53 protein-coding genes and 1 pseudogene (1 of these 54 cut by a window edge) are annotated in these 56989 nt (G+C 72.1%); 4 read left to right on the plus strand and 50 right to left on the minus strand.

Features of this window, described 5'->3' with window-relative positions:
* From AB0C59_RS03650 to AB0C59_RS03700, 11 genes are all read right to left on the minus strand, one after another.
* Positions 1-120, minus strand: a 120-nt coding sequence (locus AB0C59_RS03650) for an iron-sulfur cluster assembly protein (RefSeq protein WP_363001236.1), incomplete at its 3' end; no start/stop codon positions are given.
* A 5-nt stretch (positions 121-125) separates the two neighbouring features.
* The gene (locus AB0C59_RS03655; RefSeq protein ID WP_363000636.1) at positions 126-1823 is read right to left on the minus strand and encodes an NAD(P)/FAD-dependent oxidoreductase; all 1698 of its coding nucleotides are present in this window, start codon (positions 1821-1823) and stop codon (positions 126-128) included.
* 47 nt (positions 1824-1870) lie between these two features.
* A complete protein-coding gene (locus AB0C59_RS03660) occupies positions 1871-2659 on the minus strand; it encodes a carbon-nitrogen hydrolase family protein (protein ID WP_363000638.1) in 789 nt (262 codons plus the stop codon).
* A gap of 206 nt (positions 2660-2865) precedes the next feature.
* Positions 2866-3246 carry a DUF742 domain-containing protein gene (locus AB0C59_RS03665; protein ID WP_363000640.1) on the minus strand — a complete coding sequence of 127 codons (381 nt, stop codon included), beginning with the start codon at positions 3244-3246 and terminating at the stop codon, positions 2866-2868.
* 7 nt (positions 3247-3253) lie between these two features.
* Positions 3254-3703 carry a roadblock/LC7 domain-containing protein gene (locus tag AB0C59_RS03670; RefSeq protein WP_363000642.1) on the minus strand — a complete coding sequence of 150 codons (450 nt, stop codon included), beginning with the start codon at positions 3701-3703 and terminating at the stop codon, positions 3254-3256.
* The gene (locus AB0C59_RS03675; RefSeq protein WP_363000644.1) at positions 3693-6206 is read right to left on the minus strand and encodes an ATP-binding protein; all 2514 of its coding nucleotides are present in this window, start codon (positions 6204-6206) and stop codon (positions 3693-3695) included. The genes AB0C59_RS03670 and AB0C59_RS03675 overlap by 11 nt, the downstream gene beginning before the upstream one ends.
* A gap of 185 nt (positions 6207-6391) precedes the next feature.
* Positions 6392-7876 (minus strand): HAD-IA family hydrolase, encoded by a 1485-nt coding sequence (locus AB0C59_RS03680; RefSeq protein ID WP_363000646.1) that lies wholly within the window; start codon positions 7874-7876, stop codon positions 6392-6394.
* 43 nt (positions 7877-7919) lie between these two features.
* Positions 7920-8972: an ABC transporter ATP-binding protein gene (locus AB0C59_RS03685; RefSeq protein WP_363000648.1), complete on the minus strand. Its 1053-nt coding sequence runs from the start codon at positions 8970-8972 to the stop codon at positions 7920-7922.
* 5 nt (positions 8973-8977) lie between these two features.
* Entirely contained in the window at positions 8978-9802 is an 825-nt protein-coding gene (locus tag AB0C59_RS03690) for an ABC transporter permease subunit (protein ID WP_363000650.1), read from the minus strand.
* Complete coding sequence (locus AB0C59_RS03695) at positions 9790-10692, minus strand: ABC transporter permease subunit (RefSeq protein ID WP_363000652.1); 903 nt, start codon at positions 10690-10692, stop codon at positions 9790-9792. The genes AB0C59_RS03690 and AB0C59_RS03695 overlap by 13 nt, the downstream gene beginning before the upstream one ends.
* On the minus strand, positions 10689-11843 hold the full coding sequence (locus AB0C59_RS03700; RefSeq protein WP_363000654.1) for an extracellular solute-binding protein: 1155 nt from the start codon (positions 11841-11843) through the stop codon (positions 10689-10691). Before AB0C59_RS03700 ends, AB0C59_RS03695 begins: the two co-directional genes overlap by 4 nt.
* Before the next feature lie 213 nt (positions 11844-12056).
* On the opposite strand from AB0C59_RS03700, the gene AB0C59_RS03705 reads away from it, so the two are divergent.
* On the plus strand, positions 12057-12797 hold the full coding sequence (locus AB0C59_RS03705) for a GntR family transcriptional regulator (protein WP_363000656.1): 741 nt from the start codon (positions 12057-12059) through the stop codon (positions 12795-12797).
* Between the two features lie 52 nt (positions 12798-12849).
* On the opposite strand, the gene AB0C59_RS03710 is transcribed toward AB0C59_RS03705, so the two are convergent.
* The 7 genes from AB0C59_RS03710 to fmt form a co-directional block, all read right to left on the minus strand.
* Positions 12850-13302 (minus strand): Lrp/AsnC family transcriptional regulator, encoded by a 453-nt coding sequence (locus tag AB0C59_RS03710; protein ID WP_360976047.1) that lies wholly within the window; start codon positions 13300-13302, stop codon positions 12850-12852.
* 232 nt (positions 13303-13534) lie between these two features.
* Complete coding sequence (locus tag AB0C59_RS03715; protein ID WP_363000658.1) at positions 13535-14977, minus strand: GuaB1 family IMP dehydrogenase-related protein; 1443 nt, start codon at positions 14975-14977, stop codon at positions 13535-13537.
* 106 nt (positions 14978-15083) lie between these two features.
* The gene (locus AB0C59_RS03720) at positions 15084-15437 is read right to left on the minus strand and encodes a barstar family protein (RefSeq protein ID WP_363000660.1); all 354 of its coding nucleotides are present in this window, start codon (positions 15435-15437) and stop codon (positions 15084-15086) included.
* 344 nt (positions 15438-15781) lie between these two features.
* On the minus strand, positions 15782-16825 hold the full coding sequence (locus AB0C59_RS03725) for a sugar-binding domain-containing protein (protein WP_363001238.1): 1044 nt from the start codon (positions 16823-16825) through the stop codon (positions 15782-15784).
* A 78-nt stretch (positions 16826-16903) separates the two neighbouring features.
* Positions 16904-17590, minus strand: a complete 687-nt coding sequence (rpe, locus tag AB0C59_RS03730) for a ribulose-phosphate 3-epimerase (RefSeq protein ID WP_363000662.1) — start codon at positions 17588-17590, stop codon at positions 16904-16906.
* A 193-nt stretch (positions 17591-17783) separates the two neighbouring features.
* The gene (locus AB0C59_RS03735; RefSeq protein ID WP_363000664.1) at positions 17784-19193 is read right to left on the minus strand and encodes a transcription antitermination factor NusB; all 1410 of its coding nucleotides are present in this window, start codon (positions 19191-19193) and stop codon (positions 17784-17786) included.
* A 75-nt stretch (positions 19194-19268) separates the two neighbouring features.
* Positions 19269-20201, minus strand: a complete 933-nt coding sequence (gene fmt / locus AB0C59_RS03740; protein WP_363000666.1) for a methionyl-tRNA formyltransferase — start codon at positions 20199-20201, stop codon at positions 19269-19271.
* A 245-nt stretch (positions 20202-20446) separates the two neighbouring features.
* On the opposite strand from fmt, the gene AB0C59_RS03745 reads away from it, so the two are divergent.
* Positions 20447-20953 (plus strand): hypothetical protein, encoded by a 507-nt coding sequence (locus tag AB0C59_RS03745; protein ID WP_363000668.1) that lies wholly within the window; start codon positions 20447-20449, stop codon positions 20951-20953.
* A 255-nt stretch (positions 20954-21208) separates the two neighbouring features.
* On the opposite strand, the gene AB0C59_RS03750 is transcribed toward AB0C59_RS03745, so the two are convergent.
* The 14 genes from AB0C59_RS03750 to pyrR all read right to left on the minus strand — a co-directional run bounded on the left by AB0C59_RS03750 (position 21209) and on the right by pyrR (position 37747).
* Positions 21209-23341 (minus strand): primosomal protein N', encoded by a 2133-nt coding sequence (locus tag AB0C59_RS03750; RefSeq protein WP_363000670.1) that lies wholly within the window; start codon positions 23339-23341, stop codon positions 21209-21211.
* Positions 23342-23455: 114 nt separating this feature from the next.
* A complete protein-coding gene (gene metK, locus AB0C59_RS03755) occupies positions 23456-24664 on the minus strand; it encodes a methionine adenosyltransferase (protein ID WP_363000672.1) in 1209 nt (402 codons plus the stop codon).
* A gap of 240 nt (positions 24665-24904) precedes the next feature.
* Positions 24905-26107 carry a bifunctional phosphopantothenoylcysteine decarboxylase/phosphopantothenate--cysteine ligase CoaBC gene (coaBC, locus tag AB0C59_RS03760; RefSeq protein WP_363000674.1) on the minus strand — a complete coding sequence of 401 codons (1203 nt, stop codon included), beginning with the start codon at positions 26105-26107 and terminating at the stop codon, positions 24905-24907.
* Between the two features lie 130 nt (positions 26108-26237).
* On the minus strand, positions 26238-26510 hold the full coding sequence (gene rpoZ / locus AB0C59_RS03765) for a DNA-directed RNA polymerase subunit omega (RefSeq protein ID WP_003970369.1): 273 nt from the start codon (positions 26508-26510) through the stop codon (positions 26238-26240).
* Between the two features lie 52 nt (positions 26511-26562).
* Positions 26563-27120: a guanylate kinase gene (gene gmk, locus AB0C59_RS03770; RefSeq protein WP_363000676.1), complete on the minus strand. Its 558-nt coding sequence runs from the start codon at positions 27118-27120 to the stop codon at positions 26563-26565.
* 37 nt (positions 27121-27157) lie between these two features.
* Positions 27158-27481 carry an integration host factor gene (locus AB0C59_RS03775; protein ID WP_363000678.1) on the minus strand — a complete coding sequence of 108 codons (324 nt, stop codon included), beginning with the start codon at positions 27479-27481 and terminating at the stop codon, positions 27158-27160.
* Positions 27482-27750: 269 nt separating this feature from the next.
* Positions 27751-28602 (minus strand): orotidine-5'-phosphate decarboxylase, encoded by an 852-nt coding sequence (gene pyrF, locus AB0C59_RS03780; protein ID WP_363000680.1) that lies wholly within the window; start codon positions 28600-28602, stop codon positions 27751-27753.
* Positions 28599-29705, minus strand: a complete 1107-nt coding sequence (locus AB0C59_RS03785; protein WP_363001240.1) for a quinone-dependent dihydroorotate dehydrogenase — start codon at positions 29703-29705, stop codon at positions 28599-28601. The genes pyrF and AB0C59_RS03785 overlap by 4 nt, the downstream gene beginning before the upstream one ends.
* A gap of 65 nt (positions 29706-29770) precedes the next feature.
* On the minus strand, positions 29771-33079 hold the full coding sequence (carB, locus tag AB0C59_RS03790; protein WP_363000682.1) for a carbamoyl-phosphate synthase large subunit: 3309 nt from the start codon (positions 33077-33079) through the stop codon (positions 29771-29773).
* Positions 33072-34214, minus strand: coding sequence for a glutamine-hydrolyzing carbamoyl-phosphate synthase small subunit (carA, locus tag AB0C59_RS03795; protein WP_363000684.1), 1143 nt, complete (start codon positions 34212-34214; stop codon positions 33072-33074). Before carA ends, carB begins: the two co-directional genes overlap by 8 nt.
* On the minus strand, positions 34211-34795 hold the full coding sequence (locus tag AB0C59_RS03800; protein WP_363000686.1) for a hypothetical protein: 585 nt from the start codon (positions 34793-34795) through the stop codon (positions 34211-34213). Before AB0C59_RS03800 ends, carA begins: the two co-directional genes overlap by 4 nt.
* Positions 34792-36078, minus strand: coding sequence for a dihydroorotase (locus AB0C59_RS03805; RefSeq protein WP_363000688.1), 1287 nt, complete (start codon positions 36076-36078; stop codon positions 34792-34794). The genes AB0C59_RS03800 and AB0C59_RS03805 overlap by 4 nt, the downstream gene beginning before the upstream one ends.
* 5 nt (positions 36079-36083) lie before the next feature.
* Positions 36084-37064 (minus strand): aspartate carbamoyltransferase catalytic subunit, encoded by a 981-nt coding sequence (locus tag AB0C59_RS03810; protein ID WP_363000690.1) that lies wholly within the window; start codon positions 37062-37064, stop codon positions 36084-36086.
* A gap of 110 nt (positions 37065-37174) precedes the next feature.
* Positions 37175-37747, minus strand: coding sequence for a bifunctional pyr operon transcriptional regulator/uracil phosphoribosyltransferase PyrR (gene pyrR / locus AB0C59_RS03815; RefSeq protein WP_363000692.1), 573 nt, complete (start codon positions 37745-37747; stop codon positions 37175-37177).
* Positions 37748-38012: 265 nt separating this feature from the next.
* Here pyrR and bldD point away from each other — a divergent pair, with 265 nt between their 5' ends.
* Positions 38013-38513, plus strand: a complete 501-nt coding sequence (gene bldD / locus AB0C59_RS03820; protein ID WP_363000694.1) for a transcriptional regulator BldD — start codon at positions 38013-38015, stop codon at positions 38511-38513.
* Between the two features lie 247 nt (positions 38514-38760).
* Here bldD and nusB read toward each other — a convergent pair whose 3' ends face one another.
* The 16 genes from nusB to AB0C59_RS03900 all read right to left on the minus strand — a co-directional run bounded on the left by nusB (position 38761) and on the right by AB0C59_RS03900 (position 55058).
* Positions 38761-39195, minus strand: a complete 435-nt coding sequence (gene nusB / locus AB0C59_RS03825; RefSeq protein WP_363000696.1) for a transcription antitermination factor NusB — start codon at positions 39193-39195, stop codon at positions 38761-38763.
* 2 nt (positions 39196-39197) lie between these two features.
* A complete protein-coding gene (efp, locus tag AB0C59_RS03830) occupies positions 39198-39764 on the minus strand; it encodes an elongation factor P (protein WP_363000698.1) in 567 nt (188 codons plus the stop codon).
* Positions 39765-39810: 46 nt separating this feature from the next.
* Positions 39811-40917, minus strand: coding sequence for an aminopeptidase P family protein (locus AB0C59_RS03835; protein WP_363000700.1), 1107 nt, complete (start codon positions 40915-40917; stop codon positions 39811-39813).
* A 233-nt stretch (positions 40918-41150) separates the two neighbouring features.
* The gene (locus AB0C59_RS03840; protein WP_363000702.1) at positions 41151-41936 is read right to left on the minus strand and encodes an AAA family ATPase; all 786 of its coding nucleotides are present in this window, start codon (positions 41934-41936) and stop codon (positions 41151-41153) included.
* A 142-nt stretch (positions 41937-42078) separates the two neighbouring features.
* Positions 42079-43170, minus strand: a complete 1092-nt coding sequence (gene aroB, locus AB0C59_RS03845) for a 3-dehydroquinate synthase (RefSeq protein ID WP_363000704.1) — start codon at positions 43168-43170, stop codon at positions 42079-42081.
* On the minus strand, positions 43167-43682 hold the full coding sequence (locus AB0C59_RS03850) for a shikimate kinase (RefSeq protein ID WP_363000706.1): 516 nt from the start codon (positions 43680-43682) through the stop codon (positions 43167-43169). Before AB0C59_RS03850 ends, aroB begins: the two co-directional genes overlap by 4 nt.
* Positions 43679-44863 carry a chorismate synthase gene (gene aroC, locus AB0C59_RS03855; RefSeq protein ID WP_363000708.1) on the minus strand — a complete coding sequence of 395 codons (1185 nt, stop codon included), beginning with the start codon at positions 44861-44863 and terminating at the stop codon, positions 43679-43681. The genes AB0C59_RS03850 and aroC overlap by 4 nt, the downstream gene beginning before the upstream one ends.
* 209 nt (positions 44864-45072) lie before the next feature.
* Entirely contained in the window at positions 45073-45915 is an 843-nt protein-coding gene (locus tag AB0C59_RS03860) for a shikimate dehydrogenase (protein WP_363000710.1), read from the minus strand.
* The gene (gene mltG, locus AB0C59_RS03865) at positions 45912-47741 is read right to left on the minus strand and encodes an endolytic transglycosylase MltG (protein WP_363000712.1); all 1830 of its coding nucleotides are present in this window, start codon (positions 47739-47741) and stop codon (positions 45912-45914) included. The genes AB0C59_RS03860 and mltG overlap by 4 nt, the downstream gene beginning before the upstream one ends.
* 125 nt (positions 47742-47866) lie before the next feature.
* The gene (ruvX, locus tag AB0C59_RS03870) at positions 47867-48331 is read right to left on the minus strand and encodes a Holliday junction resolvase RuvX (protein WP_363000713.1); all 465 of its coding nucleotides are present in this window, start codon (positions 48329-48331) and stop codon (positions 47867-47869) included.
* Between the two features lie 27 nt (positions 48332-48358).
* Complete coding sequence (gene alaS / locus AB0C59_RS03875) at positions 48359-51031, minus strand: alanine--tRNA ligase (RefSeq protein WP_363000715.1); 2673 nt, start codon at positions 51029-51031, stop codon at positions 48359-48361.
* Entirely contained in the window at positions 51031-51384 is a 354-nt protein-coding gene (locus AB0C59_RS03880; RefSeq protein ID WP_363000717.1) for a hypothetical protein, read from the minus strand. Before AB0C59_RS03880 ends, alaS begins: the two co-directional genes overlap by 1 nt.
* 7 nt (positions 51385-51391) lie before the next feature.
* On the minus strand, positions 51392-51847 hold the full coding sequence (locus tag AB0C59_RS03885) for a DUF948 domain-containing protein (protein ID WP_363000719.1): 456 nt from the start codon (positions 51845-51847) through the stop codon (positions 51392-51394).
* A 187-nt stretch (positions 51848-52034) separates the two neighbouring features.
* A complete protein-coding gene (rpsD, locus tag AB0C59_RS03890) occupies positions 52035-52649 on the minus strand; it encodes a 30S ribosomal protein S4 (protein WP_363000721.1) in 615 nt (204 codons plus the stop codon).
* A gap of 341 nt (positions 52650-52990) precedes the next feature.
* On the minus strand, positions 52991-54343 hold the full coding sequence (locus tag AB0C59_RS03895) for a replication-associated recombination protein A (RefSeq protein ID WP_363000723.1): 1353 nt from the start codon (positions 54341-54343) through the stop codon (positions 52991-52993).
* A 58-nt stretch (positions 54344-54401) separates the two neighbouring features.
* Positions 54402-55058, minus strand: coding sequence for a vitamin K epoxide reductase family protein (locus tag AB0C59_RS03900; protein WP_363000725.1), 657 nt, complete (start codon positions 55056-55058; stop codon positions 54402-54404).
* A gap of 143 nt (positions 55059-55201) precedes the next feature.
* Here AB0C59_RS03900 and AB0C59_RS03905 point away from each other — a divergent pair.
* Positions 55202-55532: pseudogene (locus tag AB0C59_RS03905) on the plus strand (ATP-binding cassette domain-containing protein); the annotation flags it as partial.
* Positions 55533-55582: 50 nt separating this feature from the next.
* Here the strand turns inward: AB0C59_RS03905 and hisS are convergent.
* A complete protein-coding gene (gene hisS / locus AB0C59_RS03910) occupies positions 55583-56845 on the minus strand; it encodes a histidine--tRNA ligase (protein WP_363000727.1) in 1263 nt (420 codons plus the stop codon).
* 13 nt (positions 56846-56858) lie between these two features.
* Positions 56859-56989, minus strand: partial view of an MBL fold metallo-hydrolase gene (locus AB0C59_RS03915; protein WP_363000729.1) — the final stretch only. Its footprint extends 577 nt past the window's final position; 131 of the gene's 708 nt are visible here — the last part of the coding sequence; the start codon falls outside the window, past its right edge; its stop codon occupies positions 56859-56861.

Genomic DNA, 56989 nt, shown 5'->3' on the forward strand with positions numbered 1-56989 from the left:
ACCGATCTCCACCGACTTGACCATCCCCAGCTCGGTGATGGGCCGCTGGATCTCGGGGTCGTTCACCGTCGCCAGTGCTTCGGTCGACCGGTGCCCGCCCCGTTCGCGGTTCCTCGGGATCCCGCTCAGTCCTCGGGAAGCTCCACCGGCGCGATCTCGTCGTAGACGTCGCCGGGACCGGGGTTGACCGGGTCGCTCGCGCCGCCGAAGTGGTGCATGACGCCCCACACGGCGTTGAGCGCGGTCTGGATGGCGCCCTCGGCCCAGCCGGCCGTCCAGGAGATGTCGTCGCCGGCGAGGAAGATGCCCCGCTTGTCGGCGGGCAGCCGGTCCTGCATGAAGTGGGTGAACAGGCGGCGCTGGTAGCGGTAGTGGCCGGGCAGGTTCGCCTTGAACGCGCCCATGAAGTAGGGCTCGTTCTCCCAGGAGACCGTGACCGGGTTGCCGATGACGTGCTTCCTGATGTCGACCTTCGGGTAGATCTCCCCGAGCGACTTGAGCATGACCTCCATCCGCTCGTTCGCGGACAGCGGCAGCCACTTCAGGCTGTCGTCGCACCAGGTGTAGGAGAGGCAGATGACGGCGGGCCGGTCCGGGCCGTCGTCCAGCAGATAGGTGCCGCGCGTCATGCGGTCGGTGAGCGTCATCGACATGACGTCCCGGCCGGTCTCCTCGTCCTTGTCCAGCCAGAAGGGCCGGTCGACGGGGACGAACAGCTTGCTGGACTCCATGTAGTGGGTGCGCTCGATCGCCGTCCAGTGGTCGATCGGGAACAGCTCGTCGGAGCAGTCGATCTTGGAGAGCAGCATCCAGGACTGGGCGGTGAAGATCGCCGCAGGGTAGGTGCGGATGTCGCCGTTCGCGTCGGTGACGGTGATCGCGTTGCCGGCGGTGCGGTGCAGGCGGGTCACCGCCGGGCGCGGCGCGCCGCCCTCGTGCAGGGAGCTCAGGGACGTCCCGTACGGCCAGTGGACGATCTTCTGGGGCTCACGCTCCCACAGGCGCAGCGGCAGCTGCTGGGAGCCGCCGACGATGCCGCGGTGGTGGTCGTCGGCCTCGGTGTAGACGACGCGCAGGATCTCCAGGATGGAGTTGGGGAAGTCGGTGTCCCAGCCGCCGGTGCCGAAGCCGACCTGGCCGAAGATCTCGCGGTGGCGGAAGGACTTGAAGGCGTCCGAGTCGCACAGGAAGCCGTAGAAGGTCTGGTTGTCCAGCTTCTCGACCAGGCGTGACCAGATCTCGCGGATGCGCGGCACGTCGCGCTCGCGCAGGGCGCGGTTCATGTCGGAGAAGTCCGCGCCCTCCTCCAGGCAGGAGTTCCAGGCCTCGGCCACGTCCCTGTAGACCTGCGGCAGGTCGTCCACCGTCTCGGCGTAGTGGCTCTCGCCCTTGAGGTCCACGACGGTCGAGGGGGTCGCCTCGGCCAACGGGTTGGGGAACGGGCTGGTCTCCAGGCCGACCAGGTCGATGTAGTGCTGGAGGGCGGTGGAGGACGGCGGGAAGCGCATGGCGCCCATCTCGGCGGTGAGGGCGGGGTCGCAGCCCTCGAAGCCGACGGTGCGCAGCCGGCCGCCGATCTGGTCGGCCTCGTAGACGACGGGCTTGAGGCCCATCTTCATCAGCTCGTACGCCGCCACGACGCCGGACAGGCCGCCGCCGATCACCGCGACCTCGGCGCCGTGCTCGGTCGCGGGTATCTGCCCGAGGCCCGCCGGGTGGGCGAGGAAGTCGTCGTAGGCGTAGGGGAAGTCCGGCCCGAACATGGTGATCGGCGGCTGCTGCCCGTCGGTGTGCTGGACGGCGTTGGGCACCGTGGACGTCATGGGGTACGGACTCCTTGCGCGGGGGAACTCGGTGAGGCTCGGGGGGGTCAGACGAGGGACCCGTACAGACCGGGGCGGCGGTCCTTCAGGTACGGGTTCGCCTCGCGTGAGGCGGCGAGGTGGGCGGGGTCGACGTCGGCGAGGACGGTCTCCTCCACCCGGCCCGCGCGGGTGCGGGCGATCCCGTCGGGACCGGCGAGGGTGGAGAGCCCGACGAACTCGAACTCCCCTTCGGGGCCGACGCGGTTGACGTACGCGATGTACATCTGGTTCTCGAAGGCCCGCACCGGGACGAGGGACTCGGCGACGAACTGGAACGGGTGCATCTGCGCGGTCGGGACCAGCAGGAGGTCGGTGCCGGCCAGGGCGTGGGCGCGGACGTTCTCCGGGAACTCGACGTCGTAGCAGATCATCAGGCCGACGCGGAGGCCGTTCAGGTCGGCCTGGACCACCGGCTGCTCGCCCGGGGTGAAGTGGTCGCGCTCGAAGCAGCCGAAGAGATGGGTCTTGCGGTAGTTCGCGAGACGGGTCCCGTCGGCCGAGATCAGCTGGACGGAGTTGAAGACGCTCGCGCCGTCGCGCTCGGGATAGCCGTAGGCGAGGGCGAGGCCGTGCCGCCGGGCGATGTCGGCGATCGCGTCGGCGCCGTCCCCGTCGGCGGGCTCGGCGAGCGCGGCGATGTCGTCGCCGATCGCGTACCCGGTGAGGAACATCTCCGGCGTGACCAGGAGCCCGGCGCCCGCGGCGGCCGCACGGCCCGCGGCGGCGTCGAGGACCGTGAGGTTCTCGGCGACGGAGCCGGGGTGTCCGGAGCTTTGGAGCAGGGCGGTGCGCATGCTTGGTCTCCACCGGTACCGAAGGGGTTGGACGGCCCGGAAGGGGCCTGTTAGACGGTACGTTCGGCGGTCTTGGCCGAACAAGGAGGAGCCGTTGCGCGCGGGTGCGCGGTTCGTTGCGTCCGCGAGGGTCCAGGCGGCGATTCGTTGCACGCCGCCCCCTCCGCCCGCGTCACCGAGACGCAGGTCACAGGGGGTGTGGCGCCCTAGATCTCCCGCAGCCGCTCCATGATCTCCTGCAGCAGCCCGGGGTCGGCCACGGGTCCGCCCGCCGGGGACCGGCGCGGCGCGTCGACGCGCACCAGGCCCGCCTCGGCGAGGTCGCCGAGCAGGACGCGGACGACGGTCAGGGGCAGGTCGGCGTCCGCCGCGAGCTCCACGACCGGCCTCGGCCCGCGGCGCACGAGTTCCAGCAGGGCGGCGGCGGCATGGTCCAGGCCCTGCCGTCCGTCCTGCTCCTCCAGGGCGGTCACCTGGGACATCAGATCGATGATGTGCCGGTCCGAGGGCCGGGTGCGGCCGCGCGTGACGGTGTAGGGCCGCACCATCGACCCGGTCTCGTCCTCGTACCAGTGGTCGTCTGTCACCGGCGGATCAGAGGGCGCCCGGGTCCGCGGCCGAGCGGATGGCCGCGTCCATGTGGCGGCCGACGCGGCGCACCAGCAGTTCCATCTCGTGGGCGAGCTGGCCGACGTCGGTCTGCACCTCGCTCATCACGGCGAGCCTGCTCCCGTTGCCGGCCGGGGTGATGAACAGATAGGCGTCGTCCAGCATCACCATGGTCTGGCGCACCTGCCCGGCGCCGAACCGCTGCCCCGCCGAGTGCGCGAGGCTGTGGAAGCCCGAGCACACCGCGGCCAGATGCTCGATGTCCTTCCTGCGCATGCCCTCCGAGCAGCTCAGGGGGAGGCCGTCCGCGGTCAGCAGCACGGCCTGGCGGACGTGGTCGGTCCTCGCCACAAGGTCGTCGAGCAGCCAGCCGAGGTCCGTGCCGGGCGGCTGGGTGTCCTCGTCCCCGTACTCAGGGCTCTGGTCAGGGCGCATCGTCGGCGTCCGTCCCTTCCTCGGTGGTGGTTCGCTCCGTGGGGGTACCGGTCCGCTCGGCGGGCGCGGTGGTCGTGGGGACGCCCTTGCGGCCGCGGTCCAGGCCGCGCTGGAAGGCGCCGAAAATGTCCCGCATCTCCTCGGCGCTGGGCTCGCCGGCGCTGTCGCGCGCGGGCGGGCCGGCGCCGGGTCGCGCGTCGGTGCGCAGTTCGGGGGCGAGGGAGGTCTGGCGGACGCGGACGGGCAGGGCGGGCGCGCCGGGGGCCGGGGCGGTACCGGCTCCCCGCTCGGCGGAGCGGGGGTGCACGGTGTCCGGTGTGCGGCCGTGCCCGGGGTCCTTCGCGGATCCGACCGGCTTCACGTCCTCCATGTCCCTGGCGGGGACCGCCGTCAGGCGCCCGTGCTCCCGCCCGTCCTCCCGGGGCGCCCCGCTCGACGGAGACCGCGACGGGGTGGGCGCCGCGGCCGGCAGTGGCGTCCTGCGGCGCAGCGGGAGCGCGTGGACCGGTGCGTGGCCCGGCGCGGCGGCTGGTGCGTGGTCGCGCGATTGGTCCGGCGCGTCGCCCGGTGCGTGGTCCTGCCGCGCCGAAGGCTCCACGTCGGCGAGCACCGCCTGCGGCAGCAGCACGACCGCGGTCGTACCGCCGTAGGGAGAGCGGCACAGGGTGACCCGGATGCCGTGCCGGGCGGCGAGCCGTCCCACCACGTACAGCCCGAGCCGGTCGTGCCGCGTCGGGTCGAAGTCGTCCGGCGAGGTGAGGGTGCGGTGGGCCTCGTCGATCTCCTCGGCGTTCAGGCCGAGCCCCCGGTCGTCGATCTCCAGGACGAAGCCGCCGTGGGCGCTGCCGGTGCGCAGGGTGACCTGGGTGTGCGGCGGCGAGAACACCGCCGCGTTCTCGACGAGTTCGGCGATCAGGTGCACGATGTCGGCGACGACGTCCGCGGCGACACCCACCTGCGGCATCGGCGGGACCACGACCCGCGCGTAGTCCTCGATCTCGCCGACCGCGGAACTCACCACGTCGGCCAGGGGCACGGGGCGCCGCCATCTGCGGCCGGGTGCCGCGCCCGAGAGGATGATCAGGCTTTCCGCGTGGCGGCGCATACGGGTGGTCAGATGGTCGATCCGGAACAGTTCCTGGAGGATGTCCGGGTCGTCCGTGCGCCGCTCCAGCATGTCGACCAGCTTGAGCTGGCGGTGCACGAGCGCCTGGTTGCGCCGGGCGATGTTGAGGAGCACCGCGAACAGCCCGCGGCGCAGAGTGGCCTGCTTCACGGCGGCCTCGACCGCGGCAAGGCGTGCGGCGTTGAAGGACCGGCCGACCTGCCCGATCTCGTCGTAGCCCGCTTCGGCGTCGGCCAGGGGTGGCGCCGCGGTCAGGGCGTCCACCTCCTCTCCGGCGCTCAGCCGTTCCATCACGTCCGGCAACTGACGTGTGCTCAGCACGTCGGCGGCGTCCCGGAGCGACTCCAGCCGGCGCGAGATGCGCCGGGCGCCACGGACCGAGAACCACAGCGACAGGCCCACGGCGGCCAGTCCGAGCACGCCGACGACGGCCGCCTTCGTCAGTTCACGGTAGGCGAAGGCCCGTCCTCGTGCGGCGGAGTTCTTCGCCGACTGCGTGCACAGCAGCATGTACTGCTTGACCGCACGGTCGGTGGTGGTGCGCCACGAACCGGCCGCGACGGCCCGGCCCGCGCCGTCGGCGCCGGCCCGCAGCAGGGCGTCCTCGCCGTCGGTCAGGGCCCGGTGGACCGAGCCGCGCTGGAAGTCCTCGAAGAGGGTACGCGAGTCGGTGGGCAGCGAGGGCACATAGGTCCGCTCGAAGACGCGCCGGTCCTCGATCGTCGCCGTCAGGGCGTCGTACTGGGCGTCCGACACCCGTCCGGCCGCCCGCGCGCCGGCGACGAGGGCGTCCTCGCGCGAGACGAACTCCCGTACCCGCACCAGCTCGCTGACCACCTGCGCCTCGCGGGCCAGCTGGCCGGCCTGGAGGGCGGTGAGCGCGGACTGCACGGCGAAGCCCGGTTCCACGAGGGTGCTGTACTCGGCGACCGCCCGGTCGAAGGAGATGTCACGGGACAGGACGCGCTGCCGCAGCCCCTCCAGCCCGTCGGTGGCGGTCAGGACGGAGTCCAGCACCTGCCGCTGGCGGACGGTCAGCCGGCCGCGATCCCCGTCGCGGATCGCCTCGCGCATGGAGGCCACGGCCCGGTCGGTGCGGCGTTCCTGCTCCAGCAGGGCGACGGGGGCTCCCGAGCTCCTGGGTCCGCCCAGGTAGGCGGCGGCCTGGCGTCGTTCGATCTGGATCTGCCCGACCGCCGCGTCCACGGGTGAGGCGAAGTCCACGTACACGCCCTGGACCCGGATGAGCGCGCGGACCTCGCCGGTGACGGACACCATGGCGAAGCTCCACATCGTCATCAGCGCGACCGCCGGGGCGAGCGTGAGCGCCACGATCCGCGCGCGGACCGTGGTGGGACGACCGAAGAACCGGCGCATGAACTCCCCAGGGCGGCAGGACGATCGGGTGGCTGGGGCGGGCATTGACCAGGCGTTCGACCAGGCATCGACCACCCGCAGGGATTACCCGCTGGTAGCGAGATCGCACAACCTACGGGATGACGTGCGACGATCGCAACGGTTGCCCCCGGTAACCCCCGGGCCGGCCGGCTCAGGACGGGGCGTCAGACGGCGTCCGCCGGCTGTCGCGTGCGCGGCACGGCGAACGTGGTGACGACCGCGGCGTGGTCCGAGGGCCAGTCGTTGCCGCTGACGTGGGGCCAGGGCCGCGGGGTCCCGCTGACGTGGGTGCGCGCGTCGAGCACCGTGAGGCCCTGGTGCAGGACGTAGTCGATACGGTCCTGCGGCTCCGGGCGTCCGCTGCCGTCCTCGTGCACCGGGTGGATCGGGGACCAGGTGGGGCCCGGGTCGGCGAGGGGGTCCGGGTGCGCCTCGCGGTAGGAGTCGCGCAGCCCCGCCTCCTCGGCCGCCTTCGTCACGGGCCAGGCGACCTCGGGCCAGTCCAGGTGGGAGGGGCAGTTGAAGTCGCCGGTGAGGACGACGGGGACGTGGTCGTCGCGCGTCGCGCCGATCCGCGTGAGGGTGTCCCGCATCTCGGTGAGCCGTCTGTCCTCGTGGGCGATCAGCCGCGCCGGGGGCAGCCCGTCGAAGGCCGATTCGTAGGGCCCGTAGGGCGTGTAGTGCAGGTGCGCCGTCCAGACGTCGACCTCGTGGCCGGCGCCGACCCGGATCCGTACGCCCGCCGCCCCGTGGAAGCCCACGTCCGGATCGCCGAAGCGGGCGGTGATCGGATGGCGGCTGATCACCCCCAGGTTCTCCCCGGCCCGGTGGTGGTGCCAGCCGAGCGCCTCGGCGAGCTCCCCGGCCGCGGTGCCGCCCGTCTCCTGGAGGCCCACCACGTCGGCGCCGGTCTCCAGGATCGCCTTGAGCTGCTTGGCCCGGTGCTCGTCCACCTCGCTGCCGCCGAGCCACAGGTTCCAGCTCATCACCTTCAGTGCGTACGGCAGCAGGGCGGCCAGGGTCGCGGGCGTGACCCCTTCCAGACTGTCCCGCACGGTCCGCCCCGGCGCCGCCTCGATCGGCGCGAGGGAGGGGACGGCGAGCAGGGCGCAGCCCGCGGCCTCGGCCGAGGCCACCCCCGTCAGGGTGTCCTCGACGGCGACGCAGGCGGCCGGGTCGACCCGCAGGGCGCGGCAGGCGGCCAGGTACGGATCGGGGGCCGGCTTGGTGTGCGGGGTGTCGTCCGCGGTGACGGTGACCGCGAAGCGCTCCGGCCCCAGGGCGTCGAGGACGGTGTCGGCGACCGACCTCGGGGAGGCGGTGACGAGCGCGGTGGGCACGCCCTCGCGCGCGAGGGCGTCGAGCAGGTCCAGCGCTCCCGGGCGGGGCACGATGCCGTCGCGCACCCGGTCGGCGAACTCGCGGTGCAGGTCGGCGGCGACGTCCTCGGCCGCGGCCCCGGTGACCCCGGCCAGCCAGGCGGCCGTGTGCTCGACGGGGCGGCCGAGCACCTCGGGCTGGTCCCGCTCGGTCAGGGTGCCGCCGAGCCGGCCGGCGACCCGCTCCACCGCCTCCCACCACAGCCGCTCGGTGTCCACGAGCGTGCCGTCCATGTCGAACAGGACAGCCTGAAGAGGCAGTTGAGTCACGGTTGTCTCTTTCATGGGGGGAGATCGAGGGAAGCGGGCGAGGTCAGCGGGCGCGCTCGGCGACCAGCACCGGGCGGGGCGGCAACGTCACCGTCACCATGGCGCCGGCGGCCAGGCCGGACGCCTCGTGGGCCGGCAGGTCGGCCTTGACCTCGGTCGCGTCGGCGAGGCGTACCGTCAACCGGACGCTCGCGCCGAGGAACGCCGTGGCGACCACGCGTGCGTCGCCCTTCTCGTCGGCGCTCACCCGGACGGCCTCGGGACGCACCAGCACGTCCACCTCGGTCGCGTCGGGCGTCCGCCCGTCGACGGGCAGCTTCTGTCCGAGCACCTCCACGGAGCCCGAGGCCAGGCAGCCGGGGACGCGGCTCATCGTGCCGACGAACTCGGCGACGAAGGCGGTGGCCGGGCGGCCGTACAGATCGGCGGGGGCCGCGCACTGCTCCAGCCTCCCGGCGCGCATCACCGCGACACGGTCCGCCATGGACAGGGCCTCCTCCTGGTCGTGGGTGACGAACAGGGTGGTGATGCCGAGTTCCTGCTGGAGCCGCCGGATCTCCTCGCGCAGCGTCAGGCGCACCTTGGCGTCGAGCGCGGACAGCGGTTCGTCCAGCAGCAGCACGCGCGGGCGCAGGGCCAGGGCGCGGGCCAGGGCCACCCGCTGCTGCTGCCCGCCGGAGAGCTGGTGGGGGTAGCGCGCGCCCTTGTCGCCGAGTCCGACCAGGTCGAGCAGTTCGGCGGCGCGGGTGCGGCGTTCGGCCGTGCCCACCTTGCGCATGCGCAGCCCGAACGCGACGTTGTCGAGGACGCTCAGGTGCGGGAAGAGGCTGTACGACTGGAAGACCATTCCGGCGTCGCGGCGGTGTGCCGGGACCCGGGTGACGTCCTCGCCGTCCACGAGCACCTCACCGGAGTCGGGGTGTTCGAACCCGGCGAGCATGCGCAGCGCGGTGGTCTTGCCGCAGCCGGACGGGCCGAGCAGGGCGAGGAGTTCTCCGGGCCGGGCGGTCAGGTCGAGTCCGTCGAGCGCGAGGGTCGGGCCGAACTCCCTGCGCAGTCCGCGGAATTCGACGGTGGCGGCCTTGTCGAGGGTCATGTGGGTCATCCCTTGGCGGCGGTACGGGAGGTGATACGGGAGCGTCCGCCGAAGGTGGCGAGCGACAGGAGCAGGGCCCAGGTGACGAGCAGGCTGAGCACGGAGACGGCGACGGACAGCTGGGCCTGCTCGCCGCCGATGCTGTAGATCCACACGGCGAAGGGGGTGAATCCGAGCAGCTGCGCGACGGTGAACTCGCCGAGGACCAGGGCCAGGGTGAGGAACGAGGCGTTCAGCAGGGCGGCACGCAGATTGGGCAGCACGGCCTGGACCAGCGCCCTGGGCCAGCTCGCCCCGCAGCTGCGGGCCGCCTCGACCAGGGTGCGCACGTCGATGGCGCGCAGTCCGGCGTCCAGGGCCCGGTGCACGAACGGCAGTGCCATCACGACGTAGGCGAGGACCAGCACGAACGGGAAGTCCGGGTTCTGGATCGCCACGAACGTCTGGAACAGCGGTGTGCGGGACAGGTGGTCGGGGCCCCACTTGAGCACGGTGGACAGCCCCGCGACGAAGGCGATCGGCGGGACGACCAGGGGCAGGGAGCAGACCACCTCCACGACCGGACGCAGCTTCGGCGCGCCGAGCCGCAGCGCGACCATGGCCGGCACCATCAGCAGCAGGACCAGGGCGATGGTCGCGGCGGCCAGCTCCAGCGAGAGCAGCAGGCTGGCGGTGAAGCCGGAGGTGGAGACGATCTTGGTGTAGGCGTCGAAGGTGACGCCCTGGCCGGGCACGTCCAGCGTGAAGATCACGGAGGCTGCGAGCGGGACCAGGAAGTACAGGCCGGCGAAGGCCCAGACGGCCCAGCGCCACAGGTTCAGGCGAGCCATCGGGTGCTCCGTCGTTGCAGGGGCAGGTACACGGCCATGACCAGGCCCGCGACAAGGACCATGTCGAGGCTGAGCGCGAGTGCCACGTGCTCCTGCCCGACCAGGACGTTGCCGCCGAGGGCGTCGGCGATCTGCAGGGTGACCAGCGGGACGGCGCTGCCGACCATGGCCGCGGCGGTGGCGTACGCGGCGAACGCGCTGCCGAACAGCAGCACGAACCCGCCGAGCAGCGAGGGCAGCAGCACGGGCAGGGCCACGTGCCGCCAGTACTGGAAGGCGGTGGCGCCGTTGTTCTGCGCGGCCTCGCGCCACTGGACGCGCAGGCCCTCCAGCGCGGGGGTGATGGTGAGGACCATCAGCGGGATCAGGAAGTACAGGTAGACGATCACCAGGCCCCAGAAGCTGTAGAGGTTCCAGCCCTTGTCCTGGAGCCCCAGGTGCCGGGTCACCACGCCGGAGTTGCCCAGGGTGGCGACGAAGGCGAACGCGAGGGGGACGCCGCCGAAGTTGGCGAGGACCCCGGACGCCGTCAGCACGGCCTCGCGCACGGCCCGGAAGCGGGAGGTGACCACGGCCTGCGCGAGCAGCAGGCCGAAGACGGTACCGATCAGTGCGGAGAGGGCGGACAGCTTGATGCTGCCGGCCAGCGCCGTCAGATAGGCGCCGTGCAGGGAGTCGGTCAGGTTGGCCGTGGTGTACGAGGTGGCGCCGGTCGCCTGGTCCGTGGCGGTGAAGGCGCCGTTGAGCATGGCGAGGGCGGGGACGCCGAAGGCGATCGCCGTGAACGCCAGCAGCGGGAGGACGGCGAGCGCGCCGAACGAACGGCGGCGCCGCCGCTGCTGCGGGGCAGCGGCGGACGCCGGTTCGGCCTCGGTGAGGACGGCGGTCATCCGGAGACGGCCTTGCCCCAGCCCTGCGTCAGGACCGCGCTCGCCTTGTCCTGCTGGGCCTTGGTCGGGAACGAGGGGGTGCCGCTGACCTGCGGGAGGGCGGCGGCCGCGGTCTTGTCCAGCGTGCCGGCCCTGTCCAGGGCGGGCATCAGCACGGGGCGGGCGTGGCCCTGGAGCCAGAGGTTCTGGCCCTCGGTGCTGTACAGGTACTCCTCCCACAGGCGCGCGGCGGCCGGGTGGGGGGCGTTCTTGTTGATGGCCTGCGAGTAGTACTGGGCGTACTTGCCGTCGCTCGGGACGGCGATCTTCCAGTCCAGGCCCTTGGACTTGAACTCCTGCGAGTAGCCGGCGTTCAGGTAGTCCCAGTCGATGCTGATCGGGGTCTCGCCCTTCTCGACGGTGGCCGGCGTCGACTCGACGGGCGTGTAGTTGCCGCTCTTCTTCAGCTTGGCGAAGAAGTCGATGCCGGGCTGGATGTCGTCGAAGGAGCCGCCGTTCGCGATGGCCGCCGCGTAGACGCCGCCGAAGGCCGAACCGGACTTGGTCGGGTTGCCGTTGAGCGCGACCTGGCCCTTGTACTGGGGCTTGAGAAGGTCCTTGAACGTGGTCGGGCACTCCTTGACGCGCTTGGCGTCGCAGCCGATGGAGACGTAGCCGCCGTAGTCGTTGAACCAGCGGGCCTGCGGGTCCTTCTGCGTGGCGGGGATGTCGCCGTAGCCCGCCACCTTGTACGAGGCGAGCAGTCCCTGCTGGGCGGCGCTGGCGGTGAAGGAGCTGCCGATGTCCAGGACGTCGGGGGCGCGGTCCTGGCCCTTGCGGGAGGCGACGGCCTGGATCTCCTGCGAGCTGGTCCCGTCCGGGTTCTCGACCGTGACCTTGATGCCGTACTTCTTCTGGAAGCCGTCGAGCAGGGCGCCGTAGTTGGCCCAGTCGCGGGGCAGGGCGATCGCGTGCAGCGCGCCCTCCTTCTTGGCCGCCTTGACGAGGGCGTCGAGGCCGCCGAAGTCCGCGGCCGACGTCGCGGAGGCCGCGCTCTTGCCGTCCGCGGTGGTCGACTTGTCGTCGGGGGCGGCGCCACAGGCGCTGAGGGCGAGGGCGGCGACGACGAGGCCACCGGCGAGGGCGGCCGTTCTCGGCTGGAACACGGTCACGGTCTCTCCAGGAGTACGCATGAAGGCTCAGATGGGGAGGGAGGACTTGTCTGAACAAGTTGGCCCCAGTACGCCCGTCGTGGGTGACGTGTTCGTGAACGGAGGCGAAACCCTGACCACTACTTGCCTGCACATTCGCGATCGGTGCAGATCACGCTCAGGTCTCGATTACGCTGGCCAGACTGTGCACAGCTGTCAGACCAGAGGGGAAGCATGCCGGCCCGACATGAGGAGATCGCGGACGAGCTGCGACGCGCGATCGACCGCGAGGAGTACACAGTGGGCGCGCTGCTGCCCACCGAGACCGACCTCGCGTCCCACTACGGCGTCTCGCGGGGCACGGTCCGCCAGGCCGTCGCGGCCCTGACCGCCGAGGGACTCATCGGTTCGCGGCAGGGGGCGCGCCGTGTCGTCCTGGCCAGCCGCCGCAGCCAGAGCTTCGCCGAGCTGCGCAGCTTCGCGCAGTGGGCGCGGGCGATGGGCCGCGAGGCGACCGGGCACGTGGTGGCGCAGGAGTACCGGCCGGCCACCAAGGAGGACGCGGTGCGCCTCCAACTGCCCGCGGGCAGCCGGGTGCTGCACGTCCTGAGGGTGCGGGGGCTGGACGGCGAGCCGGTCCTGCTGGAGCGGACCGTGTACGCCGACTGGATCTCACCGGCCGTGGCGGCGATAGAGCCCGGCTGCGCCTCCGTCACCCAGCGGCTGTACGAGGACACGGGCCTGGTCTTCGCGTACGGGGAACACGTGATCGACGCGGTCTCGGCGGGCGCCCAGGACGCCGAACTGCTCGGGGTGCGCCGCACCAGCCCGCTGCTGCGGGTCCGCCGGGTCACGACCACGCGCGAAGGGCGCCCGGTGGAGTGGTCGGACGACCGCTACCGGTCGGACGCCGTCAGCTTCAGCGTGCGCAACTCGATCGGGAACAACGCGCTGGCGCGCAAGACGGCCGGGTGAGCCCAGGCCTAGGTGTATTGACCCGCAGGGTTGTTTACGCGGGTCAATACACCTAGGTCGGCGAACCCGACGAGAAGCGGCGCAGCAGCGGTGACAGGACGAGCACCGACTTGGTGCGCTCCACGAACGGCTCCCCGGCGATCCGCTCCAGGACCCGCTCGAAGTGGCGCATGTCGGAGGCGAAGACCTGGGCGACGGCGTCCGCCTCCCCGGTGACGGTGGAGGCGGCCACGACCTCCTGATAGCGCTCCAGGCCCCGCTGGATGGTCTCCGGAGAGGTGTTGCGCCGGCAGTAGATCTCCACGAACCCTTCCGTCTCCCAGCCGAGCGCGCCCGGATCCACCCGGACGGTGAACCCGGTGATGGCTCCGGTCGCGCGCAGCCGGTCCACGCGCCGCTTCACGGCGGGGGCGGAGAGGCCGATCATCTGCCCGATGTCCGCGTAGGAGCGGCGGGCGTCCTCGGCGAGGGCGTGGACGATGCGTTCGTCGAGATCGTTCAGCAAGGCGGGCGGTTCACTTCTCTGCGATGACCTGTGATGACTGCGGTCGGCCCGAACTCCACGGCGGCGGGCCGGGAGCGGCGGTGGCCATACAGGAAGTAGACCACGAGCGGGCGGCACGACCGCGCCGGTCCGTGTCCGGGCGGCCCGCGGCGGCCGCCCGGACACGGCCGTGGCCCCTGTTCGCCCCGAAGGGCGAACAGGGGCCACGGGGGCCACGACGGTGCGGGTCCGGTCAGCTCCAGCTGGCGTGCAGCGGCTTGCCCTCGGCGTAGCCCGCGGCGCTCTGGACGCCCACGACGGCCCGCTCGGCGAACTCCTGAAGGGAGTTCGCGCCCGCGTAGGTGCACGAGGAGCGGACGCCCGCGATGATCGAGTCGACCAGGTCCTCCACCCCGGGACGGTCCGGGTCCAGGAACATCCGGGAGGTCGAGATGCCCTCCTCGAACAGGGCCTTGCGGGCACGGTCGTACGCCGACTCCTCCGACGTCCGGTTGCGCACCGCGCGCGCCGACGCCATGCCGAAGGACTCCTTGTAGAGGCGGCCGTTCGCGTCCTGCTGGAGGTCGCCCGGAGACTCGTACGTGCCCGCGAACCAGGAGCCGATCATCACGTTGGACGCGCCGGCGGCCAGGGCCATCGCGACGTCGCGCGGGTGGCGGACACCGCCGTCGGCCCACACGTGCTTGCCGAACCTGCGCGCCTCCGCGGCGCACTCCAGGACGGCCGAGAACTGCGGGCGGCCCACGCCCGTCATCATGCGGGTGGTGCACATGGCGCCGGGACCGACCCCGACCTTGATGATGTCCGCGCCCGCCTCGACCAGATCGCGCACGCCCTCGGCGGCGACGATGTTGCCCGCCACGATCGGCACCTGCGGGTCCAGCGCCCGCACGGTCCTGATGGCGTTGAGCATCGTCTCCTGGTGGCCGTGCGCGGTGTCGATGACGAGCGTGTCGACGCCCGCGTCGAGCAACTGCTTGGCCCTGCCCGCGACATCGCCGTTGATGCCGACGGCGGCGGCGATCCGCAGCCTGCCGTCCGCGTCGGTGGCCGGGGTGTAGAGCGTGGCGCGCAGGGCGCCCTTGCGGGTGAGGATGCCGGCGAGCCTGCCGTCCTCGTCGACGGCGGGAGCGTAGCGGCGGTTGGCGGCGTCGAGGCGGTGGAAGGCCTCGCGCGGGTCGATTCCGGCGTCCAGGAGCAGCAGGTCCCGCGACATCACGACTTCGAGCTGGGTGAAGCGGTCCACGCCGGACAGGTCGGTGTCGGTCACCACGCCGACCGGGCGCTGCTCCTCGTCCACGACGACGCCGGCGTTGTGCGCGCGCTTGGGCAGCAGCGCCAGCGCGTCGGCGACGGTCTGGTGGGGGGCGAGCACGATCGGGGTGTCCAGCACCAGGTGGCGGCTCTTGACCCAGGAGATCACCTCGGTCACCACGTCGATCGGGATGTCCTGGGGAATGACGACCAGACCGCCGCGACGCGCCATCGTCTCCGCCATGCGACGGCCCGCGATGGCGGTCATGTTGGCCACGACCAGCGGGATGGTGGTGCCCGTGCCGTCCGGGGCGGCGAGGTCCACACCCTGGCGGGAGCCCACGGCGCTGCGCCTCGGCACCATGAAGACGTCGTCGTACGTCAGGTCGTACGCGGGCTGGATGTCATTGAGGAAACGCACGTGCTGCACATCCCAGTCGTTCAGAGGCGGCCCCCGGACAGGACAGCCAGGGGGAGAGCACGTACTTCATTCTCCCATGGCGCACCGCGTGCGGTCCCTGGACGGATCATCCAGGCAGGTCAGCGGGGTCCTCGTGGGATCCTCCAAGGACCAGGGCCACCGTGAGCGCCGGCATCCGGTCCATCGCGGCGGCGAACACCTCCCGGGCCGTCGCCCACTCCTCGGGCCGTGCCTTCGCCCACTGCTGCCAGCCCCGCACCACGATCAGCAGGCCCTTGTCCGCGGCACCGGGCGGCCAGACGGTGTGGTCGGTGAGCGAGTCGGCGAGGGCGTCCCAGTTGCGGCCGAACCAGCCCGGCAGGTTCAGGGCGACGACGATCCGCTCCATGAACGCGGCCTTGTCCACGGCGCCCTGGAGGTCCAGTGTGACCAGGCGTCCGTTGGCGAGGTCGTCGCGCATGTCAGTACCGCCCTGAACGAGTCGGAGGAGGCGCCCAGGCACCGGGCACGCGAGGGACGTACGGCCTCAGGATGGCACGGACGCCCGCGCCACGACGGCCCTGTGCACCAGGCGCGACGGCGGGGGAGCCGCCGCGCGTCCGCACGCGGGGCACCGCGGCGGCCCCGCGTGGCCGGAGGCAAACACCACAGCAGGCCCGTGCGGCCGGGCCGGGCACCTCCCGCGAAACGCCCGGCCGAATGCGGGAGCACCACGACAGACCCGCCCGGCCGGGCACGGTCACCGCGACGGACCCGCCCTGCCGGGGGCTGCCGTCGCGTCGGCCCCGCGGGGGCCGGGGGCGGTCACCCGTCCGGGTCCGCCCGGTGGAGGGCGGGCCCCGGCGCCGGTCCCGCCGTCAGGAGGGAGTCCGCCGCGGCCGTGTCCGTCACCAGGCTGGTGACGAGCCCGGACCGCAGCACCGCGTCGATCGCGGCGGCCTTGCGCTGTCCGCCCGCGATGGCCACGACCTCCGGGATGCGGCGCAGCTGGTCGGCCTTGACGGTGATGCACCGCTCCCCCAGGTCCCGTCCGACCCGGCGGCCCTCGGTGTCGAAGAGGTGCGCGGCCATCTCGGCGGCGACGCCGAGGGAGGCGTAGTGCGCCCGCTCGTCGTCGCTCAGCATGTCGTGCACCGTCGAGATGCCCGGCTCCCAGGAGCCGATGGAGACACAGGCGACCGTCACCTTGTCGAAGTACTCGAAGGCGCGGGCGATCCCCGTCTGGTTGCGCAGCGCCGCGGCCGTCGCCGCGTCCGGCAGCAGCATCGGCGCGTAGATGGGGTGGGCGTCACCGCCCGAGACCTGAGCCGCGCGGCGCACGGCCTCCACCGAGCCGCGCTCGGAGGTCCCGGCGTCGTAGACACCGGTCAGCTGCACCACCGTGCAGGGCGGCAGCCGGTCCAGGGCCGCCGCCATGTGGATGGTGGAGCGCCCCCAGGCCAGGCCCAGCACATCGCCCTCGGCGACCAGCTCGCCGAGCAGGTCGGCCGCCACCTCGCCGAGGTTCTCCGGGTCGGGCGACTCCTCGGCCGCCTCGGCCGGGGACTCGACCACGACGGCGTGCCTGAGGCCGTAGCGGGCGCGCAGCGCGTCGGAGCGCTCCGCGTCCAGCTCGGCCGGAACCCGGATCTCGATCCGCACGAGATCCCGTTCGAGAGCGGTCTCCAGGACCCGGGCCACTTTGAAGCGGCTGACGCCGAACTCCTCCGCGATCTGGATCTTGGACTTGCCCTCGAGATAGAAGCGACGGGCCATGGCCGCCGCCTGCACCAGCTCAGCGGGTCCCATCCGCATGGCTGACCGGCCCGCCGACATACCCGACACGGCCCTCTCCTCACTGCTGTTCACACTCTGCATTCGCCGTTCATCCTTGCAGATCCGGCGTGCTTGATCAGCCCGGACGGACGTCGTTCAGGTTCCGTTGTCTCAGTCGTCGCACGCCCATGACGCTCGGGACGTGGCCCGCTCCGCCTGGGTACGCAGTGCCCGGACCGCCGCGGACGGGTCCGCGGCCCCGTACACGGCCGAGCCGGCGACGAAGACGTCCGCTCCCGCCTCCGCGCACTGTTCGATGGTGGAGGCCGAGACTCCGCCGTCGACCTGGAGCCACAGTTCGAGGCCGTGCTTGCTGATGAGCTCGCGGGTGCGGCGGATCTTCGGCAGCATGATGTCCAGGAAGGCCTGCCCGCCGAAGCCGGGCTCGACCGTCATGATCAGCAGCATGTCCAGCTCGGGCAGCAGGTCCTCGTACGGCTCGATGGGGGTCGCGGGCTTCAGGGCCATGGAGGCGCGGGCGCCCTTGGCCCGGATCTCACGGGCGAGGCGCACCGGCGCGGCGGCCGCCTCGACGTGGAAGGTGACGGATCCGGCGCCCGCCTCGACGTACTGCGGTGCCCACCGGTCGGCGTCCTCGATCATCAGATGGCAGTCCAGCGGGGTGTCCGTGGCACGGGCCAGCGACTCCACGACCGGCACGCCGAGCGTGAGGTTCGGGACGAAGTGGTTGTCCATGACGTCGACGTGGAGCCAGTCGGCGCCCTCGACCGCCTTCGCCTCCTCGGCGAGGCGGGCGAAGTCCGCGGACAGGATGCTGGGGTTGATCTGCACGGCCATGACCCAAGCCTGCCATGCCCGGGGCCGGTTGTTGCCCCCGGTCCGCCCCCTGGACCGCCGGGTACCCGCCGGGGAGGCCGTCGAAGGGCGTTCCCGGACCCGCCGGGGCCCCGGGACCGACTCCGGGGCGCACGGGCGCCCACAGGCCGCCCCGCGGCATTCTCGAGCCGGGCTTCGGGGCCCGTCGGACGGGTCAGGACGTGCGGCGCAGCAAGGCCAGGTACATCGCGTCGGTGCCGTGCAGATGGGGCCACAGCTGGACGTCGGGGCCCTCGCCGAGCGCCGGGACGCCGGGGAGCAGGGGCCGGGCGTCCAGGAGCTCGGCTCCGGGAGCCTCCTTGAGGACGTCGGCGACCACGGCCCGCGTCTCCGCCAGATGCGGCGAGCAGGTGGCGTAGCCGACGACGCCGCCGACCCGCGCGGAGTCGAGGGCCGTGCGCAGCAGCGCGCGCTGGAGCGGCGCGAAGCCGTCCAGGTCCTCGGGGCGGCGCCGCCAGCGGGCCTCGGGCCGGCGGCGCAGCGCACCGAGACCGGTGCAGGGCACGTCCACCAGGACCCGGTCGAAGCTGCCGGGCCGCCACGGCGGGCGGGTACCGTCGGCGGCGATGACCTGGTAGGGGCCCGGGTTCCCGTCGAGCGCCTTCGCCACCAGGCCGGCACGGTGCGGCTGCTTCTCGGAGGCCAGCAGCACCGCCCCGCGCTCCGCGGCGAGCGCCGCCAGCAGGGCCGCCTTGCCGCCGGGTCCCGCGCAGCCGTCGAGCCACTTCTCGTCGGGGCCCGTGAGGGGCGCGTTCGCGAGGGCCAGCGCGACGAGCTGACTGCCCTCGTCCTGGACGCCCGCGCGGCCCTCGCGCACGGCGTCGACGGCACCGGGCTCGCCGCCCTCGGTGAGCCGGACCGCGTACGGGGACCAGCGCCCCGGCATCGCGGCCTCCTCGCGCAGCAGTTCCTCGGTGCCCGCGCGGCCGGGACGCGCGACGAGCGTCACCTCGGGCCGCTCGTTGTCCGCCTCCAGCAGGTCCTCGATGCCCGCGCGGGGGCCGCCCAGGGAGTCCCACAGGGCGGAGACCACCCAGCGCGGGTGCGAGTGCACCACGGCCAGATGCTCCTCGGGGTCCTCGTCGTACGGCGGCGCCACCCGCCCCAGCCAGCCGTCGAGGTCGTCCTGCGCGACCTTGCGCAGCACGGCGTTGACGAACTTGGCCCGTCCGTCGCCGAGCACGACCCGGGCCAGCTCGACGGTGGCGGACACCGCCGCGTGGGAGGGGATACGGGTGCCGAGCAGCTGGTGGACGCCCAGGTTCAGCACGTCGAGGACGGGCGGGTCGACCTCGCGCAGCGGCCGGTCCACACAGGACGCGACGATCGCGTCGTACGTCCCCTGCAGGCGCAGCGTGCCGTAGACCAGCTCCGTGGCGAGCGCCGCGTCACGCCCGTCGAAGTCGCCCTTCTCCCGCGCCTTGCGCAGCAGGGGCGGCAGAACGAGGTTCGCGTACGCGTCCCGTTCGTCGACGGCCCTGAGGGCCTCGAAGGCGAGGATACGGACGGGGTCCTTCTGGGGCCTGCGGTACGGCTTGCCGGGACGACGGCGCTGGTCGCTCACGAAAAATGTGCTCCGGGTGTGGGATGACGTGCGCCCTCAAGCGTACGTCCCTGGCTGTCGGGCGGGCCGGGGAGGTCAGCCGCCCAGGTTCTCCCCGGCGGCGATCCGCACCCCGCGCGCCCAGTCCGCGGCCCGCATCGGCTTCTTGCCCTGGGCCTGCACCCACAGCAGCTCGACCGCGTAGGAGCCGGTGCCGGCGTACACGTTGTTCTTGCCGACCGCCAGCTGCCCGGGGGCGAGGTCGGTCCGGTCGGGCACCGGCACCGCCTGGATCAGCTTGAGGCGCTCACCGCGGAAGGCGGTCCAGGCGCCGGGCGCGGGGGTGCAGGCGCGCACCATGCGGTCGACGCGCAGGGCGGGCGCCGACCAGTCGACGTGCGCGTCCTCCACGTTGATCTTCGGCGCGAGGGTGACGCCCTCGGCGGGCTGGGGCACGGCTTTCAGGCTGCCGTCCTCGATGCCGTCCATGGTCGCCTCCAGCAGGCCCGCGCCGGCGAAGGCGAGGCGGGTGAGCAGGTCGCCGCTGGTGTCGGTGGGACGGATCTCCTCGGTGACCGTGCCGTAGACCGGGCCGGAGTCGAGCCCCTCCTCGATGAGGAAGGTCGAGGCTCCGGTGATCTCGTCGCCCGCCAGCAGCGAGTGCTGCACGGGGGCGGCGCCGCGCCAGGCGGGCAGCAGGGAGAAGTGGAGGTTGACCCAGCCGTGCGCGGGCACGTCGAGGGCCACCCGCGGCAGGAGCGCGCCGTAGGCGACGACGGGGCAGCAGTCGGGCGCGATCTCCCGCAGCCGGGCGAGGAAGTCCTCGTCCCGGGGCCTGGTCGGCCTGAGGATCTCGATGCCCGCCTCCGCCGCCCGCTCGGCCACGGGGCTGGCGACCAGCCTGCGCCCGCGTCCCGCCGGAGCGTCGGGCCGGGTGACGACGGCGGCCACCTCGTGCCGCTCGGACGCGATCAGGGCGTCCAGGGCGGGGACAGCGACCTCGGGGGTACCTGCGAAGACGAGCCTCATGGGTGGTTGACGGCCTCTCGGGGCGGGAACTCTGACGGACCCGCACCTCGCGGCTGACGCCGGTTCGGTGGGGCGGCGCACCAGTCTATGAGGGCTGAGGGGAGACGGGGGCGTACGGCATATGCCCTTGCGCCCCCGCACCGTGACCCCAGACCCAAAAGCGCGTTGGTCAAGAAAGAGTTGACCGCACAACGGGCCGCGACGGCGGTCCGATCCTTCGCAACGCCGGTTCGAGAGGCTTGTTCATGGCCGACCACGCAACCCACGACGCCCAGGCCCGGGCGAGCCTGCACTTGCTGGTGCGGGACATCGAGCGGGTCCGCCGGCAGGTGGACGCACTGCGCACCCTCACCGCCCAGTTGGGCAACGTCTACCGTCCGCGCCGCTCCGGTCCGTCCACGGGGTTCGTCGTCTACGGACGTGCTCCCGCCCCGACCGTCCGTCTCGCCCAGGAGCTGCGGGACAGCGTCGAGACGCTCGTGACGGCCGCCGTGGACTTCGACCGTTCGCTCGGCTTCTCCTGGGACGCGGTGGGCTCGGCGCTCGGGGTCACCAAGCAGGCGGTGCACCGGCGTTACGGCGCCCGTCGCGCGGTCACGCCGCCCCCCGCGGAGGCCGACCGGGCCCCCGAACCCGCGGGGCCCCGCGCCCTCAACGTGAGCGCGGGGCTGCCCACGGTGCCGGCGGCCCGTGCCATGCCCACCCAGCCCTCGACCACCCCGGCCCCCTTCCCCGGCCCGCGGAACGGCTGACGCCGGACCACTGCCTCCTGGTCCGCGTCACGTCCGCGGGTCCGTCGTGGTCGCTCGCGCGGTTCCCCGCGCCCCTCGATGAGCGCGCGCAACGTGCTCGCCAGGGGCGCGGGGAACCGCGCGACCAGCCCCCACCGACCCACACCTCACGACGCGCGGAAACCACCCCCGAAGGGGCGCGGGGAACCGCGCAGACCTCCCACTCACCCGCATCCCACCCGCAACGGACCAACCCGAAGGGGGCGCCCGGGAGCGTCAGCCGATGTCCGGCGGGTCGACCCGGACCCGCACGGCCTCCCGGCCCCCCCGCGCCAGCCGTTCGGCCACCCCCGCCTTCAACACCGCGGCGAGCGCCGCCCCACTGCCCGGCGGCACCCGCACCAGCGCCCGCTCCCCCGGCGGCGAGCCGACCGGCGCGGAGCCGGGGGCCGCGGGAACCTCCACCGGTCCCAGCACCTGGGCGTCCGCGGGCAGCCGAACCCCGGCGAGGAAGTCCGTCACCGCCCCGACCGGCCCGGTCACCGCCGCCATCCGGGACACCGGCGGAAACCCCAGCTCGGCCCGCTCGGACAGCTCCCGCACCGCGTGCCCGACGGGGTCCCACCGCACCAGCGCCTGCACCGGCCGCAGGGTGGGATCGGCGACGACCACGACGGTCCCCCCGGCTCCCTGCGGTCGCACCAGCGCACCCGCGCCGATCCACCGCCGCAGAGCCTCCTCCCCCGCCCGCAGATCCGGCCGCCCCAGCATGGCCCACGCGTCCAGCAGCACGGCCGCCGCGTACCCGCCCTCGGCGACCGGCTCGGCGCCCGGGGTGCTGACGACCAGGGCGGGCGTGCCCGGCACCGTGTCCAGCACCTGCTCCCGCCCGGACGTGCGCACCGGCACCGACGCGAACGCCCGGCCCAGCTCCTCGGCGGTACGCCGCGCCCCCACGACCTGCGCACGCAGCCGGAACGCCCCGCACTCGGGGCAGTGCCAGGCGCTCTCCATCCGCCCGCACCAGCCGCAGCACAGATCCCCCGCCTCCCGCGCGGCCAACGGCCCCGCGCAGTGCCGGCAGCGTGCGGGGGCGCGGCAGTTCCCGCAGGCCAGGCGGGGCACATAGCCCCGCCGGGGCACCTGCACCAGCACGGGTCCCCGCCGCAGTCCCTCGCGTATGACCTCCCAGGCGAGCGTCGGCAGGCGGGCCGCCCGCGCGGCCTCGTCGCGCGCGAGATCCCCGTCGCCCACGGTCCGCACCAGTGGCGCGGTGGCCCGCACCTGCTCGCGGTCGGCCACCAGGGGCGCGGCCCATCCGCTCTCCACGAGCTGGGCGGCCTCGACGGTGCAGCCGCGGCTGCCCAGCAGGAACGCGCACTGGTCGCGTGCGGCGCGCAGCTCCAGCACCTCACGGACGTGCGGGAAGGGGGCGTTGTCGTCGCTGTGGCTGCTGTCCCCGTCGTCCCAGACGACGACGAGCCCGAGGTCGCGCACCGGCGCGAACATGGCGGCCCGCGTGCCGACGACGGCCCGCACCGCTCCCCGGCGCACGGCGAGCCATTCCCGGTAGCGCCGCTCCTGCCCGGCGTCGGCGGTGAGGAGCGCGTGCAGGCCCTCGCCCATCAGGTCCTTGAGCGCCGCGTCGACGCGCGCGGCGGGCCGTCCGGCGGGCACGACGACCAGGGCACCGCGCCCCGAGGCGAGCGTGGCCTGCACGGCCCGGGCGATCTCCTCGGCCCACTCGGGGCCGGGCAGGGCGGTCCACACGGCCCGGGGGGCGCCGCCCGAGGCCAGGGACCGCAGAAACCGGGGCCCTCTGCCGTAGCGCTGCCAGGGGCCGGGAGCGGGGGCGGCGGGCGGTGGGGGTGGGGGCCCCGTCTCGGCGGCCTCGGCCCGGGCGTGGCGCGGGGGGACGGCGAGCTGGAGCACGTCGGCGAGGCTGCCCGCGTAGCGGTCGGCGACGGCCCGGGCGAGTTCGAGCAGGTCCGGCGTCAGGACGGGCTCCGGTGACACGACCTGGGCCAGGGCCGCGAGGGGCCCGGTGTACTCCGACTCGGCGACCCGTTCGACGAGGAACCCGTCGATGAGTTTCCCGCCCTCGCGCCGCCCCTCGCGCACCGTGCGTCCCCCGGCGCCGAAGCGGACCCGCACCCTCACCCCGGGCTGGGCCGCCGCGTCGAGCTCCTTGGGCACGGCGTAGTCGAAGTACCGGTCCAGGTGCAGGACACCCTTGTCGACCAGCACACGGGCGACCGGCAGCCGCTCGGCGAGTTCGGCCCCGCGCCAGGTCCGAGGCTTGGCCCGGGGTTCCTTGGCCTTGCGCACGGCCTCACGGATCAGCGCAAGCTGCTCGGGCGGTGCGGCCTTGGACCCGCCCGCCGACTGCTGACCGTTCCCGCTGCTCACGCCTGCATTCTTACCAAACGCCACTGACACCGGCCCGGGCGCCGGGTGGCACCGAGGCCCGGCACCCCCGTGACGGGGGTGCCGGGCCTCGTGGGACAAGGCGTGTGGCAGGGCCTACAGCCCGACCGCCGCGCGCAGCGCGTCCACGCGGTCCGTGCGCTCCCAGGTGAAGTCGGGGAGCTCACGGCCGAAGTGGCCGTACGCCGCGGTCTGGGAGTAGATCGGGCGCAGCAGGTCGAGATCGCGGATGATCGCGGCCGGACGCAGGTCGAAGACCTGGTCGATCGCCTTCTCGATCTTCTCGTTCTCGACCTTGTTGGTGCCGAAGGTCTCCACGAACAGGCCGACCGGCTCGGCCTTGCCGATCGCGTACGCGACCTGGACCTCGCAGCGGGAGGCGAGCCCGGCCGCGACCACGTTCTTCGCGACCCAGCGCATCGCGTACGCCGCGGAGCGGTCCACCTTGGACGGGTCCTTGCCGGAGAAGGCGCCGCCGCCGTGGCGGGCCATGCCGCCGTACGTGTCGATGATGATCTTCCGGCCGGTGAGGCCCGCGTCGCCCATCGGGCCGCCGATCTCGAAGCGGCCGGTGGGGTTGACCAGGAGGCGGTAGCCGTCCGTCTCCAGCTTGATGCCCTCGTCCAGCAGGGCCTTCAGCTCCGGCTCCACCACGAACTCGCGGATGTCGGGCGCCAGCAGCGACTCCAGGTCGATGTCGCTCGCGTGCTGGGAGGAGACCACGACGGTGTCCAGGCGGACCGCCTTGTCACCGTCGTACTCGATGGTGACCTGGGTCTTGCCGTCCGGGCGCAGGTAGGGGATGGTGCCGTTCTTGCGGACGTCGGACAGGCGCTTGGACAGACGGTGCGCGAGGAAGATCGGCAGCGGCATCAGCGTCGGCGTCTCGTCCGAGGCGTAGCCGAACATCAGGCCCTGGTCGCCGGCGCCCTGGCGGTCCAGCTCGTCCTCGTCGCCCTCCACACGGTTCTCGTACGCCGTGTCCACACCCTGCGCGATGTCCGGGGACTGGGCACCGATCGAGACCGAGACCCCGCAGGACGCGCCGTCGAACCCCTTCTTCGAGGAGTCGTAGCCGATCTCGAGGATCTTGCTGCGGACGAGGGTCGCGATGTCCGCGTAGGTCTTGGTGGTGACCTCTCCGGCCACATGCACCAGGCCGGTGGTGATCAGCGTCTCGACGGCGACGCGGGACGAGGGGTCCTCACGCAGAAGCGCGTCGAGAATCGTGTCGCTGATCTGGTCAGCGATCTTGTCGGGGTGGCCCTCGGTCACGGACTCCGAGGTGAACAGGCGACGGGACACAACGCTCCCTGTGGTTGCAGCGGCTGCTGTCTGATCATGGGCGGACGGGACGGGGGCTGCGCCCGGCGTCGTCCGAGAAACAGTTTATCGGTCGCGCTCGACCGCCGGGGAAGGCGTCTCGCTTCGCGAGAGCGCTGTGACCTGCGGCACGGGCATTCTGCCCAATGGCGTGCACTCTTTTCCAGGGTCGCCACGCGCGAATGTGCACGCGGCGCGCGCCCAGTCGTACGAAGAGACCTTTCAGGCCAGGCGGCCGGCGACCAGGTCCCACACGGTTTCGGCCAGCGCCTCCTTGGGGCCGTGGGGCACGGCGGTCTCCGTGCCGTCGGCACCCAGGACGACCGCCTCGTTCTCCTCGGAGCCGAAGGTCCTGCGCTCCCCCACCTCGTTCACGACGAGCAGGTCGCATCCCTTGCGTGCCAGCTTGGCACGGCCGTTGACCAGCACGTCGTCCGTCTCCGCGGCGAAGCCGACCACCACCTGGCCGGGCCGGGCGCGGTCGGCCGAGAGCTCCGCGAGAATGTCTGGATTTCGGACCAGGGCGACGGGCTCCGGCTCCTGGCCGTCCTTCTTCTTGATCTTCCCCGACGCGTACACCGCCGGGCGGAAGTCGGCGACCGCCGCGGCCATGACCACGGCGTCCGCGTCGGCGGCCGCCTTGAGCACCGCCTCGCGCAGCTGGACGGCGGTCCCGACCTGGACGACGTCCACCCCGGCGGGGTCCGGCAGGCTCGTGTTCGCGGCGATCAGGGTCACCCGGGCGCCGCGGGCCACGGCGGTGCGGGCGAGGGCGTATCCCTGCTTGCCGGAGGAGCGGTTGCCGAGGAAGCGGACGGGGTCGAGGGGCTCCCGGGTGCCGCCCGCGCTGACCACCACGTGGTGTCCGGAAAGGTCCGGCTCGCGCACGCCCCGGGCCAGCACCCCGCGGCAGACGTCGAAGATCTCCGCGGGGTCGGGCAGCCGGCCCTTGCCGGTGTCCACACCGGTCAGCCGGCCCACGGCCGGTTCGATCACGACGGCACCACGGCGTCTGAGGGTCGCCACGTTCTCCTGGGTGGCCGGGTGCTCCCACATCTCCGTGTGCATCGCCGGGGCGAAGACGACGGGGCACCGCGCGGTGAGCAGGGTGTTGGTGAGCAGGTCGTCGGCGAGGCCGTGGGCCGCCTTGGCGAGCAGGTCGGCCGTCGCCGGGGCCACGACCACCAGATCGGCGTGCTGGCCGATCCGCACGTGCGGGACCTCGTGGACGTCGTCCCAGACCTCGGTGGAGACGGGGTGGCCGGACAGGGCGGACCAGGTGGCGGCGCCCACGAAGTGCAGCGCGGAGGCGGTCGGCACCACACGGACGTCGTGTCCGGACTCGCTGAGCCTGCGCAACAGCTCACACGCCTTGTACGCGGCGATCCCGCCGCCGACTCCCAGAACGACCTTCGGCTTGCCCACCGGGCCTCCCCGCACTCGACAATCCCTGTTCCCAGCAGACCACAGGCCCGGCAGCTGTCGCTGCCGGGCCTGTGGACAAAACCATTGCGGTCCGCGGATACGACTTACTCCACCGACCCGCTCGCCTGACCTACTGCGCGGGGCCCTCGATGGCCTCGGAGGTCAGCAGGCCCGCGTTGATCTCACGCAGGGCGATCGAGAGCGGCTTCTCGTGGACGTGGGTGTCGACGAGGGGACCGACGTACTCGAGCAGGCCCTCGCCGAGCTGCGAGTAGTACGCGTTGATCTGGCGGGCACGCTTGGCCGCGTAGATCACGAGGCTGTACTTCGAGTCGGTGGCCTCAAGGAGCTCATCGATCGGCGGGTTGATGATGCCCTCGGGCGTGGTGATGGAAGAGGACACGCTCTACCTTCCGAAGATGGGAAAAAGATCAGACCTGATCACACAATCCTGATCACACAACGTTCATCAAGGCTAGCAGCTCGCGGGCCACGTCCTCGACCGAGGTGTTGACCAGGGTCTCGTCGAACTCGGGCTCGGCCGCCAGCTCGATCTTGGCCGCCTGGAGACGGCGCTCGATCACCTCGGGCGGCTCGGTGCCCCGTCCGGTGAGTCTGCGCACGAGCTCCTCCCAGGAGGGGGGAGCCAGGAACACCAGCTGGGCCTCCGCCATGGACTCGCGGACCTGCCGGGCGCCCTGGAGGTCGATCTCCAGCAGCACCGGCACACCCGACTCCAGGTGCTCCAGCACCGCGGCCCGCGGGGTGCCGTAGCGGTTGCCGGCGAACTCGGCCCATTCGAGAAGCTCGCCGTTGGCGATCAGCTTGTCCATCTCGTCGTCGGTGACGAAGAAGTAGTGGACTCCGTGCTTCTCGCCGGGGCGGGGCTTACGGGTCGTCGCCGACACCGAGAGCCAGACCTCGGGGTGTTTCTTGCGCATATGGGCGACGACCGTGCTCTTACCGACCCCGGAGGGGCCGGAGAGCACGGTCAGCCGCGGACGTTCACTCATGCGGCGATTATTCCAGTAATCCCGGAGTGCCCAGGACTCAGCCGGCGGCGCCACCGAACTCGCGCTCCAGGGAGGCGATCTGGTTGGTGCCGAGGCCGCGCACGCGGCGGCTCTCGGAGATGCCGAGCCGCTCCATGATCTGCTTGGCGCGGACCTTGCCGACGCCCGGCAGGGACTCCAGGAGGGCGGAGACCTTCATCTTGCCGATGACGTCGTTCTCCTGCCCCTGCTTGATCACCTCGTGCAGGGAGGCGCCGGAGTGCTTGAGTCGATTCTTGACCTCGGCCCGCTCCCGGCGAGCCGCGGCGGCCTTTTCGAGCGCGGCTGCGCGCTGTTCAGGGGTAAGGGGCGGAAGAGCCACGCCTACGTCACCTCGGATGTCGAACTGATCGGATACGGACCGGTGAGGAACCTAGTCGCCCCACACCTGGGGAGCCACGAGCAACACGCTCGCCCGTTGACTCTCGTCGGAGACTAGCGGTCAAGTGCGCCTGAGTCAGCGAGAACAGCGGAAAAGTCCTGGTCAGCCTCCGTCGAGACGGACTTTTAGGACATATCGGTCCGGATTTGAGGCTGTAATGAGACGCGAGCCACCCGCACCGCGCCCGCGCGGGCCCTCGCGGGGCCCGGTCACGGGGTCGCGTCGCCCGCCACGGCGGCCCGGATCTCCCGCGCGAAGCGTTCCGCCGCGTCACGCAGCGCCACGACGTCGGGGCCGTGACGCAGCACACCCCGGCTCACGTTGGGCACCACGTTGCGCGCGGCCGACCCGAAGACCGTCGGCAGATCGGCCGCGGTGGCGCCCTGGGCGCCGATTCCGGGCGCGAGCAGCGGCCCGTTGACGTCCAGGTCGTACGACGACAGATCGCCGAGCGTGGCGCCCACGACCGCCCCGAAGGACCCCAGAGCCTCCTCGCCGGCGTTCTCGGCCGCCAGGTGGGCGAGCATCGTCGCCCCCACGTTCCGTCCGTCTGGCCGCAGCGCGTGCTGCACCTCGCCGCCCTCGGGGTTCGAGGTCAGGGCGAGGACGAAGAGTCCGGTGCCGCTCTGCCGCGCCAGGTCCACGGCGGGCTTCAGGGAGCCGTAGCCGAGGTACGGGGAGACGGTGAGCGCGTCGGAGAACAGCGGGGAGTCCTCGTGCAGGAAGGACTCGGCGTAGGCGGCCATGGTGGAGCCGATGTCGCCGCGCTTGGCGTCCATGACCACCAGCGCCCCGGCCGCCCGCGCCTCGCCGACGGTCTTCTCCAGGACGGCCAGGCCGCGCGAGCCGAAGCGCTCGAAGAAGGCGCTCTGCGGCTTGAGGACGGCGACCCGCTCGGCCATGGCCTCCACCACGGTGCGGCTGAACCGCTCCAGGCCCGCGATGTCGTCGCTGAGGCCCCAGGCGGTGAGCAGGGAGGCGTGCGGGTCGATGCCGACGCACAGCGGACCCCGCTCGTCCATCGCCCGGCGAAGGCGCGCGCCGAAGGGTTCCAGGGTCATGCGGGCTTCCTCACATCGGCGCCGACCGCGTCGGCGAGGGTGGCGTACGGGCTGGTGCGCAGGCGCGCCGCGAGGCCCTTGTGGACGGCGCGGGCCCACAGGGGGCCCTCGTAGATGAACGCGCTGTAGCCCTGGACCAGCGTGGCGCCGGCCAGGATGCGCTGCCAGGCGTCCTCGGCGTCCTCGATGCCGCCGACGCCCACCAGGGTGATGCGGTCGCCCACGCGCGCGTAGAGGCGGCGCAGCACCTGCAGCGAGCGTTCCTTGAGCGGCGCGCCCGACAGGCCGCCGGTCTCCTGCGTCAGCGCGGGCGCGGACCTCAGGCCGAGGCTGTCGCGCGCGATGGTGGTGTTGGTGGCGATGATCCCGTCCAGGCCGAGTTCCACGGCGAGGTCGGCGACGGCGTCGACGTCCTCGTCGGCGAGGTCGGGGGCGATCTTCACCAGAAGCGGCACGCGGCGGCCCGTGACCGTCCGGTCGGCGGCCTCGCGCACCGCGCCGAGCAGGGGCCGCAGGGCCTCGGTCGCCTGGAGACTGCGCAGCCCCGGGGTGTTCGGGGAGGAGACGTTGACCACCAGGTAGTCGGCGTGCGGTGCGAGCCGCTCGGCCGACTTCACGTAGTCGGCGGCGGCCTCCGCCTCGGGGACGACCTTGGTCTTGCCGATGTTGACGCCGACGGTCGTCCGGAAGACCTCCCTGCGCGCGGCGAGGCGTGCCGCGACGGCCAGGGAGCCGTCGTTGTTGAAGCCCATGCGGTTGATCAGCGCCCGGTCCGCGACCAGGCGGAACAGCCGCTTCCTGGGGTTGCCGGGCTGCGGCTCGCCCGTCACCGTGCCGATCTCGACGTGGTCGAAGCCCAGCATCGACATGCCGTCGATCGCGACCGCGTTCTTGTCGAAGCCGGCCGCGAGCCCGAACGGGCCGTGCATCCGCAGGCCGAACGCCTCCGTACGCAGTTCCTTGTGGCGCGGCGCGAGGACCGCGGCGACGAAGGTGCGCAGCACGGGGACCCGGACGGCGAGGCGGATCCAGCGGAAGGCGAGGTGGTGCGCCTGCTCCGGGTCCATCCGCCGGAAGACCAGGCGGAAGAAGATCTTGTACATCGTGGGTGTCCTCATGCCCTCATGAAGAGGGGGACACCGTTTCCGGTGTCCCCCTCGGGGCGTTGCTAGTCGCGGGCCGCGGTCAGGTGTTCGGCGTGTTCCTGGAGGGAGCGGACGCCCACGTCGCCGTGGTTGAGGGCGTCGATGCCCTGGACGGCCGCGGCGAGGGCCTGGACCGTGGTCAGGCAGGGCACGGCGCGGGCCACGGCCGCGGTGCGGATGTCGTAGCCGTCGAGCCGGCCGCCGGTGCCGTACGGCGTGTTGACGATCAGGTCGACGTCGCCGTCGTGGATGAGCTGGACGATGGTCCGCTCGCCGTTCGGGCCGGTCCCCTCGGACTGCTTGCGCACCACGGTGGCGTGGATGCCGTTGCGCTTGAGCACCTCGGCGGTGCCCGAGGTGGCGAGCAGTTCGAAGCCGTGGGCGACCAGTTCGCGCGCCGGGAAGATCATCGACCGCTTGTCCCGGTTGGCCACCGAGATGAAGGCGCGGCCCTTGGTCGGCAGCGGTCCGTAGGCCCCCGCCTGCGACTTGGCGTAGGCGGTGCCGAAGACGGAGTCGATGCCCATGACCTCGCCGGTGGAGCGCATCTCCGGGCCGAGGATCGTGTCCACGCCGCGTCCGTGGATGTCGCGGAACCGGGACCACGGCATCACGGCCTCCTTGACGGAGATCGGCGCGTCGAGCGGCAGTTCGCCGCCGTCGCCGTGCGCGGGCAGCAGTCCCTCGGCGCGCAGCTCCGCGATGGTCGCGCCCAGCGAGATCCGGGCGGCGGCCTTGGCGAGCGGCACGGCGGTCGCCTTCGAGGTGAAGGGGACGGTCCGGGAGGCGCGCGGGTTGGCCTCCAGGACGTAGAGGATGTCACCCGCCATCGCGAACTGGATGTTGATCAGACCGCGGACGCCGACCCCGCGTGCGATGGCCTCGGTCGAGGCGCGCAGCCGCTTGACGTCGTGCCCGCCCAGGGTGATCGGGGGCAGGGCGCAGGCGGAGTCGCCGGAGTGGATCCCGGCCTCCTCGATGTGCTCCATGACGCCGCCGAGGTAGAGCTCCCGGCCGTCGTAGAGCGCGTCGACGTCGATCTCGATCGCGTCGTCGAGGAAGCGGTCCACGAGCACCGGCCGCGAGGGGCTGATCTCGGTGGACTCGGCGATGTAGGCGGCCAGCCGGGTCTCGTCGTAGACGATCTCCATGCCCCGCCCGCCGAGCACGTACGAGGGCCGGACGAGGACGGGGTAGCCGATCTCGTCGGCGATGGCCTTGGCCTCGGCGAAGGTCGTCGCGGTGCCGTGCTTGGGCGCGGGCAGACCGGCCTCGGCGAGCACGCGGCCGAACGCGCCGCGGTCCTCGGCGGCGTGGATCGCCTCCGGGGAGGTGCCCACGATCGGCACGCCGTTGTCCTTGAGCGCCTGCGACAGGCCCAGCGGGGTCTGGCCGCCGAGCTGGACCACGACGCCCGCGACCGGACCGGCCTGCTGCTCGGCGTGGACGATCTCCAGCACGTCCTCGAGGGTGAGCGGCTCGAAGTAGAGCCGGTCGGAGGTGTCGTAGTCGGTGGAGACGGTCTCGGGGTTGCAGTTGACCATCACGGTCTCGTAGCCCGCGTCGCTGAGCGCGAAGGAGGCGTGGACGCAGGAGTAGTCGAACTCGATGCCCTGGCCGATCCGGTTGGGTCCCGAGCCCAGGATGATCACCGCGGGCTTGGTGCGGGGCGCGACCTCGGTCTCCTCGTCGTAGGAGGAGTAGAAGTACGGCGTCCGCGCGGCGAACTCGGCGGCGCAGGTGTCGACCGTCTTGTAGACGGGGCGTACGCCGAGCGCGTGGCGCACCTCGCGCACGACGTCCTCGCGCAGCCCGCGGATCTCGGCGATCTGCTGGTCGGAGAAGCCGTGCCGCTTGGCCTCGGCGAGCAGCTCGGCGTTCAGGCGCTCGGCCGCCGCCAGTTCGTCCGCGATCTCCTTGAGCAGGAAGAGCTGGTCCACGAACCAGGGGTCGATCTTCGTGTACTCGAAGACCTCCTGCGGGGTGGCCCCGGCGCGGATGGCTCCCATGACGGTGTTGATCCGGCCGTCGGTCGGGCGGACGGACTCCTCCAGGAGCCGCGTCTTGTCACCCGGGTCGCCGACGAAGGTGAACTGGCTGCCCTTCTTCTCCAGGGAGCGCAGCGCCTTCTGGAAGGCCTCGGTGAAGTTGCGGCCGATGGCCATGGCCTCGCCGACGGACTTCATGGTCGTGGTCAGGGTGCTGTCGGCGGACGGGAACTTCTCGAACGCGAACCGCGGGGCCTTGACCACGACGTAGTCGAGGGTGGGCTCGAAGGAGGCGGGGGTCTCCTGCGTGATGTCGTTCGGGATCTCGTCCAGCGTGTAGCCGACGGCCAGCTTGGCGGCGATCTTCGCGATCGGGAAGCCGGTCGCCTTGGAGGCCAGGGCGGACGAGCGCGACACGCGCGGGTTCATCTCGATGACGATGACCCGGCCGTCCTCGGGGTTCACCGCGAACTGGATGTTGCAGCCGCCGGTGTCGACACCGACCTCGCGGATGACGGCGATGCCGACGTCGCGCAGGACCTGGTACTCGCGGTCGGTCAGCGTCATGGCCGGGGCGACGGTGATCGAGTCGCCGGTGTGCACGCCCATGGGGTCGAAGTTCTCGATGGAGCAGACGACCACGACGTTGTCGTTCTTGTCGCGCATCAGCTCCAGCTCGTACTCCTTCCAGCCGAGGATGGACTCCTCCAGGAGCACCTCGGTGGTCGGCGAGAGGGTCAGGCCCTGGCCGGCGATCCGGCGCAGCTCGTCCTCGTCGTGGGCGAAGCCGGATCCGGCGCCGCCCATGGTGAAGGAGGGGCGGACGACGACGGGGTAGCCGCCGAGCTCCTCGACGCCGGCCAGCACCTCGTCCATGGTGTGGCAGATCACGGACCGGGCGGACTCACCGTGCCCGATGCTGCGCCGGACGGCCCTCACGACCTCCTTGAAGCGGTCGCGGTCCTCGCCCTTGTGGATCGCCTCCACGTTGGCGCCGATCAGCTCGACGCCGTACTTCTCCAGGACGCCCGACTCGTGCAGGGAGATCGCCGTGTTGAGGGCCGTCTGGCCGCCCAGGGTGGGCAGCAGCACGTCCGGCCGCTCCTTGGCGATGATCTTCTCGACGAACTCCGGGGTGATCGGCTCGACGTAGGTGGCGTCGGCGATCTCGGGGTCGGTCATGATCGTCGCCGGGTTGGAGTTGACCAGGACGACCCGCAGGCCCTCGGCCCTCAGGACCCGGCACGCCTGGGTGCCGGAGTAGTCGAACTCGGCGGCCTGGCCGATGACGATCGGACCCGATCCGATGACCAGGACGGACTGGATATCGGTGCGCTTAGGCACGCTGGTCCTCCATCAGGGAGACGAAGCGGTCGAACAGGTAGGCGGCGTCGTGGGGACCCGCTGCCGCTTCGGGGTGGTACTGGACGCTGAAGGCGGGCCGGTCGAGCAACCGCAGGCCCTCCACCACGCTGTCGTTGAGGCAGACGTGGGAGACCTCGGCCCGGCCGTAGGGGGTGTCGGACACCTTGTCGAGCGGGGCGTCCACGGCGAAGCCGTGGTTGTGCGCGGTGACCTCGACCTTGCCGGTCGTGCGGTCCTGCACGGGCTGGTTGATGCCGCGGTGGCCGTACTTCAGCTTGTAGGTGCCGAACCCGAGGGCGCGGCCGAGGATCTGGTTGCCGAAGCAGATCCCGAACAGGGGGGTGCCGCGTTCCAGGACGGCCCGCATGACGGAGACCGGGTGGTCGGCGGTGGCCGGGTCACCCGGCCCGTTGGAGAAGAACACGCCGTCCGGGTTCACCGCGTACACGTCCTCGGTGCTCGCCGTGGCGGGCAGGACGTGCACCTCGATGCCGCGCTCGGCCATGCGGTGCGGGGTCATGCCCTTGATGCCGAGGTCGACGGCGGCGACGGTGAACTTCTTCTCGCCGATCGCGGGGACCACGTAGGCCTGCTCGGTGGCGACCTCCGCGGACAGGTCGGCGCCCTTCATCTCGGGGGCCTGGCGCACCTCGGCGAGCATGGTGCCCTCGTCGGGGAGCGCGGCGCCGGAGAAGATGCCGACGCGCATGGCGCCGCTCTCGCGCAGGTGGCGGGTGAGCGCCCGGGTGTCGATGCCGCTGATGCCGACGACACCCTGCCGGCGCAGTTCCTCGTCCAGCGAGCGCTTGGCGCGCCAGTTGGAGGGCACGCGCGCGGGGTCGCGCACGACGTAGCCCGCGACCCAGATGCGCTGGGACTCGGGGTCCTCGTCGTTGACGCCGGTGTTGCCGACGTGGGGGGCGGTCATCACGACGACCTGGCGGTGGTACGACGGGTCGGTGAGGGTCTCCTGGTAGCCGGTCATCCCGGTGGAGAACACGGCTTCGCCGAAGGTCACCCCCACGGCCCCGTAGGCACGGCCCCGGAAGATCCGGCCGTCCTCCAGGACGAGTACGGCGGGAACCCTGGAGGCTCCCCTGGTGGAGGTCGTCATCGTGCGCCTTCCGTCGTGTTGATCATCTGGTTCAGGGTGTCGACCCATTCGTTGTGCTCGGCCGCGTGGTCGGAGCGGAACCCGGAGTCGATCAGCTTGTCGCCCAGCTCCCAGGTGACGACCAGCAGACCGCCCTCGGTGAGGACCTTGCCCGCGATGCCCTTGTCGAGCCTGGCCTCGCGCAGCCGCGCCGCCGGGACGAAGAAGTCCCTCGCTCCGGGTCGTACGACGACCAGGCCCGCGTGAGTGAGGGTGAGCTCCACCCTGCTGCGGGTTCCCAGGCCGTGCGCCACGATGCGGTCCAGCCACTGCCCGGCGGTGGTGGAGCCGTGGTAGCGGCCGCTCATCGTCAGTGTGGCCTCGCCGGGCTCCGTCGGCGCGTCCGGCGGCTCGGGCAGGTCGCTCTGGAGGGTGCCGCGCCACTTCCAGCCCTCGCGCATCAGCCAGTAGACGAGCGCGACGAAGAGGACGATGCCCACGAGCCAGCCGATCCGGGCGGGCCAGTCGGTCACCGGGGCCGACTTCTCCGAGGCGGCGAGTACGGCTGTGTGCGCGGCAGCCGAGAGATCGATAAGTGTCACGTGAGCTTCCCGTCGACGAGCGTGGCCTTGCCCCGGAGCCAGGTGTGGGTGACACGGCCCGGCAGCTCACGGCCCTCGTACGGGGTGTTGCGGCTGCGCGAGGCGAAGCCCGCGGGGTCCACGGACCCACGGTATGCCGTGTCGACCAGCGTGAGGTTGGCGGGCTCGCCCGCCGAGACGGGGCGGCCGTGGCCGGCGGCGCGGCCGATCCGCGCGGGCTGGACGGACATGCGGTCGGCGACACCGGCCCAGTCGAGCAGCCCGGTGTCGACCATCGTCTCCTGGACGACGGACAGCGCGGTCTCCAGGCCGACCATGCCCATGGCGGCGGCGGCCCACTCGCAGTCCTTGTCCTCGTGCGGGTGCGGGGCGTGGTCGGTGGCGACGATGTCGATCGTGCCGTCGGCGAGCGCCTCGCGCAGCGCCCTCACGTCGCGCTCGGTGCGCAGCGGCGGGTTGACCTTGTAGACCGGGTCGTAGGAGCGCACCAGTTCGTCGGTGAGCAGGAGGTGGTGCGGGGTGACCTCGGCGGTCACGTCGATGCCGCGGGACTTGGCCCAGCGCACGATCTCGACGGACCCGGCGGTCGACAGATGGCAGATGTGCACCCGGGAGCCGACGTGCTCGGCGAGCAGCACGTCGCGCGCGATGATCGACTCCTCGGCGACGGCGGGCCAGCCGCCGAGGCCGAGCTCCGCGGAGACGACGCCCTCGTTCATCTGGGCGCCCTCGGTCAGCCGGGGCTCCTGGGCGTGCTGGGCGACCACTCCTCCGAACGCCTTCACGTACTCCAGCGCGCGGCGCATGATCACCGCGTCGTCCACGCACTTGCCGTCGTCGGAGAAGACGGTGACGCCCGCCGCGGACTCGTGCATGGCGCCGAGCTCGGCCAGCTTGCGCCCCTCCAGGCCCACGGTGACGGCGCCGATGGGCTGGACGTCGCAGTAGCCGTGCTCCCGGCCGAGCCGGTAGACCTGCTCGACCACACCGGCGGTGTCGGCGACCGGGAAGGTGTTGGCCATGGCGAACACGGCGGTGAAGCCGCCGCTCGCGGCGGCGCGGGTACCGGTCAGGACCGTCTCGGAGTCCTCGCGGCCGGGCTCGCGCAGATGGGTGTGCAGGTCGACGAGGCCCGGCAGCAGCACCTTGCCCGCGGCCTCGACGACCTCCGCGCCCTCGGCGGACAGTCCGGTGCCGACGGCCTCGATGGTCTCGCCGTCGATCAGGATGTCCTGAGGGTCGCCGCCGAGCACCCGCGCACCGCGGATCAGGGTCTTGCTCATGGTGGTCACTTCTCCTCGGTGGTACGGGCGGGGGTGAGGGCGGGCTCGTTGCCGCCGAGCAGCAGGTACAGGACGGCCATGCGGATCGACACGCCGTTCGCGACCTGCTCCACGGCGGTGCAGCGCGCTGAGTCGGCGACCTCGGCGGTGATCTCCATGCCGCGGACCATCGGGCCGGGGTGCATCACGATGGCGTCCTCGGGCATGCGCGCCATGCGGTCGCCGTCGAGTCCGTAGCGGCGCGAGTACTCGCGCTCGGTGGGGAAGAACGCGGCGTTCATGCGCTCGCGCTGGACGCGCAGCATCATCACCGCGTCGGACTTGGGCAGCGTGCTGTCGAGGTCGTAGGAGACCTCGCAGGGCCAGGCGCCGACACCGACGGGCAGCAGGGTCGGCGGGGCGACCAGGGTGACCTCGGCGCCGAGGGTGTGCAGCAGGTCGACGTTGGAGCGGGCGACCCGGCTGTGCAGGACGTCGCCGACGAGGGTGACGCGCTTGCCGGCGAGGTCGCGGCCCAGGCCGGTGTCCGGCCCGATCAGGCGGCGGCGCATGGTGAAGGCGTCGAGCAGGGCCTGGGTGGGGTGCTGGTGGGTGCCGTCGCCGGCGTTGATGACGGCGGCGTCGATCCAGCCGGAGGTGGCGAGGCGGTAGGGGGCGCCGGAGGCGCCGTGCCGGATGACGACGGCGTCGACGCCCATGGCCTCCAGGGTCTGGGCGGTGTCCTTGAGGGACTCGCCCTTGGAGACGCTGGAGCCCTTCGCGGTGAAGTTGATCACGTCCGCCGACAGCCGCTTCTCGGCGGCCTCGAAGGAGATCCGGGTCCGGGTGGAGTCCTCGAAGAAGAGGTTGACCACCGTGCGGCCGCGCAGGGTCGGCAGCTTCTTGATCGGCCGGTCCGCGACCCTGGCCATCTCCTCGGCGGTGTCGAGGATCAGGACGGCGTCGTCGCGGGTGAGGTCGGCGGCCGAGATGAGATGACGCTGCATCTTTCAGGCTCCGTAAGACAGTTCAATCGGGAGGTTCGGGAAGTTTCGGGCACGCGGGCGCGCACGGAGGCGCACGCGCGGGGCGTCCAGAGGTGGCGTACGCCCCGGTGCTAGTGCTCCGCGTCCGGGGCGGTCCGCTTCACACCGAGCAGCACGGTGTCGCGACCGTCCTCCTCGGCGAGCTGGACCTTGACCGTCTCCCGCAGCGACGTGGGGAGGTTCTTGCCGACGTAGTCGGCGCGGATCGGCAGCTCCCGGTGGCCTCGGTCCACCAGCACGGCGAGCTGGACCGCGCGGGGGCGCCCGATGTCGTTCAGGGCGTCCAGGGCGGCGCGGATGGTCCGGCCGGAGAAGAGCACGTCGTCGACGAGGACGACCAGGCGGCCCTCGATGCCGTCGCCGGGGATCTCGGTGCGGGCCAGCGCGCGGGGCGGGTGCATCCGCAGATCGTCGCGGTACATGGTGATGTCGAGCGAGCCGACCGGGATGGCGCGGCCGGTGACCTGCTCCAGCTTGTCGGCGAGCCGGCGGGCGAGGAAGACGCCCCGGGTCGGGATGCCGAGGAGAACCACGTCCTCGGCGCCTCTGGCGCGCTCGACGATCTCATGCGCGATACGGGTCAACACCCGCGCGATGTCAGGACCTTCGAGGACGGGCCGGGCATCGGAATGCTGCGTGTCCATACGAAACGGACCCCCTTCTCCGCCTCACGGGACGGATCTTAAAGGACGTCGGAATTGCGCCATACACGCTACCAGGCCCTCGACGGCGGCCGTTCACCCCCCTGCCGCCGCACATCACCCGCATGGCCCTGTCGCGGCCCGCCTACCACGGAAAGGTCGGTCCGGACCATTCAGCTTGACGGGGAAGAGTCACGCTGCGTAACCTCACAGTGAGTCACCAGCCGCGCGGCTTGGCCGCACGTCGACACCGTGTCCGGGGAGCTATATGTCCAGCGAATACGCCAAACAGCTCGGGGCCAAGCTCCGGGCGATCCGCACCCAGCAGGGCCTTTCCCTCCACGGTGTGGAGGAGAAGTCCCAGGGACGCTGGAAGGCGGTCGTGGTCGGTTCGTACGAGCGCGGCGACCGCGCCGTCACCGTGCAGCGTCTCGCCGAGCTGGCGGATTTCTACGGGGTCCCGGTGCAGGAGCTGCTGCCCGGCACCACGCCCGGGGGCGCCGCCGAGCCGCCGCCGAAGCTCGTCCTCGACCTTGAGCGCCTGGCCAACGTGCCGGCGGAGAAGGCGGGCCCTCTCCAGCGCTACGCGGCGACGATCCAGTCCCAGCGCGGCGACTACAACGGCAAGGTGCTGTCGATCCGCCAGGACGACCTGCGCACCCTCGCGGTCATCTACGACCAGTCGCCCTCGGTCCTGACCGAGCAGCTGATCAGCTGGGGTGTGCTGGACGCCGACGCGCGCCGTGCGGTCGCCCACGAGGAAGGCTGACCGCCCCACCCAGCAGAAACGTGCCGCCGGGGTGGCCGGGACCACAGGGTCCGGGCCACCCCGGCGGCGTTGTGAGGGGCCGTGGTGCGGCCCTGAGGGGTGCTGCGGGGGCCGGGAGCGACCTTTGGGCAGAGTTGGTCACGGGAGTGACGGGAGTGGCTGAGAACGCCGGAGGGGCCCGCAGCAGCACGCTGCGGGCCCCTCCGGCGTTTCTGTCGCCTGCCTGTGGCCGGGTGGTCCGAACGCCTCAGGCCTCGTCACGGCGCAGGGACGGCTTCAGGTCCTTCAGCCGGCCGAGCAGACCGTTGACGAACGAGGGCGACTCGTCCGTGGAGAACTCCTTGGCGAGCTGCACCATCTCGTCCAGCACCACGGCGTCCGGGGTGTCGTCCACCCAGATCAGCTCGTAGGCGCCGAGACGCAGGATGTTGCGGTCGACCACGGGCATCCGGTCGAGCGTCCAGCCGACCGCGTACTGCGCGATCAGCTCGTCGATGCGCCGGGCGCGTTCCGCGTAGCCCTCGACCAGCTGCATGGTGAACTCGCTCACCGGCGGCTGACGGGTGTCGTTGCGCGAGTGCCGGATCCAGTCCGCGAGGACCGTCAGGACGTCGGCCCCGCGCTGGTCCCCCTCGAAGAGGATCTGGAAGGCACGCTTGCGGGCCGTGTTACGGGCAGCCACGGTTAGCTGTTCACCCGGCCGAGGTAGTCGCTGGTGCGGGTGTCGACCTTGATCTTCTCGCCGGTGGTGATGAAGAGCGGCACCTGGATCTGGTGGCCGGTCTCCAGCGTGGCGGGCTTGGTGCCACCGGTGGAGCGGTCGCCCTGGACGCCCGGCTCGGTCTCGGCGATGACCAGCTCGACGGCGGCCGGCAGCTCCACGAAGAGCACCTCGCCCTCGTGCTGGGCGACGACGGCGGTGAAGCCCTCGATCAGGAAGTTCGCGGCGTCGCCGACGGCCTTCGGGTCGATGTGCAGCTGGTCGTACGTCTCCATGTCCATGAAGACGAAGTACTCGCCGTCCTTGTACGAGAACTGCATGTCCCGCTTGTCGACGGTGGCCGTTTCGACCTTGACACCGGCGTTGAACGTCTTGTCGACGACCTTGCCGGAGAGCACGTTCTTGAGCTTGGTGCGCACGAAGGCCGGGCCCTTGCCGGGCTTGACGTGCTGGAACTCGACGACGGACCACAGCTGGCCGCCGTCGAGCTTGAGCACCAGGCCGTTCTTGAGGTCGTTCGTGGAAGCCACGGTTGCGGAATCTCCTGGACTGACGTACGACCCCGGGGCGCGCGCCCTACAGCGCGAGCAGCTCCTTGGTCGTGATGGTGAGTAGCTCGGGTCCGCCGTCCGCCTCGGGGCGCACGACGAGCGTGTCATCGATCCGGACACCGCCCCGGCCCGGGAGGTGGACCCCCGGTTCGACGGTGACTGGCACGCAAGCGTCCAGTTTACCCATGGCGGCGGGAGCCAACTGCGGGTCCTCGTCGATTTCGAGCCCCACCCCGTGCCCGGTCAGGGGCGCGAGGCCTCCGCCGTACCCGGCCGAGTCCAGCACATGGCGGGCGGCCCGGTCCACGTCGCGGTACGCGACACCCGGCGCCAGGGCCTGGCGTCCGGCGCGCTGAGCGGCGAAGACAAGATCGTACAGCTCGATCTGCCAGTCGGCCGGGGAGGTGCCGATGACGAAGGTCCGGCCGATCTCGCAGCGGTAGCCGCGGTAGGTCGCGCCGAGGCAGACGGAGAGGAAGTCGCCCTCCTCCACCCTGCGGTCGGTGGGGCGGTGACCGCGGCGGCCGGAGTTGGGGCCGGTGGCGACCGAGGTGACGAAGGCGGGGCCGTCGGCGCCGTGGTCGACGAGGCGGCGCTCCAGTTCGAGGGCGAGGTGGCGCTCCGTGCGGCCCACGAGAATCGATTCGAGCAGCTCGCTCAGGGCCTGGTCGACGATCTCCGCGCCGATCCTCAGCAGCCCGATCTCCTCCTCGTCCTTGACGACCCGCAGCTGCTCGACCGCGCTGCCGAGGTCGGTGAGCCGCAGGCGGGGGGCGACGGAGCCCAGGGCGCGGTGGCGGGCCATGGTGAGGTGGTGCTCCTCCACGGCCATGGAGTCCGCGCCCTGCCCGGCGGCCAGATCCGCGGCGGCGACGGCGGTGTCCCCCGCGGGGACCGGCAGGGCGTGCAGCCGCAGCGCCTCGTCCGGGCGGCCGTCGGCGAGTTCGTCGTCCGGGGGGCCCGCGCAGACCAGGACGTCCTGGCCGAGGCCCAGCAGCAGTACGGCGCCCCGGGGGGCGGCTCCCGCGAGATAGCGGACGTTGGCGGGGTGGGAGATCAGCGCGGATGCGCTGCCGCTCGCGTTGCAGCGATCTCGCAGTCGCTCGCGGCGCGCCGCGTACACCTCTGACATGAGCCGAGCGTACGAGGGTCTGGCGGATGCCGCCGGGTGGGAGGGCCGGACGGGCGTCGACGGGGGCGCTGCGCGGGCGGGGCGGGGATTTCGGGTGCGGGTGCGTGGAGGGTTTTGCGCAGTTCCCCGCGCCCCTGGCAGTCGGCGGACGTGCGTCGACGGGTGCGTGCCTTCAGGGGCGCGGGGAACTGCGCGATCGGGCACGACGTGGCCGCGGGGGTGGGGGTCGGGGTCTACCAGGTCGGGGGGGTTGTCAGGGCTTGGGTCAGGGCCTTGTCCAGGGCCTGGGCCGTGGACGGTATGTCCAGCCCGGAGTTGTCGATGATCGGCAGACCGGACCCGTACCAGCCGGCCATGCGGCCGTGGATACGGGCCACCTCCTCGTCGGTGAGACGCCGGTTCCCGGTGCGCTGGGCGTTGCGTTCCAGGACGACCTCCAGCCCCGGCAGCAGCACCACCGGCAGCAGCCCGGGCCCCACGTGCCGCTTCCAGCCGCCGAGGCCCACCACCGGCCGGTCCGGGAAGACGGCGTCGTCGAGGATGCAGGAGATGCCGTTGGCCAGGAAGTTGCGGGCGGAGAAGCCGCAGGTGCGGCGGGCGAGGCGGTACTGCGCCTCCGAGTGGTCGTTCCACCCCGCCTGCGGGTCGGCGAAGCCGGAGCGCACCCATTCGCGTACGTCGTCCAGGCTGATGTGGGCCGTGGGGACCCGCCGGTGGTCGGCCCAGTACTTGGCCACGCTGGTCTTGCCCGCGCCGGCCGGGCCGATGAGCAGCACCGCGAGGGTGGCGGAGGAGAGGTCGGGCGCGCCGGGTGCGCTGGGCATGCCGACCGGGGCCCCGGGTGGCAGCGGCACATGACCTGTGCTCTCCGACGCCACCGGCACGGGCGGGTGCGGCGGGGGTATCCGGGGGTTCGGCACTCCGGGGGGTACCGGGTGGTGTGCGGCCGACCATGGGGTCGCGGGTCCGTGCCCCGGCTGGTGGGGCGGCGGCAGCGGGGCTCCCACTGCGTGCTGCATCCGGTGCCACTCCGTCTCGTCTGTCTGGGCCAGGGGCACTCCGCGCGGCGACCGAACGCGCGCCCCCCACCCGAACCGTACCGTCCCCGGCCGCTGTTGTGGCAACGGCCGGGGACGGGTCCACGTGCCCGCGGACGGGCGGCTACTGGCCCACTTCGCCGTACGCCGCGAGCAGTACGGCCGGGTCGGGGGCCTCCAGGACGGTGGGCTTGGCCAGTCCGTCCAGGACGATGAAGCGGAGCCGGTCGCCGCGGGACTTCTTGTCGACCTTCATGGCCTCCACCAGCTTGGGCCACTGGTCGTAGCGGTAGTGCAGCGGAAGGCCGACGGCTTCCAGGATCGCGCGGTGGCGGTCCGCGGTGGCGTCGTCCAGCCGGCCCGCGAGGCGGCCGAGTTCGGCGGCGAAGTGCATGCCGACGGCGACGGCGGCGCCGTGCCGCCACTTGTACCGCTCGTTCTTCTCGATCGCGTGGCCGAGCGTGTGCCCGTAGTTGAGGATCTCCCGCAGGCCCGACTCCTTCAGGTCCGAGGAGACCACCTCCGCCTTGACCCTGATGGCGCGTTCGATCAGTTCGGCGGTGTGCGGGCCGGCCGGGGTACGGGCCCCCTGCGGGTCCTTCTCGATCAGTTCCAGGATCACCGGGTCGGCGATGAACCCGGCCTTGATGACCTCGGCGAGCCCGGAGACGTAGTCGTTGACCGGGAGGGAGTCCAGCGCGGCCAGGTCGCAGAGCACACCCACCGGCGGGTGGAACGCTCCCACCAGGTTCTTGCCCTCGGCGGTGTTGATTCCGGTCTTGCCGCCGACCGCGGCGTCCACCATGGCCAGCACGGTGGTCGGGACCGCGATCCAGCGCACCCCGCGCAGCCAGGTCGCGGCCACGAAGCCGGCGAGGTCGGTGCTCGCGCCGCCGCCGACGCCGACGACGACGTCGGTGCGGGTGAAGCCCGACTGGCCGAGCGCCTTCCAGCAGTAGGCCGCGACCTCGGCGGTCTTGGCCTCCTCGGCGTTCGGCACCTGGATGGCGACGGCCTCGTAGCCCTGCTCGGCCAGGTCGGCGCGCAGCGCGTCCCCGGTCTCGGCGAGAGCCTCGGGGTGGATGACCGCGACCCTCTGGGCCCGGGGCCCGATGAGCCCGGCCAGTTCGCCCAGGAGCTGACGGCCGATCAGCACCTCGTAGGGATCGGTCCCCTCCGTGCCGTCCACCTGGACGCGCGTCACTGCCTCGCTCATGCCTGCTTCAACTCCAGTGCGTCCAGTGCGGCGCGGCCGACCTCTTCGGGGTCCCGGCCGTCCGTGGCCACGACGGCCGTCGCGACCTCCTCGTACAGATGGCGGCGGGCTTCCATCAGCTCGCGCCACTGACGGCGCGGGTTGACGGCGAGCAGGGGCCGGGCGACGCCCAGGCCGGTCCGCCTGACCGCTTCCTCCACGTCCATCGACAGGTACACGACGCGCTGCTCGGCGAGCAGGGCGCGGGTGTCCGCGTCCAGGACCGCGCCGCCGCCGAGGGCGACGACGCCCTCGTGCTCGGCGAGCGCACGGCGCACCGCCTCCTTCTCCAGGGCGCGGAAGGCCTGCTCGCCGTCCTGCACGAAGATGTCGGAGACGGCGCGGCCCTGCGCCGCCACGATGTCCTCGTCGGTGTCCCGGTACTCCACCCCGAGCCGGTCCGCCAGCAGGCGCCCCACGGTGGACTTGCCCACGCCCATCGGGCCCACCAGGACCACCAGCGGCGCGCTCATCGGATCGCCAGGTTGTCGAGGTAGGACCGCACGTTGCGGCGGGTCTCGGGCACGCTGTCGCCGCCGAACTTCTCGGCCACCGCGTCCGCGACGACCAGGGCCACCATCGCCTCGGCCACGATGCCGGCGGCCGGGACCGCGCACACGTCGGAGCGCTGGTGGTGCGCCTGGGCCGCCTCGCCGGTGGACACGTCCACCGTCTGCAGCGCCCGCGGCACCGTGGCGATGGGCTTCATGGCCGCCCGCACCCGCAGCAGCTCGCCGGTGCTCAGACCGCCCTCGGTGCCGCCGGAGCGGCCCGAGGCGCGGCGGATGCCCTCGTCGGTGGTCACGATCTCGTCGTGCGCCCGGGAGCCCGGCACCCGCGCCAGCTCGAAGCCGTCGCCGACCTCGACGCCCTTGATCGCCTGGATGCCCATCAGCGCGGCCGCCAGCCGGGCGTCCAGGCGCCGGTCCCAGTGCACGTGCGAGCCGAGGCCCACCGGGACGCCGTAGGCCAGGACCTCGACCACGCCGCCGAGAGTGTCGCCGTCCTTGTGGGCCTGGTCGATCTCCGCGACCATCGCCTTGGAGGCGTCCGCGTCCAGGCAGCGCACCGGGTCCTCGTCCAGTCGCTCCACGTCGGCGGGGGTCGGGTAGACGCCGTAGGGCGCCTTCGCCGACGCCAGCTCCACCACGTGCGAGACGATCTCGATGCCCGCGGTCTCCTTCAGGTACGACCGTGCCACCGCGCCCAGCGCCACCCGGGCCGCCGTCTCGCGGGCGGAGGCGCGCTCCAGGATCGGCCGGGCCTCGTCGAAGCCGTACTTCTGCATGCCCGCCAGATCGGCGTGGCCCGGCCGCGGCCGGGTGAGCGGCGCGTTGCGGGCGAGCCCGGCGAGGGTCTCCTCGTCCACCGGGTCGGCCGCCATGACCTGCTCCCACTTCGGCCACTCGGTGTTGCCGACCATGACCGCCACCGGAGAGCCGAGGGTCAGGCCGTGGCGGACGCCGCCGAGGAAGGTGACCTCGTCCCGCTCGAACTTCATCCGGGCACCGCGCCCATAGCCCAGCCGCCGGCGCGCCAGGTGGTCCGCCACCATCTCCGTGGTGATGGGCACGCCGGCGGGAAGGCCCTCCAGCGTCGCGACAAGTGCGGGACCGTGGGACTCCCCCGCGGTCAGCCAGCGCAACCTGCTCAACGGTGCTCCTCAGTGCTTCGCGCTCTGGTACTGCCCTGCGTACGTGTGGACTCGCGCACGGCGACGGCGTGACCAGGTGCGCGGCTCCGGCCCGCCACCTCCGATCCTCCCACGTCCGGCGGGCGGGACCGGTCCCCGGTCCAGCAGACGGACGAGTGCTGAGACGCGAGCGGTCGTGCGCAGGGCCCTCCGCCGGCGGGCGCCGCGGCTCAGTGCGGGCGGGCCGTCAGGGCGTGCTCGCCCGCCGCGCGCATGGCGGTGACCGGGGCGGGGCTCCGCCCCGTCATCTGCTCGACCTGGAGCACGGCCTGGTGCACGAGCAGGTCCAGGCCGCTGACGACGGCCCCGCCGTACATCGACCAGCGTGCCGCCAGCGCGGTGGGCCAGGGCTCGTACAGCACGTCGAAGAGGGTCGCGGGACGCTCGGGGACGGCGGCGGCCAGGGCGTCCGTCGTGCCCGCCGGTGTGGTGGCCACGACGAGCGGGGCGCGCAGCGCCTGGTCGGCGTCCGCCCAGTCCGCGATGCGGACGTCCACCCCGAGCCGCTCGCCCCACCGCCGCATCTCGGCGGCCCGGGCCCGGCTGCGGACGTAGGCGACGACCTGTCCGGTGCAGATCCGGGCGAGGGCGGCGAGCGCGGAGGAGGCGGTGGCGCCGGCACCGAGGATGGCCGCCGAGTCGGTCTGCTCGATGCCCCGTTCGCGCAGGGCGGCGACCATTCCGGGGACGTCGGTGTTGTCCCCCAGGCGCCGCCCGTCCTCGGTGAACACGACGGTGTTCACCGCCTCCACCGAGGCCGCGGTGTCGCTGACCGCGTCGAGCAGCGGGATGACGGCCCGCTTGAGCGGCATGGTCAGCGACAGCCCGGCCCATTCGGGTCCGAGCCGGTCCATGAAGCCGGGCAGCGCCTGCTCGTCCACCTCGAAGCGGTCGTACGACCAGTGGGTCAGCCCCAGCGCGTCGTACGCGGCGCGGTGCAGCACCGGGGAGAGGGAATGGCTGATCGGGGAGCCGAGGACGGCGGCCCGGCTCCGGTCGGCGGTGCCCGTCATTGACCCTTCTTCTGCTCTTCGAGGTACTTCTCCCGGTTGCGGTTCTGTTCCGCGTTGGTCTCCGCGAAGAGCGTCTCGTTCTCGTTGATCGAGACGAAGTAGTACCAGTTCCCCTTGGCGGGGGCGAGCGCCGCCTTGATCGCGACCTCGCCGGGGTTGTCGATCGGGCCGGGCGGCAGGCCCTGGATGCGGTAGGTGTTGTACGGGTCGTCGAGCCGGCGCAGTTCGTCGACGGAGCCGGTGGCCAGCTTGGACTCGCCGCGCATGTAGTTGACGGTCGAGTCGAAGTCCAGCCGCCCGTTGGTCTCGGTGTTGTTCGGCTTGAGCCGGTTGTAGACGACCGTGGAGACCTTCTCGAAGTCGTGCTTGTACTTGCCCTCGGCCTGGACCAGGCTCGCCACCGTCAGGACCTGGAGCGGGTTCTTGAGGTTCAGGCTCTGGGCCTTGGTCTCGATGCCGTACTCGCCGTACTTCTGCTTGGCCGTGGCGACCATCTGCTTGAGCACGGCCTCGGGCTTCATGCCCTTGGCGACGGGATAGCTGGACGGGTAGAGGAACCCTTCCAGCGGGTCCTTGACGTTCTTGTCGGTGTCGGCCCAGTCGGGAAGGCCGAAGGACTTCCACTCCTGGTGCGCGATGTCCTTGGTGGTGCCCGGCTTCAGCTGCAGACGGCCGTCGATCGCCTCGTAGACCTTGGCGTTGCGCCATCCCTCGGCGATGATCAGGTTGTTCTTGCTCTTCGGGCTGAGCATCAGTTCGACGGCTGAGGCCGCGGACATCTGCTTGTGCAGGGTGTAGGTGCCCGCCTGGATGGTCTTGCCGTCCGGGTTCTGCTCCTGCGCGGCCACGAACGCGTCGACGCTCTTGACCACTCCGGCCTGCTTCAGCACCCGTCCGATGCCGGCACCGGTGGAGCCGCCCGGGATGGTGACCGTGATCTGCTCGGCGCTTCCCGTGCCCGCGTAGTCGGGCGCCGTGCCGAAACGATTTTCGTAGTAGCGGTAGCCGAGATATCCGGCCCCGCCGAGACCGCCGACCACCACCAGGGCGATCGCCAGGCCGGCGCAGCCGCCGCGGCGCTTCTTGCCCTTGCCGCCACGTCCGCGCCGGTCACCGCGGCCGTCCTGCGGCTCGTCGTCACCGTCGTCGTCGCCGTCATCACCGCCGCCGCCCGCGAAGAAGGCGTGCTCCCCCCGGTCGGGGCCCGGATCCCAGTCGGGTTCCGGCTCGGCCTCGGCGCGCCGCCCGTTCGGCGGCGGGGACGGCGGGTGCTCCTCGGGGGGGCCCGGGTGGGGAGCGGACTGTTCGGCGCCGTAGGCGCCGCCCTGCGCTGCGTACGGGTCGGCGGGATAGGGCACGCGGCCCTGCTGCCCGGCCTGCCCGCCACCCCAGGCGGCGTCCTCGTACCCCGGCTGCGGGTGCTGCCCCGGGTACTGCTCCTGGCCCGGGTACGACTGCTGTCCCGGGTAGGGCTGACCGCCCTGCGGATACTGCTGCCCGCCGTACTGCGGCTGTCCCTGCTGAGGCTGCCCCTGCTGGGGATACGGCTGTCCCTGCTGGGGCTGCCCCTGCTGCGGGTAGGGCTGCCCCTGCTGCGGGTACTGCTGGTAGCCCTGCTGCCCCTGGCCGTAAGCACCCTGCTGGGCGTGCGGCCCGCCCCAGTCGCCGTGGTGCTGCTGCGGCTGCTGGGGGTAGTGCGGGGGCTGCGCGCCGCCGTAGGGGGACTGGGCCCCGCCGGGCCGCTGCCCGGCGTATCCGACGTCCCCGTACAACGGGTCCTCCGGATGCCACGGTTCGGAGCCTTGGCCCCGGCCATACTCAGTCATCGATCCCCTAGCGCCGCGAGGTGGCTCGTGCCGGCGTCGGTGGCCCGGCTCGCGCTCAGCCTCTCTTGCAGTGCGGTGGCTGTTCGACACACCATCGCACCGCGCGGAACGTTACCGTATCGCGATCAGATGACCACTTCGACGCCCTCGCCAGGAGATTTCCCTGACACCCGTTCGGATTCCAGAGCCTGCTGGAGGATCACGACGGCCGCGGCCTGGTCGATCACCGAGCGGCCCTTCTTGGCCTTCACCCCCGAGGCCCGCAGCCCCTGGCCCGCCGTCACCGTGGTCATCCGTTCGTCCACCAGCCTGACCGGGACGGGCGCGATGGCCCGTGCGAGTTCCTGGGTGAAGCCCCGGACCTTGACCGCGGCGGGCCCCTCGCCCCCCTTGAGGGAGCGAGGGAGCCCGACGACGACCTCGATCGGCTCGTACTCCTCGACGAGCTGCTTCAGCCGGCGCTGAGCCGCCGGGACGTCCCGTCCCGGGACCGTCTCCACCGGAGTGGCGAGGATCCCGTCGGGGTCGCAGGAGGCGACCCCGATCCGGGCGTCACCGACGTCGATCGCGAGTCGGCGTCCTCTTCTCATGCGTGGCCTTCTCCTGCTCTGGGCCGCCTACTTGGCGGTGTCGGCGATCTGGCGTTCGACGGCCTCGGCGGCCTCGTCGACGGCGGCCGGGTTCTGGCCGCCGCCCTGGGCGACGTCCGGCTTGCCGCCGCCACCGCCACCGAGGGTCTTGGCCGCCGTGCGCACCAGTTCGCCGGCCTTGAGACCGCGCTCACGGGCGGCGTCGTTGGTCGCGATGACCGTCAGCGGCTTGCCGTTGTTGACCGTGAACAGGGCCACCACGGCGGCCCGGCCACCCTGGATCCGGCCCCGGACGTCCAGCACCAGCCTGCGCAGGTCGTCCGGGGTGGTGCCGTCCGGGACCCGACCGGTGACCACGGCCACGCCCTGGACGTCCTTGGCGGAGCCGGCGAGACCGGCGGCGGCCTGGAGCACCTTCTCCGCGCGGAACTTCTCGATCTCCTTCTCGGCGTCCTTCAGCTTGCCGAGCATCGAGGAGACCTTCTCCGGCAGTTCCTCCGGACGGCCCTTGATCAGCTCCTGGAGCTGGGCGACCACGGTGTGCTCGCGGGCCAGGAAGTTGTAGGCGTCCACGCCCACCAGGGCCTCGATGCGGCGGACACCGGAGCCGATGGAGGACTCGCCGAGCAGCTTCACCAGGCCCAGCTGGGCGGTGTTGTGCACGTGCGTGCCGCCGCACAGCTCCTTCGAGAAGTCGCCGATGGTGACCACGCGGACCTGCTCGCCGTACTTCTCGCCGAACTCGGCGATGGCGCCCTGCTTCTTGGCCTCGTCGATCCCCATGACCTCGGCCTGCACGTCCAGATCCCGCGCGAGGACCTCGTTGATCTTCTGCTCGACGTCGGTCATCACGGCGGTGGGAACGGCGGAGGGGGAACCGAAGTCGAAGCGGAACCGGCCCGGCTGGTTCTCCGAGCCCGCCTGGGCGGCCGTCGGGCCCAGGGCGTCACGCAGCGCCTGGTGGGTCAGGTGGGTGGCCGAGTGGGCGCGGGCGATGGCCTTGCGCCGGCGCACGTCGATGGCGACATGGGCCGTCGCGCCGACGGTCACCTCACCCACCTGGACGACGCCCTTGTGGACGTAGACGCCCGGCACCGGCTTCTGGCAGTCGCGGATCTCGACGACGGCTCCGGAGTCGGTCCTGATCCGGCCCGTGTCGCCGATCTGGCCGCCACCCTCGGCGTAGAACGGGGTGCGGTCCAGGACGATCTCGACCTCGTCGCCCTCGGTGGCGGCCGGGGAGGAGGCGCCGTCCACCAGGATGCCGACGACCGTCGACTCGCCCTCGGTGTCCGCGTAGCCGATGAAGTCGGTCTCGCCGGCGGCGTCGGCGATCTCACGGTAGGCGCCGAGGTCGGCGTGGCCCGTCTTCTTGGCCTGGGCGTCGGCCTTGGCGCGCTCGCGCTGCTCCTTCATCAGCCGGCGGAAGCCGTCCTCGTCCACGCTCAGGCCCTGTTCGGCGGCCATCTCCAGCGTGAGGTCGATCGGGAAGCCCCAGGTGTCGTGCAGGAGGAACGCCTTGTCGCCGGGCAGGACGGTCGCGCCGGCGGCCTTGGTCTCCTCCACGGCCGTGTCCAGGATGTTCGTGCCGCCCTTGAGGGCCTTCAGGAACGCGGCCTCCTCGGCGAGGGCGACCGTCTCGATGCGCCGGCGGTCGGTGACCAGCTCCGGGTACTGCCGGCCCATCGTCTCGATGACGGTGTCGAGCAGCTCGGCGACGACCGGACCGGTGGCGCCGAGGATGCGCATGTTGCGGATGGCGCGGCGCATGATGCGGCGCAGGACGTATCCGCGGCCCTCGTTGCCCGGGGTGACCCCGTCACCGATCAGCATGGTCGAGGTGCGCATGTGGTCGGCGACGACGCGCAGCGCGACGTCCGACTCGTGCTTGTCGCCGTAGCGGACGCCGGTGAGACCGGTGGCCTTGTCGATGACGACGCGCAGGGTGTCCGTCTCGTACATGTTCCGCACGCCCTGCAGGATCATGGCGAGGCGTTCCAGGCCGAGGCCCGTGTCGATGTTCTTGCTCGGCAGGTCACCGAGGATCTCGAAGTCCTCCTTGCCGATGCCCTCGCCGCGCTCGTACTGCATGAAGACGAGGTTCCAGATCTCCACGTACCGCTCGTCGTTGACGGCCGGGCCGCCCTCGACCCCGAACTCCGGACCGCGGTCATAGTTGATCTCCGAGCAGGGACCGCACGGTCCGGGCACGCCCATGGACCAGAAGTTGTCCTTCTTGCCCAGGCGCTGGATCCGCTCGGCGGGGACGCCGACGACGTCCTTCCAGATCTGCTCGGCCTCGTCGTCGTCCTGGTAGACGGTGATCCAGAGCTTCTCCGGGTCCAGGCCGTAACCGCCCTTGTCCTGGGGCGCGGTGAGCAGCTCCCAGGCGAGCTTGATGGCGCCTTCCTTGAAGTAGTCGCCGAAGGAGAAGTTGCCGCACATCTGGAAGAAGGTGCCGTGCCGCGTGGTCTTGCCGACCTCTTCGATGTCCGGCGTGCGCACGCACTTCTGCACCGAGGTGGCGCGCGGGGCGGGCGGCTTGGCCTCACCCAGGAAGTAGGGCTTGAAGGGCACCATGCCCGCCGGGACGAGCAGCAGAGTCGGGTCGTCCGCGATGAGCGACGCCGAGGGCACGACCTTGTGGCCACGCTCCTCGAAGAAGCTCAGCCAGCGGCGACGGATTTCAGCCGACTCCATCAGTGGTCCTCATTCCGGTTGTACGTGTACGTCGAACTCTCGATGTACAGGGGGCTGTCGGGTTTCTCGATGACGGCACGATGCCGGGGTGCGGGGATCTCGCGGGGGTCGACGGGCGCGTTCAGTCCGAGCGCGTCGTCGAGCTGCGCCTCCCGCTCGGCCATGCCGGTGCGGACGTCGGACGCGAAGTCCAGTGCCCGGTCCTTGAGCCGGTGACCCGCGTCGAGCGCCTTGTTCGCCGCCTGCACGGCGAGGTTCTCGGGGGTCAGCTGCCTCAGTCTGCGGTTGACCTTGGTGGTGGCCCACACACCGGCGGCCATGCCCGTGGTGAACCAGAACGTACGGCGGAACATCTCTCGGTCAGTCTCTCTCTTGCCGGGTGTTCCGCGTCCTGCGTCGCGGGGACGGGACGGTGCGGCTCACGATGACGGTCCGCCGGGGCGGCTGTGCGGGTGTGCTGTCGCGGCGGCCCGTGATCGCCCGGCGCACTCCGTAGCCGAACGCCGCGACCTTGACCAGGGGGCCGCCGAAGGTGGAGGCGACGGTGGTCGACAGCGCCGAGGCGTTCGACGTCACCTCCTGGACGTCGGAGGCGATCGCGTCGACCCGCTCGATCTGGGTCTGCGCGGACCGCACCGCGGTGGAGGCCTCCGCGAGCAGCGGGACCGCCTGGTCGGTCACGTCCGCGACCAGCTTGGTCGTCGCCTTGAGCGTCTGGGCCAGCCTCACCAGGGCGACGGCGAGGAAGGAGACCAGGATCGCCCAGAAGACGGCCACCAGAATCCCGGCCATCTCTCCACCGGACACAGCGCGCACCCGCTCCCTGGAACGTGTCTGAACATCGAAAAGTCGTCTCCCGAGCCTATCGCGCCAAGGGCGCCGGTCCGTAACCGAATAAGCCCTCCAGGGCCGGGAAACGCGTCAGCCCGCCGCTCGCCCGCCCGAAGGGGCGGGGAGGCGGCGGGCTGACGCGCGGGAGGTCCCGTGTCCGCTGGGAAAGTGATCAGCGGGCGTAGTACTCGACGACGAGCTGCTCGTCGCAGATCACCGGGATCTCCTTGCGGTTCGGCTCGCGGTCCAGGCGGAACGCCAGGGCCTTGAGGTTCACCTGGAGGTAGCGCGGGGTCTCGCCCTCGGGGGCGAAGCCGCCCTCACGGGAGACCTGGAACAGCGGCTTCTCGCGGCTGCGCTCGCGGACCATCACGACGTCGTCGGGACGGACGCGGAAGGACGGCTTGTCGACCTTCTGGCCGTTGACCTCGATGTGGCCGTGGACGACCATCTGGCGGGCCTGGTAGATCGTGCGGGCGATGCCCGAACGCAGGACCAGGGCGTCGAGACGACGCTCCAGCTCGATGATCAGGGCCTCACCGGTCTTGCCCTGGACCTTGGAGGCACGGTCGTAGGCGCGGACGAGCTGGCGCTCGGACACGTCGTACTGCGCGCGCAGACGCTGCTTCTCCAGCAGACGGACCTTGTAGTCCGAGTTCTGCTTGCGGCCGCGGCCGTGCTCGCCCGGCGGGTAGGGGCGGGCCTCGAAGTACTTGACGGCCTTCGGGGTCAGCGCGATGCCGAGGGCACGCGACTTCTTGACCTTGGGGCGGGACTGGTTCGCCATGAACCAAACACCTCGTGTCTCTGATGTGAATACGGCTTCACCAGGGTTAGGGGAGGTCGCATCCGCAGCCGGGGAAACCCCGCGGGTCGGTTGAGGACCTGCCGGGCAGCCGCTCCCTGGTCTGGGCACATACGTGCAGCACGCGAGTGGCCCACCGGCCTGGGTCCCGGCGCCGCCGGGGAGGTGGTGGGCTGCCCGCGACACCGTTCGACGGTGCGCGACGCTCCTGGAACCCCGTGCCGCGAGCGGCGGCGGGGTTCCGGCTGGATGTCCCGTTCTGGTGGTGCCGACCGGAGTCGGACACGGGACGCAGCGCTTCGAGGGAGTCTACAGGGTGGCCGCTACCGCCTGCGACCAAGGTGCGTGCGGGTCCATTCCACCGCGTCCGCGTACCGCGCCTCCGCGCCGTGCCGGGTCGGCGTGTAGTACTCGCGGTCCTTCAGGGCGTCGGGGGCGTACTGCTGGGGGGCGATGCCCTCGGGCAGGTCGTGCGGATACACGTAGCCCTGGGCGTGGCCGAGCTTGGCCGCGCCCTTGTAGTGCCCGTCGCGCAGGTGCGCGGGCACGGGGCCGGCGAGTCCCTTGCGGACGTCCTCCATGGCCGCTCCGATCGCCGTGGTCGCCGCGTTCGACTTGGGGGCCAGGGCGAGGGCGATGGTGGCGTGGCTGAGGGTCAGGGCCGCCTCGGGGAAGCCGATCAGCGCGACGGCCTGGGCGGCGGAGACGGCGATCTGCAGTGCGTTCGGGTCGGCGAGCCCGATGTCCTCGCTGGCGGAGATCATCAGCCGGCGGGCGATGAACCGGGGGTCCTCCCCCGCCTCGATCATCCGGGCCAGGTAGTGCAGGGCGGCGTCGACGTCGGAGCCGCGGATGGACTTGATCAGGGCGCTGGCCACGTCGTAGTGCTGGTCGCCGTCGCGGTCGTACGTCACCGCGGCGCGGTCGACGGTCTCCTCCAGGGTGGTGAGACGGATCTCCGCCTCCCCCTGGTCGAGGGCGGCTCCGGCCGCGGCCTCCAGGGCGGTCAGGGCGCGGCGGGCGTCCCCGCCGGCGATCCGCAGCAGATGGTCCTCGGCGTCCTCGGGGAGGGTGACGGCGCCGCCCAGGCCGCGCGCGTCGGACAGGGCCCGGCGCAGCAGGCCGCGCACGTCGTCGTCGGTGAGCGGTTCGAGGGTGAGCAGCAGGGAGCGGGAGAGCAGGGGCGAGATCACCGAGAAGTACGGGTTCTCGGTGGTCGCGGCGATCAGGGTCACCCAGCGGTTCTCGACCGCCGGGAGCAGGGAGTCCTGCTGGGCCTTGCTGAAGCGGTGGATCTCGTCCAGGAAGAGGACGGTCTCCTTGCCGAAGCCCCCGGTGGCGCGGCGCGCGCCGTCGATGACCGCGCGGACCTCCTTGACCCCGGCGGTGATCGCCGACAGCTCCACGAACCGCTTGTTGGTGGCTTTGGAGACGACGTACGCCAGCGTCGTCTTGCCGGTGCCGGGCGGGCCCCAGAGGATCACGGACGAGGGGCCCGCCGGGCCGCCCTGACCCTCGCCCACCAGTCTGCGCAGCGGGGAACCCGGTTTGAGCAGATGCTGCTGGCCCACGACCTCGTCAAGGGTGCGCGGGCGCATACGGACCGCCAGGGGACTGCCGGTCGGGTCCTTCTCCTGGCGGTCCTCGGCGGCGGCGGTGAACAGATCGGGCTCCACGCTGAAACCCTATGTCACCGCACCGACAGCGCCGCCGGACCTGGCGCGGGGGGAAGGCTCAGGCCCAGAGGTTGGCGCCCCAGCGGGTCAGGATCAGCACCGCGATGATGCCGACATGGGTGACCGGGAGGACCCAGGTGAACTCGCCGAGGAACCTCTTCAGCGGCCGGGGGGCGGGAAGGAAGCCGTGGCGCACGTTGAACGAGGTCAGGTACCAGAACATGGTGATGGTGGCGACCCAGGCCAGCGAGCACCACAGGCACAGGGCGTTGATCCGGTACAGGGACTCGAACTGGAGCCAGGTGACGAATCCGACCCCGAACAGCGTGCCGAAGTTGAACGTCAGCCAGTACCAGCGCGGGAAGCGCGCGCGGGCCAGCAGGCTCATGCCGACGCAGATGACGATGCCGTAGCAGACCAGGCCGAGCATCGGGTTGGGGAACCCGAAGGCGGCGGCCTGCTTGCTCTCCATCACGCTGCCGCAGGACACGATCGGGTTGATGCTGCAGCCCGGGGTGAACGCCTTGCCGCTCACCTTGCCCTCGAGGATCTTGAACTTGTCGAGCGTGATGACCCACGCGGCCAGCAGACCGGCCGCACCGGTGATCACCAGCAGCATGGCGAACGCCCGGCTGCCTCCCACCGTCCCGGACGCGCCGGAGCGGTCCGGCTCGGTCGACTCGGTGGAGACGTCCTTCACTGTCGTCTTGCTCATCACGTCGTTTCCGATACTTGTGAGAGGGGACGTGGGGTCAGTGGTCATTGTGCCGCACCCGTGTGCGTGTCCACCGTTCGATGGACATAAGCAGGTACGCACGGTCGTCCCGGAGCGTTCGGTCCTGGCCCAGGCCCGTGGCCATGAGCACAGAGGCGAACGGACTCGCGGTCGACGTGCGGGGGCCGCGCAGGCGGGACGGGACGTCACCGGCGCGGCGAGGTGTTCGGCCTGCTCGGGCCCGACGGCGCCGGCAGGAGCACCACGGTGGAGGTCCTTCAGGGCGACCGCGGACGGGGCGGGGGCGCGGTGGCCGTGCTGGGCGTGGACCGGGCGCACGGCACACGCGCGTGGCGCTCGAAAGTCGGCATCGTCCGGCAGGACGAATCAGCGCCCGCCGAGTTGACGGTCCGCGAGACGGTGCGGCATGTCGCCCGCCACCACCCGTCTCCGCGCGCCCCCGAGCGGGTCGTCCACGACGCGGGGCCCCGGGTGATCCACCCGGGGCCCCGCGCGTGGTCGTGTCAGCCGAGCCGGGACTCCAGCTCCGCCACGATCTCGTTCACCCCGATCGCCGTCTGCTCCCCGGACTCCATGTCCTTGAGCTGGACGAGGCCGTCGGCGAGGTCGCGCTCGCCCGCGACGATCGCGAAGCGGGCGCCGGACCGGTTGGCGGCCTTCATCGCCGCCTTCAGGCCCTTGCCGCCGTACGCGAAGTCCGCCGCGACGCCCACCCTGCGCAGCTCGGTGACCTTGGCGAACAGGACCCGGCGGGCCTCCTCGCCCAGCGGGACCGCGAAGACGCTGGTGGACGGCGGGAGTTCGAGCCCGATGCCCTCGGCCTGGAGCGCCAGCACCGTACGGTCGACGCCCAGCGCCCAGCCCACGGACGGCAGCGCGGGGCCGCCGATCATCTCCGACAGCCCGTCGTAGCGGCCACCGCCGCCCACCGCGGACTGGGAGCCCAGCCCGTCGTGGACGAACTCGAAGGTCGTGCGCGTGTAGTAGTCCAGGCCGCGCACCAGCTTCGGGTCGTCCTCGAAGGCGACGCCCGCCGCGGAGACGAGGTCGCGGACCTCCTCGTGGTACGCCGTGCAGGCGTCGCACAGGTGGTCCCGCAGCAGCGGGACGCCGGTGAGCTGCTTCTGGACCGACTCGCGCTTGTCGTCCAGGACGCGCAGCGGGTTGATCTCGATGCGCGCCCGGGTGTCCTCGTCCAGGTCGAGCCCGCGCAGGAACTCCTGGAGCGCCGCCCGGTACACGGGGCGGCACTCCTTGTCGCCCAGGCTGTTGAGCAGGATGCGGAACCGGCGCAGGCCGAGCGAGCGGTAGGCCTGGTCGGCCAGGATGATCAGCTCGGCGTCGAGCGCCGGGTCCTCCGCGCCGATCGCCTCGGCGCCGACCTGGGAGAAGTGCCGGTAGCGGCCCTTCTGGGGGCGCTCGTAGCGGTAGTAGGAGCCCGAGTACCACAGCTTGACGGGCAGGTTGCCCGCCTTGTGCAGGTTGCCCTCCAGCGCGGCGCGCAGCACGGAGGCCGTGCCCTCCGGGCGCAGGGCGAGCCGGTCGCCGCCCTTCGTCTCGAAGGCGTACATCTCCTTGGTGACGATGTCGGTGGACTCGCCGACACCGCGCGCGAACAGTTCGACGCTCTCGAAGCCCGGGGTCTCGATGTAGCCGTAGCCGGAGTCGCGCAGCGGGGCGGCGATGGCCTCGCGGACCGCGAGGAACGTCGCGGAATCGGGCGGCAGCAGGTCGTACGTGCCCTTGGGGGCCTTGAAGGTGCTCACGGGAGGTCTCTCGTCACATTCCTCGTCGGGGAGCGCTCTGGGCTCCCTGGCCGGCGGCCACCTGCCGCAGATACGGGTTGGTGGCGCGCTCCTGGCCGATGGTCGTCTGGGGACCGTGGCCGGACAGGACCACGGTCGAGTCCT

Origin of the sequence: Streptomyces sp. NPDC048664 (genome assembly GCF_040650555.1) — a bacterium.
In the GTDB taxonomy this organism is placed as follows: Bacteria; Actinomycetota; Actinomycetes; order Streptomycetales; family Streptomycetaceae; genus Streptomyces.

Excerpts from the sequence above, each read along its gene's own strand:
- AB0C59_RS03655 (WP_363000636.1), bottom strand. The coding sequence starts at position 1,823 with ATGACGTCCACGGTGCCCAACGCCGTCCAGCACACCGACGGGCAGCAG.
- AB0C59_RS03660 (WP_363000638.1), bottom strand. The coding sequence starts at position 2,659 with ATGCGCACCGCCCTGCTCCAAAGCTCCGGACACCCCGGCTCCGTCGCC.
- AB0C59_RS03670 (WP_363000642.1), bottom strand. The coding sequence starts at position 3,703 with ATGCGCCCTGACCAGAGCCCTGAGTACGGGGACGAGGACACCCAGCCG.
- AB0C59_RS03675 (WP_363000644.1), bottom strand. The coding sequence starts at position 6,206 with ATGCGCCGGTTCTTCGGTCGTCCCACCACGGTCCGCGCGCGGATCGTG.
- AB0C59_RS03685 (WP_363000648.1), bottom strand. The coding sequence starts at position 8,972 with ATGACCCTCGACAAGGCCGCCACCGTCGAATTCCGCGGACTGCGCAGG.
- AB0C59_RS03690 (WP_363000650.1), bottom strand. The coding sequence starts at position 9,802 with ATGGCTCGCCTGAACCTGTGGCGCTGGGCCGTCTGGGCCTTCGCCGGC.
- AB0C59_RS03695 (WP_363000652.1), bottom strand. The coding sequence starts at position 10,692 with ATGACCGCCGTCCTCACCGAGGCCGAACCGGCGTCCGCCGCTGCCCCG.
- AB0C59_RS03705 (WP_363000656.1), top strand. The coding sequence starts at position 12,057 with ATGCCGGCCCGACATGAGGAGATCGCGGACGAGCTGCGACGCGCGATC.
- AB0C59_RS03720 (WP_363000660.1), bottom strand. The coding sequence starts at position 15,437 with ATGCGCGACGACCTCGCCAACGGACGCCTGGTCACACTGGACCTCCAG.
- rpe (WP_363000662.1), bottom strand. The coding sequence starts at position 17,590 with ATGGCCGTGCAGATCAACCCCAGCATCCTGTCCGCGGACTTCGCCCGC.
- fmt (WP_363000666.1), bottom strand. The coding sequence starts at position 20,201 with ATGAGGCTCGTCTTCGCAGGTACCCCCGAGGTCGCTGTCCCCGCCCTG.
- AB0C59_RS03745 (WP_363000668.1), top strand. The coding sequence starts at position 20,447 with ATGGCCGACCACGCAACCCACGACGCCCAGGCCCGGGCGAGCCTGCAC.
- gmk (WP_363000676.1), bottom strand. The coding sequence starts at position 27,120 with ATGAGTGAACGTCCGCGGCTGACCGTGCTCTCCGGCCCCTCCGGGGTC.
- pyrF (WP_363000680.1), bottom strand. The coding sequence starts at position 28,602 with ATGACCCTGGAACCCTTCGGCGCGCGCCTTCGCCGGGCGATGGACGAG.
- AB0C59_RS03785 (WP_363001240.1), bottom strand. The coding sequence starts at position 29,705 with ATGTACAAGATCTTCTTCCGCCTGGTCTTCCGGCGGATGGACCCGGAG.
- carA (WP_363000684.1), bottom strand. The coding sequence starts at position 34,214 with ATGACGACCTCCACCAGGGGAGCCTCCAGGGTTCCCGCCGTACTCGTC.
- AB0C59_RS03805 (WP_363000688.1), bottom strand. The coding sequence starts at position 36,078 with ATGAGCAAGACCCTGATCCGCGGTGCGCGGGTGCTCGGCGGCGACCCT.
- AB0C59_RS03810 (WP_363000690.1), bottom strand. The coding sequence starts at position 37,064 with ATGCAGCGTCATCTCATCTCGGCCGCCGACCTCACCCGCGACGACGCC.
- pyrR (WP_363000692.1), bottom strand. The coding sequence starts at position 37,747 with ATGGACACGCAGCATTCCGATGCCCGGCCCGTCCTCGAAGGTCCTGAC.
- bldD (WP_363000694.1), top strand. The coding sequence starts at position 38,013 with ATGTCCAGCGAATACGCCAAACAGCTCGGGGCCAAGCTCCGGGCGATC.
- AB0C59_RS03835 (WP_363000700.1), bottom strand. The coding sequence starts at position 40,917 with ATGTCAGAGGTGTACGCGGCGCGCCGCGAGCGACTGCGAGATCGCTGC.
- AB0C59_RS03840 (WP_363000702.1), bottom strand. The coding sequence starts at position 41,936 with ATGCAGCACGCAGTGGGAGCCCCGCTGCCGCCGCCCCACCAGCCGGGG.
- aroB (WP_363000704.1), bottom strand. The coding sequence starts at position 43,170 with ATGAGCGAGGCAGTGACGCGCGTCCAGGTGGACGGCACGGAGGGGACC.
- AB0C59_RS03850 (WP_363000706.1), bottom strand. The coding sequence starts at position 43,682 with ATGAGCGCGCCGCTGGTGGTCCTGGTGGGCCCGATGGGCGTGGGCAAG.
- AB0C59_RS03860 (WP_363000710.1), bottom strand. The coding sequence starts at position 45,915 with ATGACGGGCACCGCCGACCGGAGCCGGGCCGCCGTCCTCGGCTCCCCG.
- mltG (WP_363000712.1), bottom strand. The coding sequence starts at position 47,741 with ATGACTGAGTATGGCCGGGGCCAAGGCTCCGAACCGTGGCATCCGGAG.
- ruvX (WP_363000713.1), bottom strand. The coding sequence starts at position 48,331 with ATGAGAAGAGGACGCCGACTCGCGATCGACGTCGGTGACGCCCGGATC.
- alaS (WP_363000715.1), bottom strand. The coding sequence starts at position 51,031 with ATGGAGTCGGCTGAAATCCGTCGCCGCTGGCTGAGCTTCTTCGAGGAG.
- AB0C59_RS03880 (WP_363000717.1), bottom strand. The coding sequence starts at position 51,384 with ATGTTCCGCCGTACGTTCTGGTTCACCACGGGCATGGCCGCCGGTGTG.
- rpsD (WP_363000721.1), bottom strand. The coding sequence starts at position 52,649 with ATGGCGAACCAGTCCCGCCCCAAGGTCAAGAAGTCGCGTGCCCTCGGC.
- AB0C59_RS03900 (WP_363000725.1), bottom strand. The coding sequence starts at position 55,058 with ATGAGCAAGACGACAGTGAAGGACGTCTCCACCGAGTCGACCGAGCCG.